Raw genomic sequence first — 56,363 nt, 5'->3', positions numbered from 1 at the left:
GTGGCGCACAGCTTGTGCGGCAGGTCGAGATGCCACTTGACGGAGCCGTCGGTGAGGCTGTAGCCGTCGATCCCCTTGTACATGGCCTTGACGACGACGTCGCCGACGATCCACGGGCCGTAGACGTCGGAGCCGTTCTTGGGCAGGTCGACGCTGTTCTTGAGCAGCCAGTTGATCTTGGCCTCGCCGGGCTGGCGGCCCGCGTTGAGGTCGTCCTGTCCGTTGCGGCCGTCCCCGTCGCCGCTGCCGTCGCCCTGGTCGACGGAGGCGGAACCGGACGGCTGGGCGGTGGCGGTGCCGGACGGCTTGGCGACCGGCTTCTCCTCGTCGCCGCCGCTGAGGGCGAGCCAGGTGCCGCCGCCGATGACGAGCAGGCCCGCGACGGCCGCGGCGATGATGACGCCGGGCTTGCCCTTGAAGGGGTTGTTGCCGCCGGGCGGGGTCGGCGCGGAGGGGTACCCCGGCTGGCCCGGGTAGCCGCCGTAGGGGCCGGGCTGCTGCTGACCGTACGGGCCGGGCTGGCCCGGCTGGCCGTAGGGGCCGGGCTGCTGCTGAGCGTACGGGCCCGGCTGGCCGGGCTGCTGCGGATAGCCGTAGCCGGGCGGGGGCGCCTGCTGCGGGTAGCCGTAACCGGGCTGCTGCGGCTGGTCGTACGGGCCGGCAGGCGGCGGCGTCTGCGGGGGCTGACCGCCGTACGGGCCTGGCGCGGACGGCGGCGTCTGCGGGGCCTGCGGCGGGGTGGGCGGCATCGGCGGGACGCCTTGGTTCCCCTGGTTCGGATCCGGTGCTCCGAAGCCCGGCGGCTGATTGCTGGGCGGCTGGGTCATCAGCGTTCCCCCTTGATGTGAGCGGGTTTTCTTTCTACCACTCGGGGGATGGCGCAAAAGTGACCGGTCCGCCCCTTGTACCCAAGGGAGGACCGGCCCGTGATGCCCTCGTTACGCGTCTTCGGCGAGTTCGAGCCAGCGCATCTCCAACTCCTCGCGCTCTGTGGCCAGTTCTCGCAGCTCCGCGTCCAGCTTCGCCACCTTCTCGAAGTCTGTGGCGTTTTCGGCGATTTGAGCGTGCAGCTTCGTCTCCTTGTCGGTGAGCTTGTCCAGCTGACGCTCGACCTTCTGCAGCTCCTTCTTCGCGGCTCGGGCGTCGGCCGCCGAGACGGTCCTGCCGGAGGCGGCCGGCTTCGCGGCGGGGGCGGCCGGGGTCGGCACCGACGCCTCGATCGCCCGGCGGCGGCGCTCCAGGTACTCCTCGATCCCGCGCGGCAGCATCCGCAGGGTCTGGTCGCCGAGCAGCGCGAACGTCTTGTCCGTGGTGCGCTCGATGAAGAACCGGTCGTGCGAGATGACGACCATGGAGCCCGGCCAGCCGTCGAGAAGGTCCTCCAGCTGGGTCAGGGTCTCGATGTCGAGGTCGTTGGTGGGCTCGTCGAGGAAGAGGACGTTCGGCTCGTCCATGAGGAGCCGCAGGAGCTGCAGGCGGCGGCGCTCACCGCCGGAGAGGTCGCCGACCGGCGTCCACTGCTTCTCCTTGGCGAAGCCGAACTGCTCGCACAGCTGGCCCGCGGTCATCTCCCGGCCCTTGCCGAGGTCGACCCGGTCGCGGATCTGCTGGACGGCCTCCAGGACCCGCAGGGAGGCGGGCAGCTCGGTGACGTCCTGGGAGAGGTAGGCGAGCCGTACGGTCCTGCCGACGGTGATCTTCCCCTCGGCGGGCTGCTTCTCACCCTGGGTGACGGCCGCGTCGGTGAGCGCGCGCAGCAGCGAGGTCTTTCCGGCGCCGTTGACGCCGACCAGGCCGATCCGGTCGCCGGGGCCGAGCTGCCAGGTGAGGTGCTTGAGCAGCGTCTTCGGCCCGGCGGTGACGGTGACGTCCTCCAGGTCGAAGACGGTCTTGCCCAGCCGGGCGTTGGCGAACTTCATCAGCTCGGAGGTGTCGCGCGGCGGCGGCACGTCGGCGATCAGCTCGTTGGCGGCCTCGATGCGGTAGCGGGGCTTGGAGGTACGGGCGGGGGCGCCGCGCCGCAGCCAGGCGAGCTCCTTGCGCATCAGGTTCTGCCGCTTGGCCTCCTCGGTGGCGGCGATGCGCTCCCGCTCGGCGCGGGCGAAGACGTAGTCGGAGTAGCCGCCCTCGTACTCGTGGACGTCTCCGCGCTGCACGTCCCACATCCGGGTGCAGACCTGGTCGAGGAACCACCGGTCGTGGGTGACGCAGACGAGCGCGGAGCGGCGCTCCTGGAGGTGCTTGGCCAGCCAGGCGATGCCCTCGACGTCGAGGTGGTTGGTGGGCTCGTCGAGGACGATCAGGTCCTGCTCGTCGATGAGGAGCTTGGCGAGCGCGATCCGGCGGCGCTCGCCGCCGGAGAGCGGGCCGATGACGGTGTCGAGACCGTGCTCGAAGCCGGGCAGGTCGAGCCCGCCGAACAGCCCGGTGAGCACATCGCGGATCTTGGCGCTGCCGGCCCACTCGTGGTCGGCCATGACACCGATGACCTCGTGCCGGACGGTGGCCTTCGGATCGAGGGAGTCGTGCTGGGTGAGCACCCCCAGGCGCAGCCCGCCGCTGTGGGTGACCCGGCCGGTGTCGGCCTCCTCCAGCTTGGCGAGCATCCGGATGAGGGTGGTCTTGCCGTCGCCGTTGCGGCCGACCACTCCGATCCGGTCCCCTTCGGAGACGCCGAGAGAGACACCGTCGAGCAGGGCACGGGTGCCGTACACCTTGCTGACAGCCTCGACATTGACCAGATTGACGGCCACTTTGACTCCTGTACGGGGGGATCGATCGACGTCCAAGGGTAGACGGCCGAACGGGTGGGATAGCGTGCGTGATCGTTCGGGGGCCCCTTAGCCCCCGGCCGTGCCCGCCCGAGCTGCCCCACCCGTCCGCTTCGGCCGGCCCGTCCGTTCGACGAGCAGCCAGCCGAGCAGGGCCATGGCGACGGCGGCGGGAGCGGTGATCCGGACGGCGATCAGGGTGGCGGCGTGGCCCTCCAGGAGGCCGGCGAAGCCGGTCATGGAGAGGCCGAGGACGCCGAGGAGCGCGAGGGTGATGCCGAGGGCCGCGAGCGGAGTCGAGCCGCCTTCCCTGCGGGGTGGCACCGGCTGTTCGAAGCGGCGGAAGACCGCCACGAGCAGCGCCGTGAGCAGGGCCGCGGCGGCGATGCGCGGGAGGAGCTGGAACCACCAGGCGGCCGTCGCAGGCTCCGGCGGCTCCACGCCGAGGGCGAGGAGCACGCCGTACACGCCGAGCATCGCGGTGAGGTGCCAGAGGAACGCGGTCATCGCGACCCCGTTGGCGGCGACCACCTTGTGCCAGACGCCCGTGCGGGCCGCGAACCGGCTCCCGGGCCCCTTGAGGAGCTCGACCGCGCCCACCAGCCACAGGCCGTGGAAGAGGAGGGCGAGGGTCGGCGGGGCCATGTTGGAGACCTTCTCGCCGGGCATCCCCACCATCGACAGGGGGTACGGCCCGAGGGCGACCAGGAGGCCCGCGCCGGCGAGGCCCGTCGCGGCGAGGGCGCCGGGCAGGCGGATCATGCCGTCCGCGCGCAGGAAGCCGAGCTGGTGGACGGCGAGCCAGACGAAGGCGAAGTTCAGGAACTCCACGAACGGCACCCCGGCCGCGAACCGCAGCGCGTCGACGGCGACGGCCCCGCCGAGGAGGCCGGCGAAGGCGCCCCAGCCGTACCGCTCGTGGAGCTTCAGCAGCGGCGGAGTGAACGCGACCATCGCGAGGTAGATGCCGATGAACCACAGCGGCTGGGTCACCAGCCGCAGCGCGACCCCGGTCAGTCCCCCGTCCCCGCCCGCCAGTTGGATGACGAGCGCGGCGGCGCCCCACACGCCGATGAACACCATCGTGGGCCGCAGCAACCGCTGGAGGCGGGCGCGCAGGAAGGTCGCGTACCGGGGCCGGGAGCGGTAGGCCAGGGCGTGCGAGAAGCCGCCGACGAAGAAGAACACGGGCATGACCTGGAGTCCCCAGGTCACGACCTGCAGTTCGGGGACGACGGCCAGCAGGTTGTCCACCCGGCCGTCCGCGCCGACGACGGCCATCAGCCAGTGGCCGAGGACGACGACCCCGAGCAAGGCGACCCGCAGCAGGTCTATGTACCGGTCCCGGGTCGCGGGCGTGGCGGCGGCGAGCTTCCGAGCGCTGATTCCCATGGGGGTACGGTGCCGGGCCCGCGCCGCCGCCCGTCAGGGCGCGGATACTCAGTCGGCGGATGAGTACGGGCAGCGGGGGCGGGGCTTGGGCCCCGCCGCCGGACACACCCCGGCTAGAGAACCCTCGCGCCCGGCGCCGGGGACGTCGCCCCGCGTGCCGTGCGGCAGGTGCCCGAGGCGGTCAGTGCGGCCTCGACCGCTTCCGCCGCCTCCGCGTCCTTCACCAGGAACGCCGTCGTCGGACCCGAGCCCGAGACCAGGGCGGCGAGGGCGCCGGCCGCCTTGCCGGCCTCCAGGGTGGCGGACAGCGAGGGGCGCAGGGAGACGGCGGCCGGCTGGAGGTCGTTGGTCAGGGCCGCGGCCAGCGCGGTCGCGTCGCCGGTGCGCAGCGCCTCCAGGAGGGCCGGGGACGCGACCGGCTCCGGCACGTCCACGCCCGCGGTGAGGCGGTCGAACTCGCCGTAGACCGCCGGGGTCGACAGACCGCCGTCCGCCACCGCGAAGACCCAGTGGAACGCGCCGCCCACCGGCAGCTCCGTCAGCCGCTCACCCCGGCCGACCCCGAGCGCCGCCCCGCCGACCAGGCTGAACGGCACGTCGCTGCCGAGTTCGGCGCAGATGTCGAGCAGCTCGGCGCGCGAGGAGTTCAGGCCCCACAGCGCGTCGCAGGCGAGCAGCGCGCCCGCACCGTCCGCGCTGCCGCCCGCCATGCCGCCGGCGACGGGGATGTCCTTCGCGATGTGGAGGTGCACGTCCGGGGAGAGGCCGTGGCGGGCGGCGAGCAGCTCGGCGGCCCGCGCGGCCAGGTTCGTCCGGTCCAGCGGGACCTTGTCGGCGTCCGGGCCCTCGCACGTGATCGTCAGCTCCGCCGCGGGCGTCGCCGTGACCTCGTCGTACAGGGACACGGCGAGGAAGACGTTGGCCAGGTCGTGGAAGCCGTCGGGGCGCGCCCCGCCGACCGCCAGCTGGACGTTGACCTTCGCGGGCACGCGCACCGTGACGGCGCCTGAAGGCGTCGTACCACCGCCGCTCACGCCTTGGCCTCCGCGATCCGCGCGAACTCCTCCACCGTCAGCGCCTCGCCCCGCGCCTGCGGCGAGATCCCGGCCTTCACCAGCGCCTCCTCGGCGGCGGCGGGCGAGCCCGCCCACCCGGCGAGCGCGGCCCGCAGGGTTTTGCGGCGCTGCGCGAAGGCCGCGTCGACGACCGCGAAGACCTCCGCCTTGGAGGCGGTGGTGTCCACCGGCTCCGTACGGCGGACCAGCGACACCAGGCCCGAGTCGACGTTCGGCGCCGGCCAGAAGACGTTGCGGCCGATCGATCCGGCGCGCTTCACCTCGGCGTACCAGTTCGCCTTGACCGACGGCACGCCGTACACCTTGTTCCCGGGCCGGGCCGCGAGCCGGTCGGCGACCTCGGCCTGGACCATGACGAGGGTGCGCTCGATCGTCGGGAAGCGGTCCAGCATGTGCAGCAGGACGGGCACGGCGACGTTGTACGGCAGGTTGGCGACCAGCGCCGTCGGCGGCGGGCCCGGCAGCTCCTGGACGTGCATGGCGTCGGAGTGGACCAGCGCGAAACGGTCCTTCTTCGCCGGCAGGCGGGCCTCGATCGTCGCCGGCAGGGCGCCGGCCAGCACGTCGTCGATCTCGACGGCCGTCACCCGGTCCGCGGCCTCCAGCAGGGCCAGGGTGAGCGAACCGAGTCCCGGGCCCACCTCCACGACCACGTCGTCGGGGCGCACCTCGGCCGTGCGGACGATTCGCCGCACGGTGTTGGCGTCGATGACGAAGTTCTGGCCCTTCTGCTTCGTGGGGCGCACGCCGAGGGCGGCGGCCAGTTCACGGATGTCGGCGGGGCCGAGGAGGGCGTCGGGGCTTTCGGGGCCGGTGGTGGTGCTCACCGGTACAGCCTACGGCCGCAGTGGGGCCACGGACTCGCCCCCCGCTGCACGTAGAGCTTCTTCGCCCGGTACGTCTGCTCCGAGGCGGGCGCGTTCTGGGCGACGCCGCTGCCGCCGAGGGAGCGCCAGGTGCCGGGGTCGAACTGGTAGAGCCCGCCGTACGTGCCCGACGGGTCGACGGCGTCCGGGCGGCCGCCGGACTCGCAGGCGGCGAGGGCGCCCCAGTCGAGCCCGTCCGCGCCCGCCACCGACGTGGGCAGCGGGCGGGTGCCGACCCGCACCCGCTGGGTGACGGGTTCGCGGACGATCTCCTCGCCGGTCCTCCTCGGCTTCTGCCGGACGCCGTTGACGGTCCGCAGCGCGTACGTGACCCGGCGTACGCCCGGCGCGCCCTGCCGTTCGACCACCTCGGTGCCGACGAACAGGCCGGGGTCGCGGGTGCGCTCGACGGCGTAGGGGATGGGCTCCTCCCGTACCTCCTTGCCACCGGTGATCCGCATGATGGTGATCGTCTGGCCGTCGCGCGGGAACGAGCCGGGCGGTACGGAGGTGGTGTCCTGGCCGGAAAGGGTGATCCCGGCCTGCTCGACGGCCTCGCGGACGGTGGCGGCGTTGGTGCGCAGGGTCCGCTCGCGCCCGTCGGCGAGGAAGGTGACGGTCCGTTCGGTGCGGATGTCCAGGGCGAGGCCCTCGCGGGAGATGGGCGCCGAGCGGGAGACGGAGAGGTACGCGCCCTCGGCCCGGACACCGAGCTGGCGCAGGGCCTCCTCGACGGTCCGCGCGGTGGTCCACACCTGGCGGCGCCGGCCGTCGAGGGTGAGGGCGACGGGCCTGCCGTAGCGGACGACGACCTCGTCACCGCTGTCCAGGGCCTCGCCGGGGGCGGGCGCGACGATGTCGTGCGCGCCGACGGCCAGGCCTTCGTCGGCGAGGAGCTCGTCGACGTCGTCGGCGAAGGTGTGCAGGGTGCGCGGGACGCCGTCGACGGAGAGCCGGACGGCCTTGTCGTCGGCGACGAAGGCGCTGGTGCCGCCGGCCAGGAAGGCGACGACGAGGGCCTGCGGGACGAGGCGCCGCAGACCGTCCCCGGCGGGCGGGGCCGCCTTGCGGCGCCGGCCGGCCCGCCGGGCCTCGGCCCGGGTCGCGGGGACGGGGGCGGGGGTGGGGGCGGAGACAGGGGCAGGGGCGGGGGCCTGGCCGGGGACGGCGAGCGGCGCGGCCAAGGTCGGCTGCTCGTGGACGGGCAGCGACGCGCCCCGGTGTCCGCCGCGCGCGGCTCGGTGACTGCCCTGGGAAGTGCTCACGAGGCCGGGACCCTAGCGGAGGCCCGCTCACTCTCCAAAGCGACTCGACTACACCCCGTAAGCGTTATTCAGCGGTTATCGGTCAGTAATCGAAGGCGGCGGCGGTGTTGGCGGCGATCGCCGCGCTCATCTCGTCCTCCCCGATGCCCCGGACCGTGGCCATGGCGCGGACGGTGACGGGGACGAGGTACGGGGCGTTGGGCCGGCCCCGGTAGGGCGCCGGGGTCAGGAACGGGGCGTCCGTCTCGACCAGGACCAGCTCGACCGGGGCGACGGCGAGGGCGTCGCGCAGCGGCTGGGCGTTCTTGAAGGTGACGTTGCCGGCGAAGGACATGTAGTAGCCCTTCGCGGCGCAGATCCGGGCCATGTCGGCGTCGCCGGAGTAGCAGTGGAACACGGTCCGCTCGGGCGCGCCCTCCTCGTCGAGGATCCGCAGCACGTCGGCGTGGGCCTCGCGGTCGTGGATGACCAGCGCCTTGCCGTGCCGCTTGGCGATCTCGATGTGGGCGCGGAAGGAGCGCTCCTGGGCGGCCATCCCGTCGGGGCCGGTACGGAAGTAATCCAGGCCGGTCTCGCCGACGGCACGGACCTGCGGCAGGGCGGCGAGCCGGTCGATCTCGGCGAGCGCCTCGTCGAGCGCCGCGTCCCCGCCCGCCTCCCGGGCGCCCTGCCGCGACCAGCCGTCCGGATCGCCGAGGACGATCCGGGGCGCCTCGTTCGGGTGCAGGGCGACGGCGGCGTGCACGTTGTCGTGCGCGGCGGCGGTCTCGGCGGCCCAGAGGGAGCCCTTGATGTCGCAGCCGACCTGGACGACCGTGGTGACGCCGACGGCGGCGGCCTTGGTGAGGGCCTCCTCGACGGTGCCGGACTGCATGTCCAGATGGGTGTGCGAGTCCGCCACCGGCACCAGCAGGGGCTCGGGCAGCGGCGGCGGGGCGTCCTTGGAACTCATGACCCCGATCGTACGAGGGGTCACGCGGCCGCTCGCGACGGGCCGGCCGCCGCTCGTGGCGGGCCAGGGCCTCTCGTTCGGATCAAGCTAGGAGGCCGGCGGCTTGCGGTGGAAGAGGTCCGACAGGTGCCGGTGGCGGGGTTCCTGCGGGGTGTCCACGTGGACCGGTCCCGGTGCGTCCCGTTGCGGCCGCTTGGCGCGCTCCGTACTCCTGCGCCCCTCCCGCACCTGGCCCCGCTCCAGCTCCTGGCCGATCGGGCCGGCCGGGCCGATGGGGTTCGCGGGGGCGGCGCGCCGCTCGGGCCGGGGCTCGTGCGGGTGGTGGGCCTGTTCCCACGAGTCGAGCACCGAGAACACCTGGCCCGCCTTCATGATGCGGACGACATGACCGCCGCAGTTCAGACAGGTCGGGCTCGACAACGGGGACGGGACCCGCTTGCCGTCGGCCTTGTAGAAGACGAATTCCTTCCCGGCGGCGTCGATGTGGTGCTCGATGTCGTACGCCTGCTCCCACCCGTAACCGCAGCGCATGCAGGCGAAGGCGTACGCCTCATGCGCGACGGTGATCCCGGTGCCGGTGATCTCGCTCATGCCAGCTCCTCTCCACTGGTCCAGTGGACGCCTTTTCGGGCCGGAGCGCATCAGCGCCGGTCGAACAGGGAGAAGCTCTTTGCCTTTCCCTTGCCCGAAGGCCCTCAGGAGGCCCGCCGCGCGGGTTCAGCTTTGCCTTTCACGATAGACCTTTACCCTTCTCCGGGCCTGGCGCGGCCGTGTTCTTCGCCGCGACGACGGCGTCGAACACCTCGCGCTTGGGCAGGCCCGCCTCGGCGGCTACCGCCGCGATGGCCTCCTTGCGCCGCTCCCCCGCCTCCTCGCGCACCCGCACCCTGCGCACCAGTTCCTCCGCGTCCAGTTCGGCGGGGTCGGCGGGCGGGGCGCCCTCGACGACGACGGTGATCTCGCCCCGTACACCCTCGGCGGCCCAGGCGGCCAGTTCGCCCAGCGGGCCCCGCTTGACCTCCTCGTACGTCTTGGTCAGCTCCCTGCAGACGGCGGCGCGGCGCTCGGCGCCGAAGACCTCGGCCATCGCGGCGAGGGTGTCGTCGAGCCGGTGGGGGGCCTCGAAGTAGACGAGGGTGCGGCGCTCGTCCGCGACCTCGCGGAGCCGGCCGAGCCGCTCGCCGGCCTTGCGGGGCAGGAAGCCCTCGAAGCAGAAGCGGTCCACGGGCAGCCCGGACAGGGCGAGGGCGGTCAGCACGGCGGAGGGCCCGGGGACCGCGGTGACCTTGATGTCGCGTTCGACGGCGGCGGCGACCAGGCGGTAGCCGGGGTCGGAGACGGACGGCATGCCCGCGTCTGTGACGAGCAGCACCCGGGCGCCGCCCGCCAGCGCCTCCACCAGTTCGGGCGTACGGGCGGATTCGTTGCCCTCGAAGTAGGAGACGACGCGGCCCGAGGTGTGCACGCCGAGGGCGCGGGTGAGGCCGCGCAGCCGCCGGGTGTCCTCCGCCGCCACGATGTCGGCGGTCTGGAGCTCCGCCGCGAGCCTCGGCGGGGCGTCCGCGATCTCCCCGATGGGTGTCCCTGCAAGTACCAGCGTTCCTGTCACATGGGTCATCCTCGCAGCCCGGACAGGCGACTCGCACAGGCGCGTTCCCTACGATGGCGCGGTGACCAGTACCGCACCTGAGGCCCTGCAGGGTCAGCACGCCGTGGAAGAGCCCCCGCCGTGGCAGCAGCGCCTGCGGCGCTTCGGCTACGCGCCCCCGGCCGGGAGCGCCGCCGGGCCCGGGCTGCGGGAGCGTCTCGTACCGCCGTACACCCGGCCCTCGGAGCGGCTGTGGTCGCTGCTCGGGATCTCGCCGGGCGGCGCGGACCGGCTGGGGCGGCTGGCCGCCTGGGGCGGTCCGCTGCTGGTGGCGGCGTTCGCGGGGCTGCTGCGGTTCTGGAACCTGGGCAAGCCGCACGCGGTGATATTCGACGAGACGTACTACGCCAAGGACGCCTGGGCGCTGATCAACCAGGGGTACGAGGGGGCGTGGCCGAAGGACGTCGACAAGACGATCCTGACCGACCCCGGCTCGGTCGTGATCCCGACGGAGCCCGGCTATGTGGTCCATCCGCCGATGGGCAAGTGGGTCATCGGCGTCGGCGAGAAGCTCTTCGACTTCACGCCGTTCGGCTGGCGTTTCATGGTGGCGCTGCTCGGCACGCTGTCCGTCCTGATGCTCTGCCGGATCGGCCGGCGGCTGTTCCGCTCGACGTTCCTGGGCTGCCTGGCGGGCACGCTGCTCGCGGTGGACGGGCTGCACTTCGTGATGAGCCGTACGGCGCTGCTCGACCAGGTGCTGATGTTCTTCGTCCTCGCGTCGTTCGGGTGTCTGCTGATCGACCGTGACTGGGCGCGGCGACGGCTGGCGGCGGCGCTCCCCGAGGGCGAGGGAGGGCTGTTGCGGCCGGACACGGAGGTCGCGGAGACGCTGCGGCTCGGGTGGCGGCCGTGGCGGCTGGCGGCCGGGGTGATGCTGGGTCTGGCGTTCGCCACGAAGTGGAACGGCCTCTACATCATGGCCGCGTTCGGTGTGATGGCGGTGCTGTGGGACGCGGGCGGCCGGCGGACGGCGGGCGCGGTCCGCCCGTATCTCGCGGTGTTCAAGCGGGACTTGGTGCCGGCGTTCGTCTCGGTGGTCCCGGTCGCGGTCCTCACCTATATCGCCACCTGGACGGGCTGGATCGCCTCGGACAAGGGCTATTTCCGCAACTGGGCGGCCGAGCAGGACAAGCTGACGGGCGGCGGGTTCTGGGCGTGGCTGCCGGACTGGCTGCGCAGCCTGTGGCACTACGAGACCGAGGTCTACAACTTCCACGTCAGTCTGACCTCGCACCACACGTACCAGTCGAACCCGTGGAGCTGGATCGTCCTGGGCCGGCCCGTGTCGTACTTCTACGAGAGCCCGTCACCGGGCGAGGCGGGCTGCCCGGCGGACGCGACGGAGAAGTGCGCCCAGGAGGTCCTGGCCCTCGGCACGCCGCTGCTGTGGTGGGCCGCGTGCTTCGCGATCCTGTACGTCCTGTGGCGCTGGTTCTTCCGCCGCGACTGGCGGGCGGGCGCGATCGCCTGCGGCATCGCGGCGGGCTGGGTGCCGTGGTTCCTCTACCAGGAACGCACCATCTTCCTCTTCTACGCGGTGGTGTTCGTGCCGTTCCTGTGTCTCGCCGTGACGATGATGATCGGGGCGATGGTGGGACCGCGGGGCTCCTCGGAGAGACGGCGGACGTTCGGGGCGGTGGGTGCCGGAGTGCTGGTCCTGCTCATCGTCTGGAACTTCATCTACTTCTGGCCGCTCTACACCGGGCAGGCGATTCCGATGGACCAGTGGCGGAACCGGATGTGGCTGGACACCTGGGTGTAGGGGATCACGGACAGCCTCGGGTGGTCAGGGCTGGTCGGGGGCGACCGGTGTGATGTGGCTCAGCACGCACAGCCAGCGGTCGTCCCGTCTGACGAACACGTCCGTCGTCCATTCGATACGGGCGGCGTCGTTGGCGGCGATCGAGGCGGCCCAGTCCTCCGCGAGGGAGATGAACCGGGCGTCTGCCGCGACACTCGCGGTGGAGGCTGCGGGGGCGGCTGCGGTGTTCGCGGCCGCGTCCGACGTGGCGCCGTCCGCTTCCGCGTCCGGTGGCCGGGGGCCCGCGGGCTGAACGTCGTCCACGCGTCAAACGTAGCCTCGCCTCGCCGGCTCGGCGACTGATCCCGGATCGGTAACAAGCGTCTCTCCGTTCACACCTGTCATCTACGTTGGAACGATCACCTGGGGAGGGGAGGCGCTGTCATGCGCAGTGGGGCCAAGGTCGCCATAGTCGGGGGAGTCTTCGTCGTCGTCGCGAGCGGGGTGGGGTACGGGGGCTACAACCTCTGGAACGGGATCAGCGGTGGATCGGGGGTGGGCTTACGGTCGGGGGCCGAGGAGAAACGGACCGGGCCCCTCACCGAGGACGAGATCAAGCGGACCGCCGAGGAGTTCCTGACCGCGTGGGCGGCCGGGGAGTCCGACCGGGCCGCGCAGTTGACCGACGACCCGGTCGAGGCGGGGCCCGCCGTGCTCAACCACCGCGAGGGGGCGATGGTCTCCAAGGCCGTCATCACCCCCGGCGCGGCCGTCGGCACGAAGGTGCCGTTCACGGTCAGCGCCACCGTGACGTACCAGGGGCGGTCGGCGCCCTGGACGTACGCCTCCGAGCTGACCGTGGTGCGCGGACTGACCACCGGGCGGCCGCTCGTCGACTGGTCGCCGGCCGTCGTCCACCCGAAGCTCACCAAGGGCACGACCCTGCGGACCGGCACGGCGAAGAGCGCCGCCGTCAAGGCCGTCGACCGCCAGGGCGTCGAGCTGACCAAGGAGAAGTACCCGTCGCTCGGGCCGGTCCTCGACCAGCTCCGCGAGAAGTACGGGGAGCTGACCGGCGGGACGCCCGGCGTCGAGACCTGGATCGAGAGCCCCACCGAGGGCGTCGCGAACACCACCCTGCTGACCCTCGCCAAGGGCAAGGCGGGCGAGCTGAGGACGACGCTCGACGCGGACGTCCAGGCGGCCGCCGAGCGGGCGGTGGCGCGGTACGGGCAGGCGTCGGTGGTCGCGGTCAGGCCGTCGACGGGCGAGATCCGCGCCGTCGCCAACAGCCCGGCGGGCGGTTACAACACCGCCTTCCTCGGCAAGCAGGCGCCCGGCTCGACCCTGAAGATCGTCACCGCCGCGCTGCTCCTGGAGAAGGGGCTGGTGAAGGCGGACCGGGCCACCGAGTGCCCGAAGTACGTCATGTACCAGGGGCGCCGCTTCCACAACCTGAAGGGGTTCGAGCTCGGGAACGTCCCCTTCGCGAAGAGCTTCGCCGAGTCCTGCAACACCGCCTTCATCAAGAAGATCGACGATGTCAAGGACGACGCGGCGCTCGGCGAGGAGGCCCGGGACGTCTTCGGGATCGGCCTCGACTGGCAGACCGGAATCCCGTCCTTCGACGGGAGCGTCCCGGCGGAGACGGGCGGTGAGGCGGCCGCCCAGTACATCGGTCAGGGCACCGTCCAGATGAACGTGCTGAACATCGCCTCGATCACCGCCACGACGAAGACCGGAACGTTCAAGCAGCCGTTCCTCGTGGCCAGGAGCCTGGACGACCGGCCGTTCGCCACCGCGTCCCGCGGGCTGCCCGGGCCGGTGGCCCGGCAGCTGCGCGACATGATGCGGCTCACCGCGACGGGCGGCACCGGTGCGAAGGCGATGGCCGGCGTGGGCGGCGACAAGGGGGCCAAGACGGGATCGGCCGAGGTGGGCGGACAGTCCACCTCCAACAGCTGGTTCACCGGCTTCTCCGACGACCTCGCCGCCGCGGCCGTGGTCCAGGAGGGCGGTCACGGCGGGGACGCGGCGGGGCCGGTGGTGGCGAGCGTGCTGAAGGCCGGGTAGCGGGGGAGGGCCGCTATGGGCGGGGCGGCCTCCCGGAAAACGCGCTCGCATGGCTCGTACACGTACCACTAGCGTGCGGGCCATGACCGAATCGATCGCCCATCCCCAATTCGCCGCCGCCCTCCGCGAACTCGGCCTCGACGTCGAGATCCGCCGCTTCCCCGACGAGACCCGCACCGCCGCCCAGGCCGCAGAGGCCATCGGCTGCGAGGTCTCCGAGATCGTCAAGTCGCTGATCTTCGCGGCGGACGGGGTCCCGGTCCTGGTGCTGATGGACGGCGCCTCGCGGGTCGACGTCGAGCGGGTACGGCGGGAGTTGGGCGCCGAGGCCGTGACGCGGGCCGACGCGCGGGCCGTACGGGAGACCACGGGGTACGCGATCGGCGGCGTCCCGCCGTTCGGGCACCGCACCCGGACGCGGGTCCTGGCCGACCGGGGCCTGCTCGACCACGCCGTGGTGTGGGCGGCGGCGGGGAATCCGCACACGGTGTTCGCCCTCGACCCGAAGTCGCTGATCGCGCACGCGGGGGGCGCGCTGGTGGACGTACGGGAGCGGACGAGGTGACGCCGCCGCCCTGAACGCCCGTGAGGGCGGCGGGTGTCGACGTCACAGGCGTCAGGAGGGGGGAGCCGAGATCACCATGACCGCCTCGAACTCCTCGACCGACCGCAGGGTCGCCCGCGTCTTGGTGGTGACCTCGCCCCGCATGGCGGCGGCGGGGGCCCGGGATGCCGCGAAGGTGTCCCGGTCGGCGTAGATCGCGCCCACGATGCCGCGCCCGCCGGCGCGGTCGATGAGCAGGGATCCGCCCAGGAACCCCGGCATGGCCTGGAGTCTGGGCAGGACACCGTCCCTGAAGGCGTCGACCATGAGGTCCGTGTGGGAGGGGTCGAACTCCACGCGGGTGAGCCGGAAGCAGGCGCCCTCGCCGACCGACTCGGCTCGCTGCGCGACCGCGGCCTCCCAGTTGTCGACCGTGACGGTCGCGGCGAACGGCGACAGCATCTCGGACCGCAGCTGCCCCATGCGCTCGGCACTGCTCCGCAAGGCTTCCTCGTCCTGCCACCACGTACCGATCATGAGCTTCCCGAGCTCCCGATCCACGAACACGCCCGCCCCACGGAAGCCAGGCGTCTGCTCCAACGGCTCCCTGCCTTCCGTGGTCAGCCTCCGCACGGCGTCGTCGAGCTTGGCCGGATCACCCGTCGCATAAGTCGTCCGAACGAACATGACACCCTTTCCCCACTGGACCGATTCTCTTGTCCATACGACGGCCGCCACGGGCCTTCGGCAAGGCGACCGAAGCGTTCGGGTGGCCGCCCGCGCCCGTTCCGGCGGCGCGTCCCGGGGCCGGTGCCATGGCAGACATACCGAGGGCCCTGCCCCCACCGTGCTGGTGGGGGCAGGGCCCTGGCGGGATGACGGCGCCGGGTGGCGGTCCTACATGTAGTAGCCGAACAGGTCGGCGATCACATGCGTGGATCCGGTGTTCACCCGGAAGTCGATCTTGCCGTTGACCACCGGGACGGTCACCAGGTTCGCCACCGTCTGGCCGGTCGTCCAGTTGAGGTTGGACGCGTTCGGCAGCGGGGTTCCGTCCGGCCACACCGTCATGAAGCCGGGGGCCGTCGGGGCCGTGACGGTGACGTTGAGGACCACGGCCTTGGCGTTCGCCAGGGTGTGGCCGTCGTTGAGGTCCAGCACCATGGTGCTGCCCGCGGCGAGCGGTGCGGCCTTGGCCGTGCCGAGCGCGGAGCGGGTGTCGAGCAGCCGGCTCGGGCCCGCCTTGTGGAAGGACGAGCCCTCCGCCTGGGTGTAGTAGCCGAAGACGTCGGCGATGAAGTGCACGGTGCCGTTGCCGAAGTTGTGCAGGTTCACCTTGCCGTCGGCGCCGATCGGCAGGACGACCATGTTCGGACGGGTCTGGCCCGTGAGCCAGTTGATGTTCGAGGCGGTCGGGCGGGCGGCGCCGCTCGGGTACGCGATCAGGTGGCCGTTGGAGGCCGGCGCGGTCGCGGTGACGTTCAGGACCACCGCGGTGGCGCCCGTGGCGGGCACCCCGCCGGCGCCGGCGACCTGCAGCGAGACGGTGCCCTTGCCGGCGACCGGGGTCTTGCCGGCGACGCCGATGGCGTTGCGGGTGTCGAGGATCCGGGCCGGGCCCTTGGGCATGTAGGTGCTGCCGCCGTCGGCCGTGGAGTAGTAGCCGGCGACGTCCGCGATGAGGTGCGTCGTACCGCTGCCGTGCGTGTAGAGGTCGATCGAGCCGTCCTTGCCGACCGGGACGGTCACCAGGTTCGGGATGGTCTCGCCCTTGAGCCAGTTCATGTTCGACGAAACCGGGCGGGTGGTGCCGCTCGGGTACGCGATGAGGTGGCCGATGGCGGTCGGCGCGGTCGCGGTGACGTTGACGACGACCGCGGTGACGCCGGTGGCCGGGACGCCGCCGACGCCCGCCACCTTCAGCTTGACCGTGCCGGACGGGGCGACCGGGGTGGTCCCGGGACGGCCGACGCCGTAACGGGTGTCGAGGACACGGGCCGGGGTGAGCGCGTTGAACGTGGCGGCCGGGGAGCGCGGGACGGCCTGGCACAGGCCCTTGACGATCTCGCGGCCGTTGGGGGCGCCGAGGCCGGTGGCCAGGTCGTAGCCGGCGGTGGCCTGGTAGAGGCCGCTGAAGTTGCCGGAGTCCGTCAGGTTGTTGTGGCCGGTGGTGACGTCACGGAACGCGGTGTCCGGGAGCTTGTACAGCGCCGGGTGGACGTAGCCGACCGAGCCGTTGGCCTGGCAGGCGAGGTCCTGGTTGGCCTGGGCCATGAGCGCGGCCCAGACCGGGGCGGCGCCGCTGGTGCCGCCGATGATCCACCACCACTGGCCGCCGTCCTGCCCGAAGGCGACCGGATAGCCGGTGGCGCTGTCGCCGACGGCGGAGACGTCCGGCACCTGGCGGCAGACCGTGCCCTCGCCGGCGGCGCAGGCGTCGCTGTAGCCGAGGCCGCTGCGGTTCTGGAAGCCGTCGGAGGGCACCGTGTGGTGCCGCGAGACGCCGCCGCCGGAGCCGGTCCAGGTGGTCTGGTTCGCGACGGAGGTGCGCATGGTGGTGCCGCCGACGCCGAGGACGTACGGCGAGTTGGCCGGGCTGTCGGCCACCAGTTGGTCGCCGTTCGGCTGGTCCGGGACGCCGTCCTGGTCGTGGTCGAAGTAGCAGCCGGTCGAGCCGCTGTCGCCGGAGGCGGCGACGACGGTCTGGCCCTGCGCCGCGGCCTGCTGGAAGGCGAGGTTCTCGGCGTCCATGACCTCGGCCGGGGTGTTCATCTCGCAGCTGCCCCAGCTGACGGAGACGACCTTGGCGCGGTTGTCCGTGACGATCTTGCGGAAGACGTCGACGCCGTCCTTCCAGGAGTTCGGGCCCTGGTAGACGAGGATCTTGGACTGCGGTGCGAGACCGATGACGGTCTCGACGTCGAGCGCGGTCTCCATGCCGGCGCCGGTCTCCAGGCCCGCGGGCTCCTGGGGGCCGCCGTTGACCCGGATGTCGGTCACCGGCACCTTGGTGCGGTGGCACGCCTGGTAGCTCGCGATGTCCCGCCGGTCGTAGTTCTCCAGCGAGTAGATGGCGACCGTGGTGCCGTTCTGCACGTTCGGCTGGTCCGCCATGTTGTACTGCGCCGCCAGGGACCGGGCGCTCCAGTAGTCCTGGGTGTCGTACATCGGCGGGTACGCGGGGTCGGACGCGTCCGCGAACATGTTCTTGATCTCGGCGCACATCGTCCCGGTGGTCCCGGTCAGACGCGGCTGGCGCGCGACCTCGCCCGAGTCGCCCGTGCGCTGCACGCGGGCCGCCCGCTTCGAGCCGGTGTTGCGCGGCTCGTACGCGCCCAGGGTGCTCAGGCCGACGACACCGCGGACGGCCTTCGCCGTCTCGCCGTCGAACCGCGGGGCGGCCGTGTTGGTGAGGCCCTGCTCGCCGTTCTCCAGCCGGTAGCCGTCGAACTCGGTCGCGAAGGCCTTCGCCGCCTCCCCCACCGTCGCGCTCACCGGAAGCGTGAGGCCGTCGGCCTCCAGTTCGCCGACGGTGAGGCCCTTGGCCTCCAGCTCGGCGCGGACCTTCGCCACCGCGGCCGGGTCGGCGCCGAAGGTGGCCGCGAACTCGCCCGTACCGAGGTACTGGCGGTACAGCGGCGACTTCGGGTCGGAGACCCCGGCGACGAAACGGTTCAGCGCGGCCTGGTCGCGCGGCTGCAGCACGATGCTCAGGTCGAGCGTCCGGCCGGCCGCCGGGTCCGCCGTGCGGACGGCGCCGTGCGGAACCTTCGGGGCCGAGCCGACCCGCTTCGGGGCGGGCTCGTCCTCGGTGGCCGCGTACGACGCCGGCATCCCGGCTGCGGTGACGGCCAGGGCGGCGACGGCCGCCGCGCCCCATCTGAATGCCTTTTCACGGGCGGTTCGGCCCATGCACACTCCCTCTCACGTTCCCCGTCGCCGGCCGCGAGAGCAGGGTGAGACCGCGGAAGGGTGCGTGCCGGCCCGCGTGCGGGCACGGCGAAAGCAGGAAGTGGCGGTTCGTGGGTCCGGGCACGGCCCGGGACCGAACTGCGTGAAGCCCCCCCGGCGGTGTCACCGCTCCTGAGCGGCGGACGACGGCCAGGAGTGAATCTCTATCAGGAGCGAAACCGGTTCAGCGCACCGGGTTTCGATGGTTACCGGACCGTGATCATGACATATCGGTACGCAGGTGACGCCGCCGGATCTTCGGGGTGGCTCACCGCGGCGAAAGCGCCGCCCGCACCGCCCGCACCAGCGCCTGGGCGCGCGGGTCGGCCGTCACCGTCCTGCGCATCCCGTTCGTGACGTAGCCGAAGGCGATCCCCGACTCCGGGTCCGCGAAGCCCAGTGAACCGCCCCGGCCCGGGTGGCCGAAGGAGGTGGGGCCGAGGAGCGGGGAGGCGGGGCCGTGGAGCATGTGGCCGAGGCCGAAGCGGGTGGAGACGATCAGGACGCGGTCGGGGCCGGTGGACTCCTCGGTCCGGGCGAGGGTCAGGGTGGCCGGGGCGAAGAGGCGGACGCCGCCGTCGACGGGCCCGAGGGTCGAGGCGTAGAAGCGGGCCAGCGCGCGGGCCGTGGAGACACCGGCGGAGCCGGGGAGTTCGGCCGCCCGGTAGACCGGGTCGTTCTCGTCGGGCTGGGGGTCGATCGCCCCGAAGGCGCGCCGGGTCAGCGAGCCGGGGTCGCGGTACGCCTCGGTGACGGAGCGCTTGGGGCGCAGCTTCAGGGCGCCGCCGCCGGGCGGCTCGGTCTCCTCGACCGGGCCCAGGCGGCCGACCCGGTGGGCCTCGTCGTGCGGCAGCCCGATCCACAGGTCGAGGCCGAGCGGGCGGGCGATCTCCTCGGCGACCCACCGGCCGATGGTGCGGCCGGTCACCCGGTGGACGAGGCCGCCGAGCAGCCAGCTGAAGGTGTGGGGGTGGTAGCCGTGGGCGGTGCCGGGTTCCCAGGCGGGTGCCTGGGCGGCGACGGCGGCCTGGGCGGTCTCCGGGTCGACGGCCTCGGCGAGGGTCAACGGCCGGTCGAGGACCGGCACTCCCGCCTGGTGCGCGAGCAACTGCCGTACGCTCACGCGGTCCTTGCCCGCCGCCTTGAACTCCGGCCAGTACGTGCCCACCGGGGCGTCCAGGTCGAGCTGGCCGCGCTGGTGCAGCAGCAGGGGTACGGCGGCGGCGACGCCCTTGGTGGCCGAGCGGACCACCTGTGCGGTGTCCACGGCCCAGGGGGCCTGTCCGGGGTCGCCGTCGACGTCCCGGGCGCCCGCCCAGAGGTCCACGACCTTGACGCCGTCGCGGTAGACGGCGACGGCCGCGCCCCGCTCCCCGCGGTGTTCGAAGTTGTGCAGGAACGCGTCCCTGACCGGCTCGAATCCCGCCGCCACCGTGCCCCGGACGTCCACGTCCCACACTCCTTCTCGTTCACTGCTCCCGCCCCATGGTGCAACGCGGGCGGTGAGGGCCCGATTCCGGGGCGGGTCAGGAGACGGACTGCGGGACGAAGCCGTACGGCAGTTCCAGGCGGTGGCGGCTCATCAGCTCGGCGTCGGTCAGGATCCGACCCGTCGGGCCGTCCGCGGCGATCACCCCGTCGCCGAGGATGACCGACCGGGGGCAGAGTTCCAGGGCGTACGGAAGGTCGTGGGTGACCATGAGGACGGTGACGTCCAGGGAGCGCAGGATGTCGGCGAGCTCGCGGCGCGAGGCCGGGTCGAGGTTGGAGGACGGTTCGTCCAGGACGAGGATCTCCGGCTCCATCGCGAGGACGGTCGCCACCGCCACCCGCCGCCGCTGCCCGAAGGACAGGTGGTGCGGCGGCCGGTCGGCGTACCCGGCCATGCCGACGCGCTCCAGCGCCCGGTGGACGACGGACTCCAGGCGCGGCCCGCGCAGTCCGGCCGCGGCCGGTCCGAAGGCCACGTCCTCGCGCACGGTCGGCATGAACAGCTGGTCGTCGGGGTCCTGGAAGACGATCCCGACCCGGCGCCGGATCTCGGCGAGGTTCCGCTTCTCGACGGGCAGCCCGGCGACCGCGACGGTGCCGGCGCCCGCGGTGAGGATGCCGTTGAGGTGCAGCACGAGGGTGGTCTTGCCGGCGCCGTTGGGGCCGAGGAGCGCCACCCGCTCGCCGCGTTCGACGGTCAGGTCGACGCCGAAGAGGGCCTGGTGGCCGTCGGGGTAGGCGTACGCGAGGCCGCGCACGTCGAGCGAGGGGGGAGGGGTCATGGCGTCCGTCCGAGGAGGCAGATCAGGAGGGCCGCGGCGGGCAGGGCGGCGGCGTGGAGCCACTGGGCGCGGGTGGCGGTCACCTCGTCGATGACCGGCATGGAGCCGGCGTACCCCCGGCTGACCATCGCGAGATGCACGCGTTCGCCGCGCTCGTAGGAGCGGATGAAGAGCGCGCCCGCCGAGGTGGCGAGGACTCGCCAGTGGCGGACGCCCTTCGCCTCGAAGCCGCGCGAGCGGCGGGCGGTGGACATGCGGCGCATCTCGTCGGTGATCACATCGCCGTACCGGATCATGAAGGAGGCGATCTGGACGAGCAGCGGCGGCAGTTTGAGCCGCTGGAGCCCGAGGAGCAGGGCGCGCAGTTCGGTGGTGGAGGCGAGGAGCACGGAGGCGGCGACGCCGAGGGTGCCCTTGGCGAGGACGTTCCAGGCGCCCCACAGGCCGGGGACGGAGAGGGAGACGCCGAGGACGGTCGTCTGCTCGCCGGGGACCACGAAGGGCATGAGGAAGGCGAATGCCACGAACGGGGCCTCGATCACCAGGCGCCGCAGCAGGGAGCCGGCCGGGATCCGGGCGATCGCCGCCACGCCACCGAGGAGGACGGCGTAGAGGGCGAAGGCCCAGACGGCCTCGCGGGGCGTGGAGACCACGACGAGCACGAAGCCGAGGACGGCGACGATCTTGGTGTGCGGGGGCAGCGTGTGGACCGGCGAGTCTCCCCGCCGGTAGAGCCTGTGCGCGTGCCCCGCACCCATGTCAGACGCTCTCGGTCGTACGGGGCTCCGGCGCGGCGGCCCTGCGGCGGCGTACGGCCCAGAAGGCGCCGGTGCCGACGGCGAGGGTCGCGCCGACGCCGATCACGCCGGCCAGGCCGCCCGAGAGCCGGGCGTCCTCGACGTCCTCGACGCCGTAGTCCGCGAGCGGCGAGCCGGCGGCGGCGTGTTCCTCGACGTTCCTGTCGATGCCCTGGTCGGCGGCGACCTTCTCCAGGCCGTCCGGGTCGGCGGAGGCGTAGAAGGAGACGAAGCCGGCCAGGAGGAGGGCGGTGACCAGGCCGCCGATCCAGACCTTCTTCGGGGAGCCGGCCGGAGCGGGCGCCGAGGCCGGGGCGGCGTCGACCAGTTCGCCGTCGACGCGCAGCTTGAGCGGGGCGGTCAGGCCCCGGGCGCCGTACACGAGGTCGGGCCGTACGGCGACGACCGCGCCGACGGTCAGCATGGTGATCACGGCCTCGCCGACGCCGATCAGGGTGTGGACGCCGACCATCGCGGTGAGCACCTTGCCGATCGGTACGTCGGTGGTGCCGCCGATGGCGTAGACGAGGGTGAAGGCGGCGGCCGCGGCCGGTACGGAGACGAGCGCGGCCACGAAGGAGGCGACGGTCACCGAGCGGCGGGTGCGCGGCAGCACGAGGACGAGGCCGCGGAAGAGGGCGTAGGCGACGACGACCGTGACCACGCCCATGACGGTGATGTTGACGCCGAGGGCGGTGAGGCCGCCGTCGGCGAAGAGGATGCCCTGCATCAGCAGGACGACGGCGATGCAGAGCACGCCGGTGTACGGCCCGCCCAGGATGGCGGCGAGGGCGCCGCCGAGCAGATGTCCGCTGGTCCCGGCGGCGACCGGGAAGTTCAGCATCTGCACGGCGAAGATGAAGGCCGCGACCAGGCCGGCGAGCGGCGCCGCCCGTTCGTCCAGTTCGCGGCGGGCTCCGCGCAGGCTGACGGCGACGGCGCCCGCGGCGACGACTCCTGCGGCGGCCGACACGGGGGCGTTGATGAATCCGTCGGGTACATGCACGGCTTCGATGATGGAGCTACCTGCGAACGGCTTGCAAGAGCGCACAGGTCACAGAAGCGCACAGGTCACAGCAGCGCTCGACCCGCGCGCCCCGAAGTATGGGACATTGGGGATAAATGAGACGAGTGTGAGGAGTCGGCCGATGCACCCCGCTGCGGATGACCATCCCGTCGAAGATCACGCCAAAGGCAGGATCATCACCGACGCCCCGCTCTCCCGCCCCGTCCCCGTCGCCCTGCGCTTCGACCCGCACTCCGACCCCGCCACCGTGCGCTTCGTCTTCCCCGGCAACATCGAGTGGTCCTTCCCGCGCGCGCTCCTGGAGACCGGGATGCGCGCCCCCGCCCGCCGCGGGGACATCGGGGTGTGGCCGTGCGGCCGGGTCCAGACGATCGTCGAGTTCCACACGGCGGACGGCGTCGCGGTCGTCCAGTTCGACTCCACCGCGCTGCTCCGCTTCCTCCGGCACACCTACGCCGTCACCACGTCGCGTTCGACACGGTGACGGCGCGGGGGTGCCTCGCCGGTCCTCAGGACCGATCAGCGGATCACGTCTTCACGAGCTCGCGCCCCGGGCCCGCGGCGGCGGGGTCCTGGGACGTCGTGAGCCCCTCGCCCTCCACGTCCACATTGGGCAGCGCCCGGTCCAGCCACTTCGGCAGCCACCACGCCTTGTGGCCGAGCAGAGCGAGCACCGCCGGGACGATCGCCATCCGGACCACGAAGGCGTCGAAGAGGACGGCGACCGCGAGGCCGAAGCCGATCATCTTGATCATCTGGTCGGTCATGCCGATGAAGCCGGAGAAGACCGCGATCATGATCACGGCGGCGGCGGTGACCACCCGGGCGCTGTGCCGGAAGCCGGTCACGATCGCCTCGCCGGGCCGCTCCCCGTGGACGTACGCCTCGCGCATCCGGGTGACGAGGAAGACCTCGTAGTCCATCGCGAGACCGAAGACGACACCCACCATGAAGATCGGCATCATCGACATGATCGGGCCGGTCTGCTCCACCCCGAACAGCGAGCCGAGCCAGCCCCACTGGAAGACCGCGACGACCGCGCCGAGGGCCGCGACCACCGAGAGCAGGAAGCCGAGGGCCGCCTTCAGCGGGACCAGGACGGACCGGAACACGACCATGAGCAGCAGGAAGGCGAGTCCGACCACGAGCGCCAGGTACGGCACGAGGGCGTCGTTCATCTTCTGCGAGAAATCGATGTTCATCGCCGTCTGACCGCTGACCAGGACGTTGTCACCGGTCGCGCCGCGGATGTCATGGACCAGCTCCTCGGTGGCGACCGAGGAGGGGCGATCCTTCGGGATCACCGTGATCATCGCCGTGTCGCCGGCCTTGTTGGGCGTCGGCGGCATGACGGCCACGACGCCGTCCAGGCCCTTGATCGTCTCCGCGGCGGAGTCGGCAGCGGACTTGTCCCCGTCGACGACGACCATCAGGGGGCCGTTGAATCCCGGGCCGAAGCCGTCCGAGAGCAGGTCGTACGCCCGGCGCTCGGTGGCGGAGACGGGCTTGGCGCCGTCGTCCGGCAGGCCCATCTCCAGCGAGGCGGCGGGCAGCGCGATCGCGCCGAGGCCGAGGACACCGACGACCAGGACCATGATCGGACGCCGGAGGACGAACCGCGCCCAGCGGGTGCCAGCGTTGGGCTTGCCGCCCTCGCTCTCGGTCTTCCTCCCCTGGCCCCTGCGCTCCTTGCGGCCCAGGACCTTGGCGCCCGCGAAGCCGAGCAGCGCCGGTATCAGGGTCAGCGCGATGAGGACGGCGATCACGACCGTGCCGGCCGCGGCGAAGCCCATCTTCGTCAGCATCGGGATGTTGACGACGGCGAGGCCGACCAGGGCGATGACGACGGTCAGACCGGCGAAGACGACGGCCGAGCCGGCCGTGCCCACCGCGCGGCCCGCGGCCTCCTCGCGCTCTCGGCCCTCGGTCAGCTCGGCGCGGTAGCGGGAGACGATGAAGAGGGCGTAGTCGATGCCGACCGCGAGACCGATCATCATCGCGAGGGTGGAGGTGGTGGAGCCGAGGTCGAGGACGTTGGCGAGCGCAGTGATCGTCGAGACGCCGATGCCGACGCCGATGATCGCGGTCAGCAGCGGGAGTCCGGCGGCGACGAGCGAGCCGAAGGTGATGACGAGCACGATGCCGGCGATGATCACGCCGACGATCTCGCCCGCGCCGGTCGCCGGCATGGTCTGGAGCGCGTCACCGCCGATCTCGACGGTCAGCCCCTTGCCCTGCGCGTCGTGCCCGGTCCGCTCCAGGGCCTCGCGGGTCGCGTCCGTCAGCTCCATGCCGGAGACCTTGTAGCTGACGGAGACGTACGCGGTCGAGCCGTCCCGGGAGACCGCCTGGGCGGTGTACGGGTCGGTGACGCGGGCGACCTGGTCCGAGCCGGCCTTCAGCTCGCCGACGACCTTCTGGACCTTGGCCTTGTTGGCCGGGTCGGTCATCTTCTGGCCGTCGGGGGCCTGGAAGACGACCCGGGCGGTGGCCCCGTCGGCGTTGCCGCCGGGGAAGCGCTGTTCAAGCAGGTCGAAGGCGCGCTGGGCCTCCGTGCCGGGTATCGAGAAGGAGCTGGAGGTCGCGGCGGGCGCGGTGGCGGCGCCGGCTCCGGCGAGCGCGAGGAGCGCCACCCAGAGCAGGGCGACGAGCCGTCGGCGCCGGAAGGCGGACCGGCCGAGCTTGTAGAGGAACGTGGCCACGGGGGCGTACTCCCGGTGTTGAGTGGGACAGGGCATGGGGAGCCGGCCCGACGGCGTGAGCGGTGCGACGTCAGGTGGAGCGGGTGGTGCGGTGGGATCAGACGCCGAGTGAGGGGAGCACGACGGCGTCGATGTAGCTGCTGAGGAAGGCGTGGTCGACCGGCTGATCCTCGATCAGCGGGCGGGCGATGAACGCTCCGATCAGCATGTGCGGCACGAGCTTCAGTGCCGGGTTGCCGGCGCTGACCTCGCCTCGCTCGACCGCTCGTCGCAGCATCGCCTCGAAGCCGATCATCTCGGGATCGATGAGCACTTCGCGGAGCGCCCGGAGCAGGTCGGGATGGGTGTGGACGGCATGGGCGAGGCTCCGGATCAGCGCGGAGTCCTTGTCCATCTGGCAGTCGTCGGTCCGCTCCAGCATCGCGTGGAGATCGCCCCGCAGGGAGCCGGTGTCGATCTCGTCGAGACCGGGCGGCTTGTTGTGGAGCATCGCCGTGGCGACCAGCTCGGGCTTTCCCCCCCACTGGCGGTAGAGGGTGGCCTTGCTGGAGTGGGTGCGGGCGGCGACGGCGTCCATGGTGAGGGCGTCGTAGCCGACCTCGCGCAGGAGGTCGAGCACGGCTTCGTACAGCTCGGCCTCACGTTCCGGTGTGAGCCTGCCGCGTGCCATGCGGTGACCTCCGTCGCTACGAATGCTGAACGAAACGGTTTCGTACACCTCGAAGATACTCACCGCTTGAGCGAAACGAAACCGTTTCGTACGTGGTCTCCGCCACACGCGTACGCACGTACGAGTTGCCGCGCCCCCGCCACGCGGAAAGCATGAGGAGGTGAGTGAAAGCGCCGCGTACCTCCGCTTCCCGCATCTCCACGACGATCTGCTGTGCTTCGCGGCAGAGGACGATCTCTGGGTCGCCCCGCTCGTGCCCGAGGGCCGTCCCCCGGGCCGGGCCTGGCGGCTCACCGTCGACCGGACGCGGGTGGGCCACCCGCGCTTCTCGCCCGACGGGCGCCACATCGCGTACACGAGCTGGCGCAGCCTCGACCCCGAGATCCATCTCGCGCCGGTCGACGGCGGTCCGTCCCGACGCCTCAGCCACTGGGGATCCACCGACACCCGGGTCTGCGGCTGGTCTCCCCCGGACAAGGACGGGAAGTCCGACATCCTCGCCGTCTCCTCCCACGGCCAGCCCTTCTCGTACTTCTCCTGGGCCTACACCGTCCCCACCGACGGCTCCCCCGGCCGCCGGATGCCCTGGGGCCCGGTCTCCGACATCGAGGTCGCCGACATCGACGGGGAGCGGCGCACCCTCCTGCTGACCGGCAAGCCGCCGCACGAGCCGGCCGCCTGGAAGCGGTACCGGGGCGGGGCCATGGGGCGGCTGTGGCTGCACGGCGAGCAGCTGCTGCCGGACATCGGCGGACACCTGGACTCGCCGATGTTCGTCGCGGGGCGGATCGCGTTCCTCTCCGACCACGAGGGCGTCGGCAACCTCTACTCCTGCCTGCCCGACGGCACCGATCTGCGGCGCCACACCGACCACGACACCTTCTACGCCCGGCACGCCGCCAGTGACGGGCGCCGGGTCGTCTACCAGTGCGCGGGCGACCTGTGGATCGTCGACGCCCTGACCGCGGACTCCCTCCCGCGCAGGCTGGAGGTGCGGCTCGGGGGCCCGCGCGCCGGGCGGCGCCGCTACCAAGTCCCGGCCGCCCACCACGTCGACGCGATCTCGGTCGACGAGACGGGCCGGGCCAGCGCGGTCTCGGTCCGCGGCAGCCTGTACTGGCTCACCCACCGCGACGGGCCGGCCCGCACCATCACCGACACCCCGGGCGTACGCGCCCGGCTGCCCGTGATGCTGGGCAGCGGCGGCCAGGTCGCCTACGTCACCGACGCCGAGGGCGAGGACGCCGTCGAGGTCGCCTATCTGCCGCGCGCCAGCGGCGACCGGGAGCCGCGCCGCCTTGCCTCCGGCGAACTGGGCCGGGTCGAGGAGCTGGTCTCCGACCCGGAGGGCGAACGGCTCGCCCTGGCCTCCCACGACGGCCGGCTGCTCCTCATCGACACGAGCGAGGAGTCTGGGGGCACCTCCCAGGCCGAAGGCTCTGGGGGAGGCGAGGTCACCGAGCTGATCCGGTCCCTCAACGGACCGGTCCGCGATCTCGCCTTCTCCCCCGACGGGGCCTGGCTGACCTGGTCGCACCCGGGCATCGGGCGTTCGCTGCGCCAGATCAAGATGGCCCGGATCTCCGGTCCCGGCACCCGCACGGTCGTCGACGTCACCAACGGCCGCTTCGAGGACGAGAACCCGGTCTTCACCCGCGACGGCCGCTACCTCGCCTTCCTCTCCTGGCGGGGCTTCGACCCGGTGTACGACGTGCACACCGGGGACCTGTCCTTCCCGCTGGGCTGCCGCCCCTATCTCGTACCGCTCTCCTCGACGACCCCGTCCCCGTTCGCGCTGCTGCCCGACGGGCGCCCGGCGGCCGGGGGCCTGGACCCGGGCGACAGCGAGGCGGAGAGCGGCGGGGAGGGCACCGTGATCGTGGAGGTGGAAGGGCTGCCCGACCGGGTCACGCCGTTCCCCGTGGCGGCCTCGAAGTACTCCGCGCTCCATCCGGTCAGCGGCGGCGGGCTCGTCTGGCTGCGCTGGCCCATCTCCGGCGCGCTGGGCGAGACGTTCGCCAACCCGGCCGACACCACGGGCCGGCCCACCCTGGAGCACTTCAACATCACCAAGGCCCGCAAGAGCGAACTCGTCCAGCACCTCGACTGGTTCGCGGTCAGCGGCGACGGGACCCGGCTCGTCGTGGTCGACGAGGGCGATCTGCGGGCGGTGCCGTCCACCGAGTCCGGTGACAGCGATTCGACGGTCTACCTGGACCTGCGGCGGATCCTGCACGAGGTCGACCCGGAGGCGGAGTGGCGGCAGGCGTACGACGAGGCGGGCCGGATCATCCACGCCTACTTCTGGGAGCCGGACATGTGCGGGGTCGACTGGACGGCGGTCCTCGACCAGTACCGCCCGCTGGTCGAACGGGTCGCCTCCCCGGACGAGTTCGCCGACCTGCTCCGCGAGGTCCTCGGCGAGCTGGGCACCTCCCACGCCTACGTCACCCCCGCGCGCCGCAACGAGGGCCCGCCGCACTACCAGCGGCCGATGGGCCTGCTCGGCGCCAACCTCGTCTGCCGGGAGGGCCGCTGGATGGTCAAGCGCATCCTGCCCGGCGAGTCCTCCGACTCCAAGGCGCGCTCGCCGCTGGCGGGCACGGGCATCCGCGAGGGCGCGATCCTCACCCATGTGGACGGCCGGCCGGTGGACCCGGTGTGCGGCCCGTACCCGCTGCTGGCGGCCTCCGGCGGTACGACGGTGGAGCTGACGTTCCAGCCGGCGGAGGGCGAGGGCCGGGCGCGGCGGGTCGCGATCGTGCCGCTCATCGACGAACGGCCGCTGCGCTACCAGGACTGGGTGGCGAAGCGGCGGGCGGTGGTGCGCGAGGTCAGCGGCGGCAAGTGCGGCTACCTCCACATCCCCGACATGGGCGGTTCGGGCTGGGCCCAGTTCAACCGCGACCTGCGGATGGAGGTATCACGCCCGGCCCTGATCGTGGACGTGCGCGGCAACGCGGGCGGGCACATCAGCGAGCTGGTCGTCGAGAAGCTGACCCGCAAGATCCTCGGCTGGGACCTGACGAGGAACGCGCAGCCCGTGTCGTACGCCTCGAACGCGCCGCGCGGCCCGGTCGTCGCCCTCGCCGACGAGGCGACCTCGTCGGACGGCGACATGATCACGGCGGCGTTCAAACTCCTCGGGCTCGGCCCGGTGGTGGGTCAGCGGACCTGGGGCGGGGTGGTCGGCATGACCGGCCGCCACCGTCTCGGCGACGGCACGCAGATCACGGTGCCGATGAACGCGGCCTGGTTCCCGGAGTACGGCTGGTCCGTGGAGAACCACGGCGTGGAGCCCGACCTGGCGATCCTGCGCACCCCGCTCGACTGGGCGGAGGGCCGGCACGCCCAGCTCGACGACGCCGTCGAGGTGGCGCTCTCCCTCCTCGAACAGACCCCGGCGGCCACCCCGCCCGGCTACTCCGACGTCCCCGACCGCTCCCGTCCGAAGCTCCCGCCGAGGTCCAACTCGTAGGCGGTCCCCGCACGTCCGTCGAGCGTCACGCTCCCGACGGCCCCGAACCCGACGCGCCCGAGCACGGCCCTCGACGCCGGATTGTCGAGGGTCGTGGCGGCCGTGAGGCGTCGCAGCCCGTACGCCTCCACGGCCAGCCGGCACACCGCGCGCACGCCCTCCGTGGCGACCCCCCGCCCGGTGGCCTTCTCCGCGACCCGGTAGCCGAGCTCCGCGCTCCCGTCGGCCACGTCGACCAGATTGAACCGCCCGAGGACCTCCCCGTCGTCCCCGACGAGGACATGGAAGTGGCACACCCCCGCCTCCTGCTCGTCGAGCAGGGCGCGGTGGCGCGCGTCGAACTCCTCGAACCAGGCGTCACCCCGGTCGGGCACGGAGGCGGCGAAGAACCCCCGGTTCTCCCGCTCGAACGCGAGGAGGGCGGGGGCGTGTTCGGGTCGGAGTCGCTGCAGGTCGGCCATGGTCGCCAACGTACGCGGTGAGGCGTCCGGCGGTCACCGGTTTTCCGGGACGCGAAGAGGCACCCGGCGGTCAGCCGTTTTCCGGGACGCGAAGAGGCGCACCCGGCGTCCCGGGTGCGCCTGTTCAGCGGACGGACGTCAGGCGTCGTAGTCCTCGTCGAAGCGGCGCTGCGCCTCCTGCGGGGAGCGGCTCGGCTCCTCCTCGGAGCGGCCGCTCTTCGCCCGGGAGGCACGCTCGGACGCTTCGTCCTTGGCGTTGCTCATCCTCTGCTTCGCCTGCTGGGTCGCCTGCTGCGCCTTGTCCTTGAACTGTTCTGCCTTGCCCATGAAGGTTCACTCCTCGATGGGTGAGAGGGGTCGGGGCGGGTCGCCCCTTGGGCCTCGACCAGCGTGGCACGGCAGAACAATCCGCGCATTTCGATCGGTTACTCCCCGCTACCGCCGGGAGCCGCCCCCCGTGCGCTCCTGCTCGTCGGCCGCCCCTCCCGCACCCACAAGGCCCTTGGGGACACCGGCGAGGCGCGGCTCGAAGCGGCGCATCTCGCGCTGTCCGACGGTGGCGATGATCCCGGGCAGGTAGCCACGGAACGACTGCATCCCGCGCAGCCACCATTGGGCGTACACATGCGGCGAGCGCCGCTCGATGCCGGCCACGATCCGGTCGACGGCCGGGCCCAGGGGATAGGTGCGGTTCGACGGCCAGGGCAGCCGCCTGCGCAGCTCCTTCATCACGTCGTCCTGGTCCGCGCCCCGGACCATGTCCGTGTCGGTCCAGGAGAGGTAGCCCACGCCCACCTTCACCCCCTTGTAGCCGACCTCGGCGCGGAGGCTGTGCGCGAACGCCTCCACGCCCGACTTCGACGCGCAGTACGCCGTCATCATGGGCGCCGGTGTGATGGCGGCGAGCGAGGCGATCTGCAGGAAGTAGCCCCGGGACTCCATCAGTACGGGCAGGAAGGCCCGGCCGGTCACCGCGCCGCCGATGAGGTTGACCTCGATGACCCGCCGCCAGGCGACCGGGTCGGAGTCGACGAACGGCCCGCCCGCCGCCACACCCGCGTTGGCCACGACGATGTCGACCTTGCCGAAGCGCTCCTTGACCTCGCCCGCGACCCGGGCCATCGCCTCGTGGTCGGTGACGTCCGCGTGCCACCAGTCGGCCTCGGTGTGCAGCCGGTCCGCGACCTGCTTCAGCTCCTCCGGCTCCAGACCCACCAGCGCGACCTTCGCGCCGCGCGCGGAGAGCTTGCGGGCGAGGAGTTCACCGACACCGCGGGCCGCTCCGGTGACGACCGCGACCTGCCCCTCCAGACTCACCCTGCTCATGCTTGCTCCTTCACACCCAGGTACGTGACGGACAGTTCGCGGATCCGCGCGGTGACGGCCTCCGGCGCCTCCACCGGGGTCATGTGTCCCATCCCCGGCAGCTCGACGAGGCCCACGCACCGCGGCAGCGCCGCCGCCAAGGCGCGCGAGTGGACGGGCGGGGTCATCCGGTCCTCGGTGCCGACGAGCACGGCCACGGGCAGCTCAAGACCCCGTACGCCGGCGTCGAGATCGAGCTCGGCGAGGACGTGTGACCAGGCCACCCGCGCCCGGCGCGGGCAGGCGTGCACGATCCGGGCGCAGGTGGCGACCCGGTCGGGCGCCGAACCCGGCCCCATGGTGGCGTACTTGAGGAGCCGCTTCGACAGGGGTGACACCGGCCCGAGCGGCGCCCTCGCGCCGAGGATCCCCCGGGTGAGCCGGGTCCTCAGCCCGCCCGCCCGCAGCGGTACGACGAGGGATTCGGCGGTGAGCCGGGCGGGGCCCGTGGAGCAGAGCAGGACGGCGGCCGCGTGCTCCCGGAAGCCGGGCCGGCCGGCGGCGGCCATCAGCGTCATGCCGCCCATGGAGTGCCCGGCCAGGACGGCCTTCTCGCCGGGTTCCAGGGTGGCGGCGAGGACGGCTTCGAGGTCGTCGGCGAGCGCCCGCGTCGAGTACCCGGAGCGGCCGACCAGGGGCGTACGGCCGTGGCCGCGCTGGTCGTAGGCGATGACCCGGTGGTCGGCGGAGAGGTCCCGTATCTGCTCGGCCCAGAAGGCGGTCGAACAGGTCCAACCGTGGGCGAGGACCACGGCGGGGGCGCCCTCGGGCCCGTGCGTCTCGACGTGGATCCGCGAGCCGTCGGCGGAGACGGCGGTCAGCTCCCTGGGCCGCACGAACCGGCTCACTTGACCGTCTCCTTCTCCAGGGGCGCACGGGCGGGTTCCTGCGCGGGGGCGGGGCGCAGCACCTCGTACTCCGCGAGGTCGACCCGGCGGGTCTCGCGCCGGAACTCGCCGGTCGTGCCCGGCCAGAGGGTGGTGTTGCGGCCGTTGGCGTCGAGGTACCAGCTGTTGCAGCCGCCGGCCTTCCACACCGTGCGCTCCATCCGGTCCTGGACCTTGCGGTTCCAGGCGCCGACGGCGGACGGCCGGGCGGCGAGGGCGGCGCGCCCTCCGAGGACGTCCAGCTGGCGCATGTAGTCGGCCAGGTAGTTCAGCTGGGACTCGATCATGAGGATCATGGAGGAGTTCCCCAGGCCCGTGTTGGGGCCGATGATCGTCATCCAGTTGGGGAAGCCTGCGGCGGTGGCGCCACGCAGCGACTCCATGCCGTCCTTCCAGGTCTCGGCGAGCGTGCGCCCGTCGGCGCCGACGACCCGTTCGGCGATCGGCATGTCGGTGACGTGGAATCCCGTACCGAAGACGATCGCGTCGACCTCGGTCTCGGTGCCGTCCGCGGCCACGACGGTCGAGCCGCGCACCTCGCGCAGGCCGGAGGCGACGACGTCCACATTGGGGCGGGCGAGGGCCGGGTAGTACTCGCTGGAGAGCAGGATCCGCTTGCAGCCGATGCGGTACGACGGCGTCAGCTTGGCGCGCAGCGCCGGGTCCTTGATCGCGCGGTTCATGTTGGCCTTGGCGAGGGACTCGACCAGGCCGAGCTCGTTCGGGCGCTTGGTGAAGGCGCTGACCTGGAGTTCCCGGATGCCCCACAGGAGGCCCCGGCGGGCGGTCCCGGTGGCGGGGAGCGTGCGGTGCAGCCAGCGCTCGGCGCCGGTGATGGCGCGGTCCAGGCGCGGCATCACCCAGGGGGGCGTGCGCTGGAAGAGGGTGAGCGCGGCGACCTTCGGCTGGATCGCGGGCACGATCTGGATGGCGGAGGCGCCGGTGCCGATCATGGCGACGCGCTTGCCGGTCAGGTCGTAGTCGTGGTCCCAGCGGGCGGAGTGGAAGACCTTGCCGGGGAAACCCGCGAGGCCGGGGATCTCGGGGATCTTGGGGTCGGAGAGCGGCCCGGTCGCGGAGACGACCACGTCGGCGGTGAGGGAGCCCTGGCTGGTCTCGATCTCCCAGCGCAGCTCGTCGCCGTCCCAGCGCATCGTCATCACCTCGTGGTTCAGGCGGATGTGCGGGCGGAGCCGGAAGGTGTCGGTGACGTGCTCCAGATAGGCCCGGATGTGGCGCTGCCCGGAGAAGGTCCGCGGCCAGTCGGGGTTGGGCGCGAAGGAGAAGGAGTAGAGGTGCGAGGGGACGTCGCAGGCGCAGCCGGGGTAGCTGTTGTCCCGCCAGGTGCCGCCGACGGAGTCGGCCCGCTCCAGGACGACGAAGTCGGTGATCCCCTCGCGGCGCAGCCGGACGGCGGCTCCCAGGCCACCGAACCCCGATCCGATCACCGCCACTCGTACATGCTCGTGCTTCGCCATGCCGCCTCCCGTGCGCCCGGCCAAGATTCCGCCAGCAATCACTGGCACGATTGGGAGAGTAGAGCAGCTCCTTACCGAGCGGTAGGGGTTGGACAAGGGAAAGTTACCGACGGTACGTCATAGGCTGGCGGGCGTGGCAGAACGATCGGAGCAGGCGAGGAACCGGGCGGCCGACCGGGCGGCGGGGGTACGCGAGTACCGCATGGAGGAGCTGGCGGCCGCCGCCGGCATCACCGTGCGCACCCTGCGCTTCTACCGCGAACGCGGCCTGATCCCGCCACCCCGCCGGGAAGGCCGGATCGCCTGGTACGACGACCACCACCTGGCCAAGCTCCGCACGATCGCCGCCCTGCTCGAACGCGGCCACACCCTCAACGGCATCGCCGACCTCAACACCGCCTTCGAGAGCGGCAAGGACGTCAGCGAGGTCCTCGGCCTCGGCGAACCCACCGAGGAGGAGCCCGTCCGGCTCACCCCGCAGGAACTGGCCGACTACTTCGCCGGCGAGGTCACCCCCGAGAACCTGGTGGCCGCCCTCGACCTCGGGTACATCGCCACCGACGGCGACACCATCGTCCACATCAGCCGCCGGCTGCTCGACGTCTCGGCCACCCTCGTCAAGGAGGGTATCCCGCTCGCCGCCGTCCTCCAGGCGGGGCGCGCGGTCCGCGAGCACGCGGACGCGATGGCCGGGATCTTCACGGAGCTGATGCGGACGCACGCCGAGGAGAAGGACATCGAGCGGCTGCGGCCGCTGGCCAAGAGCGTGGTGGACGCGGAGCTGTCGATGGCCCTGGACCGGCGGCTGCGCGAACCGTCCTGACGCACGCGCGACAGGGCCCGCGCGCGCCGTGGCCCGTCCTGACGCACGCACGCCGACCCGACGCACCCGCCACGGGCCCGCGCGCGCCGATCACATGACCGGCTGACAGGTTCTTCAAAGGTTCTTCATCATCTCCGCCGTACGGTCGGCCTGCCCGCCGCACCCGCGGCCGGGCCCGACAGGACATGCGGGAGAACCGATGAGGACGAACCGGGTACTGCTGGCCGCCGCGGCGTCGGTGATGGCGTTCGCGCTGACCGGCTGCGGCGGCGACGACGGCGGCGCGAAGGTTCCCACGGCGGGCGGCGGGAGCGCCTCGGCGGGCACCGGCTCGGGCTCCGGCTCCGGGGACACCGCGGGCGGCGGGAGCGAACAGAGCGAGATCGCCGAGTACGTCGCCATCAAGCGCAAGTGGGTCGCGTGCATGCGGGAGAACGGGATCGACCTCCCCGACCCCAACTCCCTGGGCCAGGTCGACACCGGCGACAACCGCGGCCTCAAGCAGAACCCGAAGTTCGCGACGGCCCAGGACAAGTGCGAGGAGTTCAACGCGACCGTCCCCGCCAGCGTCGAGAAGGCCATGCGCCCCAAGCTCACCCCCGAGCAGATCAAGGTCCAGCGCGAGTACGCCGACTGCATGCAGAAGAACGGCGCCCCCGACTTCCCCGACCCCGACGCCGACGGCTACGCGCCGGTCGACAACGACGGCTCCCCGGACTGGGACCAGTCCTCGGCGGGCGCCAAGCGGGCCGCCCGCACCTGCGCGCCGATCGTCGGCGACCCGGTCGACCAGGGCCCGGGCAAGGGCTGAGCATGACCGGGACGTTCAGCATGGAGGAGACGGAGCCGGGCACGGAGGCGGCGGAGTACGACGCCCCCGCCGGCCCGGGGCGGCGCAGGCGGCGCACGCTGCTGCTCGCCTTCGCCGTCGTGACCGTCGCGGCGGTCGCCGTCGTCGGCGCGCTGGGCCTCGGCGGCGGCGGGGACGAGACCCCCGGCGCCCCGCCCCGGGCGGGCTCCACCGTGCAGGTGACCCGGGGAACACTGACCGAACGGACCACCGTGGACGGCCAGTTGGGGTACGGCACGGAAATACCGCTCCCGGTCAAGGCGACCGGCACGGTCACCTGGCTGCCCGAACCGGGCACGACGGTCTCGCGCGGCGAGGAACTGCTGCGGGTGGACGACCGGCCCGTGGTGCTGCTGTACGGAACACTCCCGATGTACCGGGAGCTCGGCCTGACCGCACCACAGCCCCCGCCGGACACCAGCGGCGGCGGCAGCGCTGGCGGCGGTGACGGGAAGAGCCTGCCGTCCAAGAGCGGGTCCTCCGGGACCCCCGATCCCTCCGGGTCACCGGCGCCGGGGGGCGCCGGGACCGGAGGTTCGGGCGGCGGAACGGGCGGGTCGAGCGGAGGGACAGCCGGGACGGGCGCCCGGACACAGGCGCCGAGGGAACCGCGCGGCATGGACGTCATGCAGTTCGAGACCAACCTCGCCACCCTCGGCCACACCGGCTTCACCGTGGACGAGCGGTTCACCACCGGAACCGCCCGGGCGGTCAAGCGCTGGCAGAAGTCGCTCGGACTCCCCCAGACCGGCACGGTCGGCATCGGGGACGTCATCTACTCCTCCGGCACCGTACGGATCGGCCAGGCCGGCGTCCGACTCGGCTCCGCCGTCGGCGAGAACGCCCTCACGTACACCGGTACGGCGCGCAAGGTCGTCGTCAACGCCTCGGCTCGGGAGGCCTCCTGGGCCGTACGCGGCACGGCCGTCACCGTCAAGCTCCCCGACGGACGGCCCGTGAAGGGCAAGGTCGCCTCGGTGGGCAAGGCCGCGACCGCGCCCGAGGGCGGAGGCGGGGACGGCGGCGCCGACGCCGGCGCCCCGACGATTCCGGTCACCGTCACCATCGAGGACCAGAAGTCCGTCGGACAGCTGGAGAGCGGCCCCGTCAGCGTCGAGTACGTCGGACGGGAACGCAAGGACGTGCTCACCGTCCCGGTCGCCGCGCTCGTCGCGCTCGCCGAAGGCGGCCACGGCCTGGAGACCACGGACGGCACCTTCGTCGCCGCGAAGACGGGGCTCTTCGCCGACGGCAAGGTGGAGGTGAGCGGTCCCGCCGTCCGCGAGGGCATGAAGGTGAGGATCCCGCAGTGAACGACCGGTCCGAGGCCGTCCCTGTTGTGGAGTTCGACGCGGTCTCCAAGACGTATCCGGGCGGGGTTGCGGCGGTACAGGACGTGAGCCTGCGCATCGAACGAGGCGAACTCGTCGCGATCGTCGGCCCGTCGGGTTCGGGCAAGTCCAGCATGCTGAACCTGATGGGCAGCCTCGACCGTCCGACCGCGGGCCGCGTGCTGGTCGACGGACACGACGTGGCGAGCCTGACCGACCGGGAGGTCTCCGCGCTGCGGGCCACCCGGATCGGCTTCGTCTTCCAGCAGTTCCACCTCGCGGTGGGCGTACCCGTCCTGGACTCGGTCGCCGACGGCCTGCTGTACGCCGGTGTCCCGATGCGCCGGCGCAGGGCCAAGGCGGCGGCCGCGCTCGCCCGGGTCGGGCTCGACCACCGCGTCCACCACCTCCCCCACCAGCTGTCGGGCGGCGAACGCCAACGCGTCGCGGTGGCCCGGGCGGTGGTCGGCGAACCGGCGGTCCTGCTGGCGGACGAACCCACCGGCAACCTCGACTCGGCCTCCGGCGCCGCCGTACTGGCACTGCTGCGCGAGCTCCACACCGCCGGGACCACGGTCGTGATCATCACCCACGACCGCGAGATCGCGGCCGCGCTCCCCCGCCGTATCGACATGCGCGACGGCCGCGTGGTCGCCGACACGACAGCGAGCACGACGATCGGGGCACCCCGTTGACGGACCGTACGAGAGACCTCCCCGGGCCCGACGACCAGAACGGCCTGGACTTCTGGGACGGCCAGGGCGATGGGATCGGCCAGGGCGACCGGGATGGCCAGGGCGACCGGAGCCGCCCGGACTACCGCAACGGCCTGGACGACCGGAACGGCCCGGACGACCGGAACGGCCAGGGTGGCTGGGACGGCCAGGACGACCGCAACGGCCAGGGTGGCTGGGAAGGCCAGGACCGGCGACGGTCCGGCGCCGCCCTGCGGCCCGCCCGGCTGGGCCCCGCCGACATCGTGCGACTCGGCGGAACGGGACTGCGGACACGGCCGCTGCGGGTCTTCCTGTCCGCGCTCGGCATCGCGATCGGCGTTGCCGCCATGATCGCGGTGGTCGGCATCTCCGGCTCCGGACAGGCGGAGGTGGACCGCCGGCTCGACGCCCTCGGCACCAATCTGCTGCGGGTGGCGCCCGGCAACTCCCTCAACGGCGAGAAGGCCGAACTCCCCCTGGAGACCGTCCGCATGATCGACCGCGTACCGCCCGTGCGGCAGGTCGCCGCCACCGGCGCCGTCGACGCGCACGTCTACCGCAACGAACACATCGTGGTCGGCCGTACGGGATCCCTGGAGGTCCTCGCGGCCGGCTCCGAGCTGCTCCCGGCCGTCGGCGGCCGGATCGGCAAGGGCCGGTGGCTGGACTCCGCGACCGAGAAGTACCCGGCGGTCGTGCTCGGCTCCACGGCCGCCAACCGGCTCGACGTCCACACGCCGGGGACGCGGCTCTGGATCGGCGGGCGCTGGTTCTCCCTGGTCGGCGTCCTCGATCCCGTACCGCTCGCACCCGAGCTCGACGCCGCCGCGCTGGTCGGCTGGCCCGCGGCCCGCACGTACCTCCGCTTCGACGGCCATCCGTCGACGGTCTACGTCCGCGCCGAGGACAGCCAGATCGCGGCGGTACGCGCGGTGCTCCCGGCCACGGCGCACCCGGAGAAGCCCGGTGAGGTCCAGATCTCCCGGCCATCCGACGCGCTCGCGGCCCGCGAGGCCACCGAGTCCGCGCTCACCGGCCTGCTGCTCGGGCTCGGTGGCGTCGCCCTGCTGGTCGGGGGCGTCGGCGTCGGCAACACGATGGTCATCTCCGTCCTGGAACGCCGCCCGGAGATCGGTCTGCGGCGCGCGCTCGGCGCGACCAGGGGCCAGATCCGCACCCAGTTCGTGACGGAGTCCCTGCTCCTGTCGGTGATCGGCGGACTCGGCGGCACCGTCCTCGGGACGGTGATCACCGCCCTGTACGCCCTGTCCCGCGACTGGCCGACGGTCGTGCCGGTCTGGGCCACGGCGGCGGGCGTGGGGGCCACGCTGCTGATCGGCATGATCGCGGGACTGTATCCGGCGGTCCGCGCGAGCCGCCTGGCACCCACGGAGGCACTGGCCGGCACCTGAACGAGACCGTCCGGGGATGAAAAGCGGCCAAGCTTTTCCACCGGCCCACCGGCGCGTCCTTCTGTTTCCCCGCGGGTCGGAATTTCCGCCTCCGACGGAGCGGAGCGATCCGTTGTGAACCGGAGCCCTGTCCACCTGCTGGACGGGGCGCCGGAGGCTGCCCCGAGCCGTCATCGAACGGAATTCAAGCGCTTCCCATAAGCGATCAAGAAAGGTGTGCGGAATGCTTCCGACCGGCCGCCACCGAAAAACGGCGGTGCTTTTTCGACGCCGTTGAAATCCAGGCGGCGGCCCGGCAATTCTTCTTCTGCACTCGAACGAACCCGTCCCGCTCGCCGAGTGGGCACAGACCAGAGTTCAGGAGAGATTGATGCGTCTTCGGACGAAGCTCGCCGCGGTGGCCGTCGGTGCCGTCGCGGCCACCGGTGGCCTTGTCATGCCCACAACGGCCGCCATCGCGGCCCCGAGCGGTGCCGCCGCCTGCACCAACCCCGGCTGGTCCAACAAGGACGGTCGCGCCGGCAAGACCAACACGAACTACGTGAACATCCGCTCCGGCCCCACGACCGACTGCCGGTCCAACGGGCAGGCCCAGATGAGCCACAGCCTCACGCTGCACTGCTGGGTGAACGGCCAGGACGGCACCTGGTCGCACGTCCGCGACAACAGCACCGGCGTCTCCGGCTGGATCAAGGACAGCCTGCTGGTCAACTACGGGTCCAACGTCAAGTGCTGACCCGGCGCTGATCCGTGTCGGGTCCAGCGTCAGGAGCGTGTCGGCCCGGCGCTGACATGCGCTGACCTCGCGCTCACGGCCGTGACGGGCCGGCCGCGCGACTGAACCCCCCTCCCGGCCCCCAGGGCACGGGAGGGGGTTCAGTACCGGCCGGCCGGCGGTTCGTGCGGGCCGGATCCGCCCGTGGGCGCCGGCAGCACGACCGTGAAGACCGTCCCCACGCCGACCTCGCTCGCCACCTCGATGGCCCCGTGGTGGTCCGCCACGATCTGACGCGCGATCGAAAGACCGAGACCGCTGCCCCCGGTGGCCCGCCCGCGCGCCGCGTCCGCCCGCCAGAAGCGGTCGAAGAGATGCGGCAGATCGTCCGCCGGGATGCCGCTGCCGGTGTCGCTGACCGCGATCCGCACCATCTCGTCCCGCTCGGCCAGTTCCAGCCGCACGACGCCCCCCGGAGCCGTATGCCGCACCGCGTTGCCGACGAGGTTGCTCAGCGCCTGACGCAGCCGCCCGGGATCGCCGTACAGCGGTACGGGTCCGGCGGCGACGGCGTCGAGCCGGACCCCGGCCGCCGCCGCCAGCGCGCTGTGCGCCGTACGGCAGGTCTCGATGAGCTCGCGCGCGTCGAGTCCGGTGCGGTGGTACGTCAGGACGCCCGCCTCGGCCAGCGCCAGGTCCTGCAGGTCGTCGACGATCCGCTGCTGGAGCAGCACCTCCTCGTGCAGGGAGTCGAGCAGCTCCGCGTCGGCCTCCAGCACCCCGTCGCGCAGCGCCTCCAGATAGCCGCGCAGATTGGCCAGGGGCGTGCGCAGTTCGTGCGCGATGTCACCGACCAGGCGGCGCTGGCGCTCCTCGCTGGCCTGGAGGGAGTCCGCCATACGGTTGAAGGCGCGGCCCAGCTCCCCGATCTCGTCCTTCCCGGAGACCGGCACGCGCCGTCCGAGGTCGCCCTCGCCGAGCCCACGGGAGGCCCGGGTGAGGGCCCTCACCGGCCGCAGCACGGCGCGGCTGAGCAGCAGGGCGCAGGCGACGGCGGCGGCCGCGACCCCGGCCGACACGGCCGCGGTCGGGCCGACGGCGAGGCTCTGCCCCGCGTCGTCAAGGGCGCCGAGGTGGACGGTGAGCGGCTGGGGGGCGACGGCGGCGGTCCGCTCGTGGAAGACCCTGCGCAGGCAGGCGGTCCGCTCGTCGCCCAGCTCGGAGGCGCAGGTGCCGACCGCTTCCACATCGGCCTCGAAGGCGGCTTTCGAGGCAGCCTCCCCCTTGACGCAGGCGGCGGCCCCGCCCGTGGCGCCCGCCGCCTTCCCCCGGTCAGTGAAGACGGGCACGCCCATCTGGTCGGTGCCCACGTCCACCTCGTGGCCCGCCCGGGTCAGGCACGCGGCGTAGGTCACTCCGGCCACGTAGTCACCGATGGCGCCGGCGGTCACCTTGGCCAGCGAGGGGAAGAAGTCCCAGGAGGGAAAGGTCGGCTCGGGCCGGGGGTCCACCAGAAGCGGCGGCGCCGTACCGCCCGGACGCGGGTCCCGGCCGAGCAGCGCGTCGGAGTCGGCGATCTGCCCCTCGGCGTCGCCGCTGATCCGGATGCGCTGCCCGGTGTCGCGGGCGAGGGTGCGTACGGTCCCGGCGACACCGTCCCAGGTGCCGTGCGTCCGCCCGTACCGCAGCAGCTCGTCGGTGATCCGCGCGAGATCCTGCCGGTCGGCGGCGGCCGACTCCTGCACCTGCCGGGTGGCCTGACGCAGAGTCAGCCAGGCGGTCGCGGCGGTGGCGGCCACCGCGACGAGGAGGATCAGCGCCAGCACCCGTATACGGAAGCTCACGCCCCCTCCCCGAACGAGCGCCGGCCCGAGGGCCCGCCCGGGGGGCCGCCCCGGGAGCTCGGCGGTCCGCCGCGCGGCGAGGCGTCGCCCGGGGGTCCCGACGGCCCGCGAGGCGATGCGTCGTCACCCGGGGGCCCGGAGCCGTCCGCCAGGCGGTACCCCCGCCCGTACACCGTCTCCAGGTGCCGCGGCCGCCCCGGATCGGCCTCCAGTTTCCGCCGCAGGTTCATCACATGCGCGTCGACGGTCCGCTCAAGGACGTCCCGGTCGAAGCCGAAGACGCGCTCGATGATCTGCGCCCGGGTGAAGACCCGGCCCGGCTCGCGGGCCAGGGTCTCCAGGATGGAGAACTCCTTCGAGGTCAGCGCCACCGGCCGCCCCGCGACCCGGACCTCGAAGCGCGCGGTGTCCAGCTCCACCTCGCCGACGCGCACGAGCGTGGGCTCCCCCGCACCGGCCTTCCTGGCCCGGCGCAGCAGTGCCCGTACGCGGGCGGTCAGTTCACGGGGGCTGTACGGCTTGGTGAGGTAGTCGTCGGCGCCGAGGTCGAGGCCGAGGAGCATGTCCTCCTCGGTCGTCCGGGCGGTCAGCAACAGAATAGGAACATCCGATTCCGTACGCAGAATGCGGCACACGTCGAGTCCGTCGACGAGCGGAAGCATCACGTCCAGAACAATGAGATCCGGCCGGGTCGAGCGGGCCCGCTCCAGCGCGGCCCGGCCGTCGGCCACGACCTGCACCGCGTTTCCTTCTCGTTCCAGGTAAATCCGGATCAGCCGGGACTGTTTCTCATCGTCCTCGGCGACCAGAATTCGCGCGCTCAACGTCACTCCCCACCCAGGGCCTGCGGCATTCCAGCACGGTAATACAGAAAGCCCCCGGGAAACCGCGAGCGACCGAAAACCGCCCCCGCCCTCTACGGCCCGTAGACCGCGGTGACGGGCGCGTGGTCGCTCCAGCGCTCGGCGTGCGTGGCGGCGCGCTCGACGTACGCCTTCACGGCCCGGTCCGCGAGGCCGGGCGTGGCCATCTGGTAGTCGATGCGCCAGCCGCTGTCGTTGTCGAAGGCGCGGCCGCGGTACGACCACCAGGAGTAGGGGCCCTCCTGGTCCGGGTGGAGGGCGCGGACCACGTCGACGTACCCCGCCTCGTCGAGGACGCGGGTCAGCCAGGCGCGCTCCTCGGGAAGGAAGCCGGCGTTCTTGCGGTTGGCCTTCCAGTTCTTCAGGTCGGCCTCGTGGTGGGCGATGTTCCAGTCGCCGCAGACGACGACCTCGCGCCCGTCGGCGGCGGCGCGCTGCCGCAGCTCCTTCAGATAGGGCAGGAACTCGCCCATGAAGCGCAGCTTCTCGTCCTGCCGCTCGGTGCCGACCTCGCCGGAGGGCAGGTAGAGACTGGCGACGGTGACGCCGGGCAGGTCGGCTTCGATGTAACGGCCGGCGGCGTCGAACTCGCTCGACCCGAAGCCCACGCGCACCTGGTCCGGCTCGCGCCGGGTGTAGAGGGAGACGCCGGCGCGCCCTTTGGCGGCGGCCGGGGCGTGCGCGGTGAACCAGCCCTCGGGCGCCCGCACCTCCGCGGGGAGCTGGGACTCCTCCGCGCGGACCTCCTGGAGGCAGACCACGTCGGCGGAGCTGCCGGCCAGCCACTCCACGAAGCCCTTCTTGGCGGCGGCGCGGAGGCCATTGACATTGACGGACGTCACAGTGAGCATCCGGGGAGAATACCGACACCCAGAGCCCGCATAGATGTACGATACTGCGCATGTATATTCGTCCAACTCCGTACGACCATCCTGACGCGGTCAAACTCAACGACGCCGTCCAGCTGGAGTACGCCGCCCGCTACGACGACGAGGGCGATGTCACACCGCTGGACGCGAGCATGTTCGTACCGCCCGTCGGCCTCTACCTCCTCGCGTACGACCCGCTGGACCGCCCCGTCGCCACCGGCGGCTGGCGCAGCCAGGACGAGAACGACGAGGGCTACTCCGACGGCGACGCCGAGCTGAAGCGGATGTACGTCGTCCCGGAGGCGCGCGGTCTCGGCCTGGCGCGCCGGATCCTCGCCGCCCTGGAGGAGGACGCGCGGGCGGCGGGCCGGACGCGGATGGTCCTGGAGACCGGCACGATGCAGCCGGAGGCGATCGGCCTGTACCGGTCGAGCGGTTACGAGCCCTGCGCCAAGTTCGGCCACTACCGCGAGTACGAGAACAGCCGCTGTTTCGCCAAGCTCCTCTGACGCGCTCCTGACAAACGTCTCACTATCTGGCACGCTGCCTCACGCATGTCTGTCCGCACCGTTCTCATCCCCACCTGCCCCGGCAGAAGGAGACCTGCGTGAGACGCCATCGCACAGCCCTGACCGTCCTGTCGGCCGTCGGAGCCCTGCTCACCGGAGCGCTGACCGCCACGACGGCGCAGGCGGCCGACGCCGCCCCGGCCACCACCGCCGCCCCCGCCGCCCGCTCCGTCACCGCGACGGAACAACAGCGCGCGAGCACCTTCTGGACGCCGGCCCGCATGCGCGCGGCCGCCCCGCTGGACCTCGACGCCACCCCGGGCGCCCTCGCGCGGGTCGCCCGCTCGGCCACCCCGACCACCATCGCCCCCACGGCCTCGCCGACCACGATCACCCCCACGGCCTTCCCCCAGCAGGGCGGCCCCTGGACGGGTGGCGGGGCGGTGGTGAAGACCTCGGGCCGGGTCTTCTTCACCTTCAACGGCCGTACGGCCTCCTGCTCCGGCAACGCGGTCACCAGCCAGAACGCGAGCACCGTGATCACGGCCGGGCACTGCGTGAAGTACCAGGGCGCCTGGCACACGAACTGGGTCTTCGTGCCGGCGTACGACAACGGCAGCGCGCCGTACGGCCAGTGGACGGCGACCAAGACGCTCACGACCCCGCAGTGGGAGGCGAGCGAGGACATCAACTACGACGTGGGCGCGGCGGTCGTCGCCCCGCTGAACGGCCAGAAACTGACGTCGGTCACCGGCGCGCAGGGCATCCAGTTCAACGGCGGCTACAACAAGCCGATGTACGCCTTCGGCTTCCCGGCCGCCTCCCCGTACGACGGCTCGAAGCTGATCCACTGCTCGGGGAACTCCTCGAAGGACTTCCTCTTCTCCCAGGACCACAGCCTCGCCTGCAACATGACGGGCGGCTCGAGCGGCGGCCCCTGGTTCACCGGCTTCAACGAGACCACGGGCACCGGCCTCCAGGTCTCGGTGAACAGCTTCGGTTACACGTTCCTCCCGAACCGCATGTTCGGCCCGTACTTCGGCAACGACGCGAAGGCCCTGTACGACCGGGCCCAGGCGTCCTGATCCACCCACCGGGACGGCGCTCCCTGGAACCCCTCGCTCCTCACCGGAGCGAGGGGTTCCTCATCGCCCTGGGTGAGCGAGGCGAGGTGCTCACCGATGGGTGCTCAGTCGACGCCCGTGAGGTAGACCCGGCTGGCGCGGTCGTCGACCCGCGCCACCGCGACCTTCAGCCAATTGAGGTTGTCCTCGCACGGCGCGCACACCTGGCCTTCGCGGACACCCGCCAGCAGATCGGGCTCCGGCAACCCCAGGTGCGAGAACGGCGTCGACGGGTTCATGTTGCGGGCGAGTGGCCGTTTCCGCAGGCTGAGCGGTTCCTCCGGCTTCAGCTGGGTGACGAACTCGTCCACCTCGCTCGTGGGAAGAACGAACGCCATGATCAGGCCGTCGTCCTGCAACCCCTCCAAGTGCGCCGCCTGCCCCGATGAGCGATCCACCGCCGGGCTGCCGGTCCCCGTGCTCCCCCTCATATCGAATTCCCTGGCCTGTCCCGTCGTGTGCATGCGGGCCATATCGGCGTCGGTCACCGTGGTCGGACCGATGGGCGTGACTTTCCCCGGGCCCCTTGCCACCCGACTGCGCGAAGGCGTTCCAGACGGAGAGGAGACCGAGTCGGGCCGAGGGGGCAGGCCGAGTACGGCCCCTGCGCCGGTGTCTACGGACGCCGGAGGGCTTCGCCGGTTCCTGATGTACTTCGCTCGGGAAGGAGGGCCCACGATGCCCATCACACTGCCGGTGCCGAACGAATTCCGCCTGCCCGAGGGCTGGCTCCCGGCCGCACCCCCGGACGGCGTCGACGTCCCGGACGTGGCCTTCGCCGCGGTGCATCCGCACACGGCCGCCGGCTTCACCGCCGACATCACCGTGACCGAACTCGCCGAGAAATCGGCGCAGCGCCTGCGCGAGGCCGCCGGGCCGGTCGTCATGGTCCACCGTCGCGAGGTCGGCTCCGTGAACGTCCCTGCCCTGACCAGGCTCCAGGTTCCCAACGGCTACCGATGTTGACGAGGTCGCGCCCGGCGCGGTGACGCGCCGAGCACGGCCGCAGCTACGGCCTCCTCATACTCTGCGTTCCGAACCCACGCTCACTTGGTGATCACGGGCGGCACGCCTTCACTCGGTGCGTCTATCGGTCCTTCCACCGGCTGACCACTGCCCTGGACCCGTTTCGCTGTGACGGCGGCGTCGGCTGCCCGCAGATGAGGCAGCGCTCGCAGTTGCGGCCTGGGACGAACCACCCCGAACCCAGGCCGATCCACTGCCAGACGGCCACCCGAGGCCCCGTCCGCAACCGGACATCGCCTCGAACGACCCCTGAAACGACGAAGATCCCGCCCGATCTTGCGATCGGACGGGATCTCGTCACCATTCCTGAGCTGACTCAAGAACAGTCGCTTGTGGGGTGTTCACGAGTACCGCTGACCAGGCGGGACAGAGGCAGTTGAAGATCGCTTCCCAGATCGGCGGAGATCGTTTCCCACTAATCAACGGTCAGCCGCCGCGGAGACCCCAGTGATCAAGGCCACGGTAGATGTGCGCCGTTCGGCACTGAGGCGCCACGAGACAGTCAGCTTCACCTCGGTAGACGGCGATGAGGGAGTCTTCGCTGCGCCACCAGTTGTCCGCGATGCCTTGGATCTCGCGGACCGGTTCGTATTCCTCCAGGTCCAAGTCGTCGACGGCGTCGCCCGTGATCTTCGTGATGCTCTGTGCCCAGAGTGCGGCGTGGTGGGCCAGGGCCAGTGATTCCACCCACCCGTCGATGCTTGCATGCAAGGGTGTCCAGCGCTCGGCGTGGATACCGAACTCTCCGCCTGGCCCGATCATGAATCCGTAGGCCATAGACACCCGCTCGTCCCCGACCGAGAACCACCAGCCTTGTGCGGCAGCGCCTTCGGGTGTGTCAGCGTCCAGGATCCGCGGGCCGCCTTCGTACACGGGTGCCGGAGGCAGTGCGATGCCGCCCCAGCGCGCTTGGAAGGCCGCAACGCGGTCGACCTCGGCAACGGGTATCCCGTGCATGAGCCACTGGTCCCGGCGGAGCTGGACTTCCAGGCACGGGACGAGCAGCCCATGCGCGTGGACGAACTGTCGGGCTCGGCGGCTCAAGCCTTCCGGGGGTCGAGGGGGTGGCGGTGAATGCGTGGTCACGCAGCGACGTTAAGCGTCAGGGACGCGCCATAGGAAGGGAGAACCTCACCACCCGTGCACTGCACGGTGTCGGGCACTCTTCTGGACGAAGGAGCAGTACTGGGCCATGGTCTCCCGGCATTCGGCGGGCTCCAGCTCATGCCCTGAGGGCCGCTCGCGTGCCCACCGCTGCCAGGGGCCGTCCTGCGTGAGGAAGCGGGCTGCATGGTCGGTGCCTTGGGCGGTGTCGAGGTGGAGCAGGGCGCCAGGGGCGGATGCCTGGTCGTAGCCCAGGTCGGGGCGGGCCAGGTAGCGGTCGAGGTAGGCGGTCAAGAGGTCGGCGTCGGATGGGGACCCGAAGGTGGCCAGGGCGATGCAGTACACGTGCCCTGCGTACGGGGCCGCGCTGGCCAGGAGGAGTTCTCCCAGTCGTGGGCGGAAGGCGGTGTGGCCGGCTATCGCGATCAGCCAGGCAGCGGTTTTACGTTCGCGCCATCCGCAGTCAAGGAGGAGTCCGAGTTCGCGGGGTGTGATGGCCTCTGAAGCCTGGGCAAGTTCACGCGCGAAACTATCGCGCTCGCGCTCTGCCAGGCGGAAGATCCCGTAATTCAGACGCAAGTAGCGCCGACCAGTGGCGACGTAGTGGCGTCGCAGTTGGTCCAGTTCCAGATCGTCGTGGTCGGGGCGCATTCCTGCATCGTGCCCTACTGCGCAACGGCATGGGTGGACGCTGCAAACAGCAGCGTCGGCCCCTCACAACACGCCGGAATGATCAGACCATGTCCCGGGCTGGATCAGTCCCACCAGAAGTCCCAGCGGTGGGCGCCGGTGATCCGCTCGGCGTAGGCGGCCAGTGTGTACGGCCTGGTGCCCTGCCAGATGTTGTCCGGGCAGAAGGCGAAGTGCTCGGCCGCGAGCAGAAGAGCCTCGTGCTCGTCCGCCGGTGGCGCAGCGATGCTGAGGTGCAGGGTGGAGAACCCGACCGCGACGACACGGGCGCCGAACCGCTGCTCCCAGTCACGGACGATGGCAGAGAACTTCGCGGTGTCGTTGTCGTAGTTGCAGGGTCCGTCCCAACCCGCGACCGCGAGCGCCTCCGCTCCGGACGCTGCGGCGACCAGCCCAAGCCGGGTCTGTGGGCGCTCGGCGAGCAACACCTGCGCATATTCGGCGGCCAGTTGATCGGGATTCGTCGCTGGCTCGCTCCCAGCCGCGAGGCCGGGCCAGGTCTGCCCGAAGGGCGCCGTGACGGCGAGTCGCCTGTCGGTCTCGAGCATGTCGTCGTCTTCGTCGACAGCTGTGTAGGTCGCCCACCACTGTGCGAGGAGGTCGGCAGGGTCGTGGTTGGCCGGGGAGGACATCTGCTCGGGGAAGATCCCCCCGGATCCCCATGGGCGGAATTCGGCATCGCTCGGATCCAGCGCGTCGAGCAGCAGCGGCCACAGGCCGGAGCGTGTGTGTTCGGCGTGCATCCACGTCCATAGACCGGCTTCGGCTGGCCCGTCACTGATCCATAGGGCCTGTACGTCTCCGTCGTCTTCATTGGAAGTGACCATCCGGCCGGGCGGGAGGAGACCTTCAAGACTCAAGCGGGCTTCAAGGGGCATGGTTCGGCGACTGGTTCTGCGACCGGTGGGTGTCACTGCGGGGCACCGGCCACTTGATCGCGGAACTGTTGGAAGGCGTGCCAACCCGACGTGCGTCCCGGAGCAATCAGGTCCCCTCCGGCGCAGTCGAGTGCCTTGCACTGCAGAGCTTCGGCAAACCGGAGGACGGGCGTCAGTACGTCATCGCCGGAGCCGCGAATATGGAGCATGATCGAGTCCACTGGGTCCTCTGAGCCGATGTTGAGTTCGATGGACCAAGCGGGGCCGAGAAGTTCGCCCCAGGCAGGGTCGGAGAGATCAACTTCGGGAACAGCCTGGGTGACAGCCGCGAGCACGTCGTTGCGCCGACCGAGCGGGGGCGAGGTGTAGTCGGCGGGGATCTCCTCCATCGAGGTGACATCGTCGGGCAGGTGGAGGAGAAGTACGTCCCAGCTCATGATGGCCTTCCAGGTTCGAATAGCGGTTGCGGTTGGTCAGAGCAGGCTGAGCTGGTCTCCGAGCGGCTTGGGCAGGAGCACGTTCTGCAGGCGGCGAATGTTGGCACGCCAGGGCCCGCCGTCCGATTCCGCCCATAGGTCCATCAGCTCGGACGGCTCGGTCATGACCCGGTCGAGCGCGTGCAGGGCGAGGTCGCGTAGACCGGTGAGATCAGGAAGGGACTCTTCCGGCCCATAGACTGGATCGGCCGGCTCACCCCCAGGGCATTGCGCGGCAACGAGGGCAGCCCCAGCCACGGCTTGCTCAGAATCGGGTGCTTCCAGATAGCCCGCGGTGTCGATCACACGGGTGAGAATGCTGCGAATCAGGCCCGTGCGCTCGCCTGCGGCTGCCTCATCAAGTTCGCCGCAGAAGTCCGCTGCGGTGTCGTTGTCGAAGGGGCCGACGTCCCAAGTACCCATGCTCTCTCCCAATCACGATATTGACCGGGGCATCCTGACAGAGCCCACTGACAGCACCCGCGCAGTCCAAGGGATGCCGATGAGCTGGCTGGCATCGCCGTCACCCTGGCGCTGCTCCAGGGCACGACGTTCACCTGCGCCACCGTACGGATCCGGTGACCTCTTCCGTCCGCACTCCCACGTCCGATCATGTGGATGTGGCAGGGATGATGGCGCCGTGACGAACATCAGTGACGACCATGTGAAGGTCCACTTCCGGATGGACATCGACGAAGACGGCTGGCCGCCGGCGAGCGTCGAGAGCCTCTGGGCCGTGGAACTCGGCGACGGTACCGTGCGGCTGGACAACACCCCGTGGTTCGTCCGTGGCGTCGCCAGCGACGACATCATCCGGGTTGAGATCGACGATGAGGGCATCCGCTGGGCTGGAGAGACGGTCCGAGCTTCGGAGAACTGCACGATCCGGCTGATCGTGCTCAAGGACGGCGGATCAGCCGCAGCCCGGCAGAGCGTTCTGGAGATCTTCCACAAGCTCGGCACGACAGGCGAAGGTATCGAGAGATTCCGGATGGTCGCACTGGATGTCCCACCGGGGGCGGACCTGCCGCGGATCCGAAAGCTCCTGGAACACGGCGCGGCGGAGGGCTGGTGGCACTGGGAAGAAGGGTGCGTTACCGCTGCTTGGAGGTCCACGGCCACGGACTGAGCGGCCGCGTGTGCAGCAGGAAGGCCGCCGAGGTCTCTGTCAGCGGCACCGTGGATGATCTGGCGCATGACACACGGTTCCCGAGAAGCCCTTCGATCCCTCGCCATGCAGCACCTGTCGCCCGAGGATGCTGAGAAGTGGCTCGGTCTGCTTCGCCCTGGCATACGTCTTGAGGTAGCAACTGACACTGACGACGCTGTGGGTCGCCTCGGTGGTCTTCCCGCCTTGCCTGCCAGCGCGGAGTGGCCGGTGTGGGAGGGGCATGGTCCGCTCTCCTTCGTCGCCTCGATCGACTGCGCGCGTCTGCCGACGGCCGCGCTGGACATCGATCTGCCCGAGGCGGGAGCGCTGCTGTTCTTCTACTTCGACGGGCAGTTGGACGACGGCGAGGCCGTCCCGGGCCACCAGGCGTGCGGCCCAGGACCGTACTGGCCGGCCTGATGCTCGCCGTGTACTACACGGGCCGAGCCACGGTCTCCGACGCCTGGCGGATCCTGCACTTCCGTCTCCAGCCCACAGCCCGCGCCTGGCTCGGCATCCCCGAGGTGCCGCCGTCCACGGCACGCGCGTGCATAGCTGCCAGTCGTCGCCTCTACCGGGGGCTGGACCGGATCACCACCGCGCTCGACCCGGCACGCTGCGACCGGCGCCGGCGCCTGGCCCAAGCGGAGGCGGACATCCACTCCGATGTCTGGGACGAGGCTGTCGGCCGCGCGGCCGCGGACCGGCTCCAGCGGCTGGCGAACGATCTCGTCCTGGCCCCTGTCCGGCTGGCGCAGCAACGCGGATACCTGCGGCACTGGGCCGGTGACGTGGGAGTGGACGCCACCTCGATCCCGGTTCTGGCCGCCCCGGACAGCGACCGCTCGGGCACGGCCTCCGTCGAGATCACCGCCGGCTGGCACTTCAGCGGCGGCTCCGACAAGGGCATCTTCGGCTACAGCGCGAGCCTGCTCGTCGCCGCCCACGCCCGCACAGGCGAAGGGGCTGCGGGGGGCCGCCGCGCGCCCTCCTATCCGCAGCTCTGCCTCGGCCTCAGCCTGGACGCTCCGACCGTTCGTACGGGCGAGAACGCGGTCACCGTGCTGAGGCACCTCGCCGAGCTTCGACTGCCGACAGGCACCTGTGCCGCAGATCGCGCCTACACCGGCTGCTCGCCGGAGAACTTTCAGGTCCCGGTACGCAGACTCGGCTACCGCCTGGCCCTGGACTACAAGGCGGCCGACCGCGGCATCCAGGGCAGCTGGCAAGGAGCTGTACTGATCGACGGCTCCCTCGCCTGCCCACACATCCCCAACGCCTTGGCCCAGGCCACTCACGGCATGGACGACAAAACCTTCCGCCGACGGCTCGATGAACTGAAACCGGTGGCCGCCGAGCGGCTGCCCTACTTCCTCAAGCTCAAGCAGAACGCCGACGCCCGCGGAACCGTGCGCCTGCAATGCCCGGCGGCCGGCCCGTCGCCTTCGGTGAACTGTCCACGCCGGGAACGCCTCCGTCCGGCACGACCGAACGCCTCGGGCCCGCCTCAGACCGTGATTAATTTGGCGGACCGCCGCTCCCGGGCCAGCCACGCCTCGGCTCGCCCGACCAGCTCCCTGACAGAGAGTGGACGGACCCTCCCGGCAGGGAGGCGCTGCCCGCCGTCTGCGGGGCCTCCGCGATCAGCATCCCCGCCGACGCGGCCGGCGACCTGAAGATCGCCAAGTTCCGGCAGGACAGCCACTACCTCAGCCTCGCCTGGGATCGGATCTACAAGCCGATCCGTTCCCACAACGAGGGCCTCAACGGCCGCCTCAAAGGCGCCTACATGGACATCGGCAACCCGATGCACCGCCGAGCACCCGGCCAGGTGGCCCAGACGATCCTGATCGCGATCATGTTGGCCATCGGAAACCTGGACATCCTGGAAACCTGGCTCTACGAGCGCACCGGCAGCCGACTCTCCGACGCCGACTTCGAGTCCATTCCGGCTGCCCCAGGTCGCGACCCGTCTTCCGCCCCCACACCACCCGACATGGGGCGGCATCCGCCGGCCAGCCTCTGATCGGGCAGCGTCACAGCCGCACAGCACCATCACCAGCCCCGGGCGACCGGGGCCGGTTCGCATGCCCCGGCAGCGGTGAGGCACCTGCCGAGCAACCCGCCAGACCCGATACGCCGCCATCCACCACCCCGAACAGGCATCGAACGGCCCCCGAAACGACGAAGATCCCGCCCGATCTTGCGATCGGACGGGATCTCGTCACCATTCCTGAGCTGACTCAAGAACAGTCGCTTGTGGACCTGTGGGGATTTGAACCCCAGACCCCCTCGATGCGAACGAGGTGCGCTACCAGACTGCGCCACAGGCCCTTGCGACGTGTGAAACATTAGCATCCCGATCGGCGTACTCGGAAATCGCCTCACTCGTTGGCCGCGCGGGGCCTGTCCTCGTCCGCGTACTGGTCGAACAGGGGGGTTCGGCCGTGATCGCGGGTGCGTGGCTTGGGGGTCGTGCGTTGGCGTGGGGCCTGCTGCGGGGCGGGAGCCGGGGGTGGGGTGGGGTCCGCGGATGTGGAGGAGCGGGCCGAGCTCCAGGTCTCCGGGTCCGTGATGTCGACGCCCCCCGTGGCGCGCGGGGCGACCGGGGCCGTGACGTACGTGGGGAGCGGGACCGGGACCGGGTCCCAGCTGTCGCCGCGGGCCGGGCCGCGCTCGCGCTGCTGGTCCACCCACTCCGCGTGGTCCGTCTGCTCGACGAGCGCGCGACGGCCCGCCTCCTGCGGGGAGACCGCGGGGGCCGGTTCGGGCTCGGGGCGGCTCGTCTCACCGTCCGGCTCCGGCGCCGACGGCCGCCGTTGCGGCCGGCTCTCGCGCAGCCGAGCGGCCGCCGCCTCGGCGCGCCGCCGGTCCATCACGTACACGAAGCGCCGCCGCTCCTGGGTGCGCAGATGCACGATGTACGCGCTCAGGAGCACCGCCGGCACCCCGGGCGCCCACAGGAACGCCAGGCCGCCGACCGCCGCGACGATCGCGCCGAGGGTGAAGGCGAGGAAGAGGACCACCGTGGTGCGCCGACGCCTGGCGAGGACCTTGCCCCGCCGGGCGCGCTCGGCCGCCGCCTTCGACGGCCGCCGGACGGGGGCCGGTTCGGGGAGTTCGAGCCGCGCCTCCGTCCTGGCCGCGGGCGCGGAAAAGGCCCGGACGTCGACCGAGCTGAGATGCTCGGTCGCCGCTTCCGGGTCCACGTCGGGCTCCACGTCGTCCGCCGTACGGTCCCGTTCCTTCAGCTCCTTGGCGTACCGGCGCTCCATTCCCGCCCGTCCGGACAGCAGCCGGATGGCGGTGCTGAAGCGTTCCGTCGGACGAGCTTCGTTCAGCTCGTCCTGCCTGCGGAGCCACATCGGCACCAAGTAGGCGGCCCAGGCCCCGACGATGACTGCGTAGATGAGGCCGCTGCTGCTCACGTCTCACACCGTAGAGGGGTTCGCGCAAGGGCATCGGCCAATTGGCCCGGTGTGTCGCACGATCTGGCTGATATCACTGAACTTTTTTGTGATTGTTCAGATCGATTGATGGCCGCCCGGCGGTCCACTGCCGATCGAATTCGAACGTTTATTTCATTTCCCCGGGCTTCGCCGACTCCTGCCGCTGCGTCCGGTGCCAGCGGCGCAGCAGGCCCTCGGGCACTTCCTCGGCGGTCAGCGCGTAGACGAGATGGTCCCGCCACGCCCCGTCGATGTGGAGGTAGCGGGGACGCAGCCCTTCCTCGCGGAATCCCAATTTCTCCACGACCCGTCGCGACGGGCCGTTCTCGGGCCGAATGCAGACCTCCATCCGGTGCAGCCCGACCACCCGGAAACAGTGGTCGACGGCGAGCGCCACCGCCGTCGGCATGACACCCCGCCCGGCCACGGCGCTGTCCACCCAGTAGCCGACATGGCCCGAGCACATCGAGCCCCAGGTGATCCCGGCGACGGTGAGCTGGCCGACCAGCTGCCCCCGGTACTCGATCACGAACGGCAGCATCCGGCCCGCGTTCGCCTCGTTGCGCAGATGGCGCACCATCTGGCGGTACGTGGGGCGCTGAGCGACCGGGCCGCCCGGCCCGGCCGGAGGGATGGTCGCCTCCCACGGGCGCAGCCAGTCGCGGTTGCGCCGGTTCACCTCGCGCCACACCCGCTGGTCACGCAGCTTTATCGGACGGAGGACCACATCGCCGTCCGACAGGACCACGGGCCAGGTCGTGATCATGACGGCCGGCCCGGATCCGACCCCGGTCTCGGATGGTCGCCGCCACGGAGCTGGTCGACGGCGTGGACGAGCAGCGGCTCCAGCACGGCGAGGCCGTCCCGGACCCCTCCGGGCGAGCCCGGGAGGTTGACGATCACCGTGCCGCCCGCGACGCCCGCAAGGCCCCGGGACAGGGCCGCGGTCGGCACCTTCTCCCGGCCGTACGCGCGGATCGCCTCGGGGATGCCGGGGATCTCGTGGTCGAGGACCCGGCGCGTGACCTCGGGGGTCGCGTCGGTCGGCGAGATGCCGGTACCGCCGGTGGTGAGGATGACGTCGTAGCCCGCCTCGACCCCGGCGCGCAGCGCCGCCCCCACGGGCTCGCCGTCCGGGACCACCTGCGGGCCGTCGACGGCGAAGCCCATCCGCCGCAGGCCCTCGGCGAGCAGCGGGCCGCCCTTGTCCTCGTACACCCCGGCGGCGGCCCGGTTGGAGGCCGTCACGACCAGTGCGGCGTAGGGAGCGGAGAGCGCGCCGCCGAGCTCGGACCGCCCGGCGCCGGGTGCCGGGGTGGCCGGGGCCTGGGCCGCGTGCTCCGCGCTCGCGCCCTCACCGGAGGGCCCGTGGTGCGCCTCCGACACACGCCCCGCGCGCACCTGCGGCACCGTGGCCGGGGCCTCGCCCGCCGCCGTCTCGCCCGCCGGGTGCCGGATGCCCGTCGTCATGCCGTCGGCTCCGTCCGCGTCCACGTGCCCGACTTGCCGCCCGTCTTCTCCTCGACCCGTACGTCGGAGATCACCGCGCCCTTGTCGACCGCCTTGATCATGTCGACGACCGTCAGGGCGGCCACCGAGACGGCCGTCAGGGCCTCCATCTCGACGCCCGTGCGGTCCGTGGTCTTCACCGTCGCCAGGATCTCGACCGCGTCGTCCGCGACCGTCAGGTCGAGTGTCACGCCCGAGACGGCCAGCGGGTGGCAGAGCGGGATGAGGTCGGGGGTCTTCTTGGCCCCCATGATCCCGGCGATACGGGCCGTGGCGAGCGCGTCGCCCTTCGGGACGCCCTCGCCCCGCAGCAGTTCGATCACGCGCGGCGAGACGAGGACGCGGCCACTGGCGCGCGCGGTCCGCGCCGTCACGTCCTTCGCGGAGACGTCGACCATGCGGGCCGCACCCGCCTCGTCGATGTGGGTGAGTCCTTGCTGCGTGCTCATGGCTGTGACGCTCCCGGTCGCTGTGTGGGAAGTCACGGTACCGCCACCGGGCCCTCCTCAGCCGAGGAGGACCACGTCCAGCTCACTGCCCGGCTCCACCGATTCCCACTCCTCCGGTACGACGAGCAGGGCGTCGGCGTGCGCGAGCGCGGCGATCAGATGGGAGCCGGCGCCGCCCACGGGGGTGACGGTGCCGGACTCGGCGTCGTACGTCCCGCGCAGGAACTGACGGCGGCCGGCCGGCGAGGTCAGCGGCCGGTCCGCCTCCAGGACGGCGCGGACCCGGGGGCGGTGCAGGTCCCGGAGGCCCATCAGGGCCCGGATCGCGGGCCGGACGAAGATCTCGAAGGAGACGTACGAGGAGACGGGGTTGCCCGGCAGGGCGAGCAGCGGGGTGTGCTCGGGGCCGATCGTGCCGAAGCCCTGGGGCTTGCCCGGCTGCATCGCGAGCCTGCGGAAGTCGACCCGCCCGTCGGCGGTCAGCGCCTCCTTGACGACGTCGTACGCGCCGACGCTCACGCCGCCCGTGGTGACGATGAGGTCGGCGCGGATCAGCTGGTCCTCGATGGTGGCCCGCAGGGTCTCGGCGTCGTCGGTGACGGCGCCGACGCGGTACGCGATGGCTCCGGCGTCGCGCGCGGCGGCGGCGAGCGCGAAGCTGTTGGAGTCGTAGATCTGGCCCTCGCCCAACTCCTCGCCGGGCTGGACCAGTTCGCTGCCGGTGGAGATCACGACCACGCGCGGGCGGGGACGCACCCGCACCGTGCCGCGACCGATCGCGGCCAGCAGCCCGACCTGCGGCGGCCCGAGGACCGTGCCGGCCTCAAGCGCCAGGTCGCCGGCCTGGACGTCGCTGCCGCGCGCGCGGACGTGCGCGCGTGCCTCCGCGGCGCGGTGCACCCGGACCTCGCCGCCCGCGCCCTCGGGGGCGGCGCTGGCGGCGCGCATCCCGCTCGCCGCTCCCCCGCCCGTGCCGCCGTCGGTCCACTCGACCGGGACGACGGCCTCGGCGCCCGGCGGCAGCGGGGCTCCGGTCATGATCCGGGCGGCCTCGCCGGGGCCGACGACGGGCAGGCCGCCGGCACCGGCCGCCACGTCACCGATCACGGTCAGTACGGCAGGGAACTCCTCGGTGGCACCGGCGACGTCGGCGACC

Annotated in this window: 54 protein-coding genes, 1 tRNA gene and 1 pseudogene (2 of these 56 running past the window's edge); 18 read left to right on the top strand and 38 right to left on the bottom strand. The window is 72.0% G+C overall.

What is annotated here, in order from left to right:
* The 9 genes from ACIRB4_RS21175 to rsmI all read right to left on the bottom strand — a co-directional run.
* A protein-coding gene (locus ACIRB4_RS21175; protein WP_403293320.1) for a PQQ-binding-like beta-propeller repeat protein crosses the window boundary here: on the bottom strand, window positions 1-827 show its beginning. The gene continues 1,018 nt to the left of window position 1, outside the view; only the first 827 of its 1,845 coding nucleotides appear in the window; its start codon is at window positions 825-827; its stop codon lies off the left edge, out of view.
* A gap of 111 nt (window positions 828-938) precedes the next feature.
* Window positions 939-2,753, bottom strand: coding sequence for an ABC-F family ATP-binding cassette domain-containing protein (locus ACIRB4_RS21170; protein ID WP_403293318.1), 1,815 nt, complete (start codon window positions 2,751-2,753; stop codon window positions 939-941).
* Window positions 2,754-2,840: 87 nt separating this feature from the next.
* Window positions 2,841-4,163 carry an acyltransferase gene (locus ACIRB4_RS21165; protein ID WP_403293317.1) on the bottom strand — a complete coding sequence of 441 codons (1,323 nt, stop codon included), beginning with the start codon at window positions 4,161-4,163 and terminating at the stop codon, window positions 2,841-2,843.
* 113 nt (window positions 4,164-4,276) lie between these two features.
* Window positions 4,277-5,197, bottom strand: coding sequence for a 4-(cytidine 5'-diphospho)-2-C-methyl-D-erythritol kinase (locus ACIRB4_RS21160; RefSeq protein ID WP_403293316.1), 921 nt, complete (start codon window positions 5,195-5,197; stop codon window positions 4,277-4,279).
* Entirely contained in the window at window positions 5,194-6,066 is an 873-nt protein-coding gene (gene rsmA / locus ACIRB4_RS21155; protein ID WP_403293314.1) for a 16S rRNA (adenine(1518)-N(6)/adenine(1519)-N(6))-dimethyltransferase RsmA, read from the bottom strand. The genes ACIRB4_RS21160 and rsmA overlap by 4 nt, the downstream gene beginning before the upstream one ends.
* Complete coding sequence (locus tag ACIRB4_RS21150; protein ID WP_403293313.1) at window positions 6,063-7,370, bottom strand: ubiquitin-like domain-containing protein; 1,308 nt, start codon at window positions 7,368-7,370, stop codon at window positions 6,063-6,065. The genes rsmA and ACIRB4_RS21150 overlap by 4 nt, the downstream gene beginning before the upstream one ends.
* Before the next feature lie 82 nt (window positions 7,371-7,452).
* Window positions 7,453-8,322, bottom strand: coding sequence for a TatD family hydrolase (locus tag ACIRB4_RS21145; protein WP_403293311.1), 870 nt, complete (start codon window positions 8,320-8,322; stop codon window positions 7,453-7,455).
* A gap of 87 nt (window positions 8,323-8,409) precedes the next feature.
* Entirely contained in the window at window positions 8,410-8,913 is a 504-nt protein-coding gene (locus tag ACIRB4_RS21140; RefSeq protein WP_403293309.1) for a hypothetical protein, read from the bottom strand.
* A gap of 139 nt (window positions 8,914-9,052) precedes the next feature.
* A complete protein-coding gene (rsmI, locus tag ACIRB4_RS21135) occupies window positions 9,053-9,940 on the bottom strand; it encodes a 16S rRNA (cytidine(1402)-2'-O)-methyltransferase (RefSeq protein WP_403293307.1) in 888 nt (295 codons plus the stop codon).
* A 52-nt stretch (window positions 9,941-9,992) separates the two neighbouring features.
* On the opposite strand from rsmI, the gene ACIRB4_RS21130 reads away from it, so the two are divergent.
* Window positions 9,993-11,735 (top strand): dolichyl-phosphate-mannose--protein mannosyltransferase, encoded by a 1,743-nt coding sequence (locus ACIRB4_RS21130; RefSeq protein WP_403293305.1) that lies wholly within the window; start codon window positions 9,993-9,995, stop codon window positions 11,733-11,735.
* A gap of 24 nt (window positions 11,736-11,759) precedes the next feature.
* Here the strand turns inward: ACIRB4_RS21130 and ACIRB4_RS21125 are convergent.
* Window positions 11,760-11,849, bottom strand: a pseudogene (locus ACIRB4_RS21125) (DUF4440 domain-containing protein); the annotation flags it as partial.
* Between the two features lie 309 nt (window positions 11,850-12,158).
* Between ACIRB4_RS21125 and ACIRB4_RS21120 the strand changes: the two are divergent.
* Window positions 12,159-13,787, top strand: coding sequence for a penicillin-binding transpeptidase domain-containing protein (locus tag ACIRB4_RS21120; protein ID WP_403293303.1), 1,629 nt, complete (start codon window positions 12,159-12,161; stop codon window positions 13,785-13,787).
* 49 nt (window positions 13,788-13,836) lie between these two features.
* The gene (locus tag ACIRB4_RS21115; protein WP_403293302.1) at window positions 13,837-14,352 is read left to right on the top strand and encodes a YbaK/EbsC family protein; all 516 of its coding nucleotides are present in this window, start codon (window positions 13,837-13,839) and stop codon (window positions 14,350-14,352) included.
* A gap of 51 nt (window positions 14,353-14,403) precedes the next feature.
* On the opposite strand, the gene ACIRB4_RS21110 is transcribed toward ACIRB4_RS21115, so the two are convergent.
* The 6 genes from ACIRB4_RS21110 to ACIRB4_RS21085 all read right to left on the bottom strand — a co-directional run bounded on the left by ACIRB4_RS21110 (window position 14,404) and on the right by ACIRB4_RS21085 (window position 22,358).
* On the bottom strand, window positions 14,404-15,018 hold the full coding sequence (locus tag ACIRB4_RS21110) for a hypothetical protein (protein WP_403293301.1): 615 nt from the start codon (window positions 15,016-15,018) through the stop codon (window positions 14,404-14,406).
* Between the two features lie 210 nt (window positions 15,019-15,228).
* Window positions 15,229-18,243 (bottom strand): protease pro-enzyme activation domain-containing protein, encoded by a 3,015-nt coding sequence (locus ACIRB4_RS21105; protein ID WP_403293299.1) that lies wholly within the window; start codon window positions 18,241-18,243, stop codon window positions 15,229-15,231.
* Window positions 18,244-18,550: 307 nt separating this feature from the next.
* Entirely contained in the window at window positions 18,551-19,732 is a 1,182-nt protein-coding gene (locus tag ACIRB4_RS21100; RefSeq protein WP_403293298.1) for a serine hydrolase domain-containing protein, read from the bottom strand.
* Window positions 19,733-19,808: 76 nt separating this feature from the next.
* Window positions 19,809-20,555, bottom strand: coding sequence for an energy-coupling factor ABC transporter ATP-binding protein (locus ACIRB4_RS21095; RefSeq protein WP_403293296.1), 747 nt, complete (start codon window positions 20,553-20,555; stop codon window positions 19,809-19,811).
* Complete coding sequence (gene cbiQ / locus ACIRB4_RS21090; protein ID WP_403293295.1) at window positions 20,552-21,313, bottom strand: cobalt ECF transporter T component CbiQ; 762 nt, start codon at window positions 21,311-21,313, stop codon at window positions 20,552-20,554. The genes ACIRB4_RS21095 and cbiQ overlap by 4 nt, the downstream gene beginning before the upstream one ends.
* Window position 21,314: 1 nt before the next feature.
* Complete coding sequence (locus tag ACIRB4_RS21085) at window positions 21,315-22,358, bottom strand: energy-coupling factor ABC transporter permease (RefSeq protein WP_403293293.1); 1,044 nt, start codon at window positions 22,356-22,358, stop codon at window positions 21,315-21,317.
* Window positions 22,359-22,500: 142 nt separating this feature from the next.
* Between ACIRB4_RS21085 and ACIRB4_RS21080 the strand changes: the two genes are divergently transcribed.
* Window positions 22,501-22,863 (top strand): SsgA family sporulation/cell division regulator, encoded by a 363-nt coding sequence (locus ACIRB4_RS21080; RefSeq protein ID WP_403293292.1) that lies wholly within the window; start codon window positions 22,501-22,503, stop codon window positions 22,861-22,863.
* Between the two features lie 43 nt (window positions 22,864-22,906).
* Here ACIRB4_RS21080 and ACIRB4_RS21075 read toward each other — a convergent pair whose 3' ends face one another.
* Both ACIRB4_RS21075 and ACIRB4_RS21070 read right to left on the bottom strand, forming a co-directional pair.
* Window positions 22,907-25,081 carry an MMPL family transporter gene (locus ACIRB4_RS21075; RefSeq protein WP_403293290.1) on the bottom strand — a complete coding sequence of 725 codons (2,175 nt, stop codon included), beginning with the start codon at window positions 25,079-25,081 and terminating at the stop codon, window positions 22,907-22,909.
* 97 nt (window positions 25,082-25,178) lie between these two features.
* Window positions 25,179-25,751, bottom strand: coding sequence for a TetR/AcrR family transcriptional regulator (locus ACIRB4_RS21070; RefSeq protein ID WP_403293288.1), 573 nt, complete (start codon window positions 25,749-25,751; stop codon window positions 25,179-25,181).
* A 160-nt stretch (window positions 25,752-25,911) separates the two neighbouring features.
* Here ACIRB4_RS21070 and ACIRB4_RS21065 point away from each other — a divergent pair, with 160 nt between their 5' ends.
* Window positions 25,912-29,229 carry a S41 family peptidase gene (locus tag ACIRB4_RS21065; RefSeq protein WP_403293287.1) on the top strand — a complete coding sequence of 1,106 codons (3,318 nt, stop codon included), beginning with the start codon at window positions 25,912-25,914 and terminating at the stop codon, window positions 29,227-29,229.
* Here the strand turns inward: ACIRB4_RS21065 and ACIRB4_RS21060 are convergent.
* From ACIRB4_RS21060 to ACIRB4_RS21040, 5 genes are all read right to left on the bottom strand, one after another.
* Entirely contained in the window at window positions 29,172-29,690 is a 519-nt protein-coding gene (locus tag ACIRB4_RS21060; RefSeq protein WP_403293285.1) for a GNAT family N-acetyltransferase, read from the bottom strand. The genes ACIRB4_RS21065 and ACIRB4_RS21060 overlap by 58 nt on opposite strands.
* A gap of 138 nt (window positions 29,691-29,828) precedes the next feature.
* On the bottom strand, window positions 29,829-30,017 hold the full coding sequence (locus tag ACIRB4_RS21055) for a hypothetical protein (protein ID WP_356889063.1): 189 nt from the start codon (window positions 30,015-30,017) through the stop codon (window positions 29,829-29,831).
* Window positions 30,018-30,125: 108 nt separating this feature from the next.
* Window positions 30,126-31,016, bottom strand: a complete 891-nt coding sequence (locus ACIRB4_RS21050; RefSeq protein WP_403293283.1) for an SDR family oxidoreductase — start codon at window positions 31,014-31,016, stop codon at window positions 30,126-30,128.
* Window positions 31,013-31,903 (bottom strand): alpha/beta fold hydrolase, encoded by an 891-nt coding sequence (locus ACIRB4_RS21045; RefSeq protein ID WP_403293282.1) that lies wholly within the window; start codon window positions 31,901-31,903, stop codon window positions 31,013-31,015. Before ACIRB4_RS21045 ends, ACIRB4_RS21050 begins: the two co-directional genes overlap by 4 nt.
* Window positions 31,900-33,420, bottom strand: coding sequence for a flavin-containing monooxygenase (locus tag ACIRB4_RS21040; RefSeq protein WP_403293280.1), 1,521 nt, complete (start codon window positions 33,418-33,420; stop codon window positions 31,900-31,902). The genes ACIRB4_RS21045 and ACIRB4_RS21040 overlap by 4 nt, the downstream gene beginning before the upstream one ends.
* A 202-nt stretch (window positions 33,421-33,622) precedes the next feature.
* Between ACIRB4_RS21040 and ACIRB4_RS21035 the strand changes: the two genes are divergently transcribed.
* From ACIRB4_RS21035 to ACIRB4_RS21010, 6 genes are all read left to right on the top strand, one after another.
* Window positions 33,623-34,243 carry a MerR family transcriptional regulator gene (locus tag ACIRB4_RS21035; RefSeq protein ID WP_403293507.1) on the top strand — a complete coding sequence of 207 codons (621 nt, stop codon included), beginning with the start codon at window positions 33,623-33,625 and terminating at the stop codon, window positions 34,241-34,243.
* A 199-nt stretch (window positions 34,244-34,442) separates the two neighbouring features.
* Window positions 34,443-35,054, top strand: coding sequence for a hypothetical protein (locus ACIRB4_RS21030; protein WP_403293278.1), 612 nt, complete (start codon window positions 34,443-34,445; stop codon window positions 35,052-35,054).
* A gap of 2 nt (window positions 35,055-35,056) precedes the next feature.
* Window positions 35,057-36,406 carry a peptidoglycan-binding protein gene (locus ACIRB4_RS21025; protein WP_403293276.1) on the top strand — a complete coding sequence of 450 codons (1,350 nt, stop codon included), beginning with the start codon at window positions 35,057-35,059 and terminating at the stop codon, window positions 36,404-36,406.
* Window positions 36,403-37,119 carry an ABC transporter ATP-binding protein gene (locus ACIRB4_RS21020; protein WP_403293274.1) on the top strand — a complete coding sequence of 239 codons (717 nt, stop codon included), beginning with the start codon at window positions 36,403-36,405 and terminating at the stop codon, window positions 37,117-37,119. Before ACIRB4_RS21025 ends, ACIRB4_RS21020 begins: the two co-directional genes overlap by 4 nt.
* Window positions 37,120-37,370: 251 nt before the next feature.
* Window positions 37,371-38,552 carry an ABC transporter permease gene (locus tag ACIRB4_RS21015; RefSeq protein ID WP_403293505.1) on the top strand — a complete coding sequence of 394 codons (1,182 nt, stop codon included), beginning with the start codon at window positions 37,371-37,373 and terminating at the stop codon, window positions 38,550-38,552.
* A 370-nt stretch (window positions 38,553-38,922) separates the two neighbouring features.
* Window positions 38,923-39,288 (top strand): SH3 domain-containing protein, encoded by a 366-nt coding sequence (locus ACIRB4_RS21010; RefSeq protein ID WP_403293273.1) that lies wholly within the window; start codon window positions 38,923-38,925, stop codon window positions 39,286-39,288.
* Window positions 39,289-39,428: 140 nt separating this feature from the next.
* Here ACIRB4_RS21010 and ACIRB4_RS21005 read toward each other — a convergent pair whose 3' ends face one another.
* The 3 genes from ACIRB4_RS21005 to ACIRB4_RS20995 form a co-directional block, all read right to left on the bottom strand.
* The gene (locus tag ACIRB4_RS21005; RefSeq protein WP_403293272.1) at window positions 39,429-41,111 is read right to left on the bottom strand and encodes a sensor histidine kinase; all 1,683 of its coding nucleotides are present in this window, start codon (window positions 41,109-41,111) and stop codon (window positions 39,429-39,431) included.
* Window positions 41,108-41,935, bottom strand: coding sequence for a response regulator transcription factor (locus tag ACIRB4_RS21000; RefSeq protein ID WP_403293270.1), 828 nt, complete (start codon window positions 41,933-41,935; stop codon window positions 41,108-41,110). The genes ACIRB4_RS21005 and ACIRB4_RS21000 overlap by 4 nt, the downstream gene beginning before the upstream one ends.
* Before the next feature lie 92 nt (window positions 41,936-42,027).
* A complete protein-coding gene (locus tag ACIRB4_RS20995; RefSeq protein ID WP_403293268.1) occupies window positions 42,028-42,825 on the bottom strand; it encodes an exodeoxyribonuclease III in 798 nt (265 codons plus the stop codon).
* 50 nt (window positions 42,826-42,875) lie between these two features.
* Between ACIRB4_RS20995 and ACIRB4_RS20990 the strand changes: the two genes are divergently transcribed.
* Together ACIRB4_RS20990 and ACIRB4_RS20985 are read left to right on the top strand one after the other, a co-directional pair.
* Window positions 42,876-43,352 (top strand): GNAT family N-acetyltransferase, encoded by a 477-nt coding sequence (locus tag ACIRB4_RS20990; RefSeq protein WP_403293266.1) that lies wholly within the window; start codon window positions 42,876-42,878, stop codon window positions 43,350-43,352.
* Window positions 43,353-43,450: 98 nt separating this feature from the next.
* Entirely contained in the window at window positions 43,451-44,437 is a 987-nt protein-coding gene (locus tag ACIRB4_RS20985) for a trypsin-like serine peptidase (RefSeq protein WP_403293265.1), read from the top strand.
* Between the two features lie 104 nt (window positions 44,438-44,541).
* Here the strand turns inward: ACIRB4_RS20985 and ACIRB4_RS20980 are convergent, their stop codons facing one another.
* Entirely contained in the window at window positions 44,542-44,964 is a 423-nt protein-coding gene (locus ACIRB4_RS20980) for a hypothetical protein (RefSeq protein WP_403293263.1), read from the bottom strand.
* A 190-nt stretch (window positions 44,965-45,154) separates the two neighbouring features.
* Between ACIRB4_RS20980 and ACIRB4_RS20975 the strand changes: the two genes are divergently transcribed.
* The gene (locus tag ACIRB4_RS20975) at window positions 45,155-45,442 is read left to right on the top strand and encodes a hypothetical protein (protein ID WP_403293261.1); all 288 of its coding nucleotides are present in this window, start codon (window positions 45,155-45,157) and stop codon (window positions 45,440-45,442) included.
* A gap of 486 nt (window positions 45,443-45,928) precedes the next feature.
* Here ACIRB4_RS20975 and ACIRB4_RS20970 read toward each other — a convergent pair whose 3' ends face one another.
* The 5 genes from ACIRB4_RS20970 to ACIRB4_RS20950 all read right to left on the bottom strand — a co-directional run bounded on the left by ACIRB4_RS20970 (window position 45,929) and on the right by ACIRB4_RS20950 (window position 49,073).
* Window positions 45,929-46,588 (bottom strand): hypothetical protein, encoded by a 660-nt coding sequence (locus ACIRB4_RS20970; protein ID WP_403293260.1) that lies wholly within the window; start codon window positions 46,586-46,588, stop codon window positions 45,929-45,931.
* 45 nt (window positions 46,589-46,633) lie between these two features.
* Entirely contained in the window at window positions 46,634-47,257 is a 624-nt protein-coding gene (locus tag ACIRB4_RS20965; protein WP_403293258.1) for a DUF6000 family protein, read from the bottom strand.
* A 104-nt stretch (window positions 47,258-47,361) separates the two neighbouring features.
* A complete protein-coding gene (locus ACIRB4_RS20960) occupies window positions 47,362-48,039 on the bottom strand; it encodes a DUF4253 domain-containing protein (protein ID WP_403293256.1) in 678 nt (225 codons plus the stop codon).
* Window positions 48,040-48,206: 167 nt separating this feature from the next.
* Complete coding sequence (locus ACIRB4_RS20955) at window positions 48,207-48,611, bottom strand: hypothetical protein (RefSeq protein ID WP_403293255.1); 405 nt, start codon at window positions 48,609-48,611, stop codon at window positions 48,207-48,209.
* A gap of 36 nt (window positions 48,612-48,647) precedes the next feature.
* Window positions 48,648-49,073, bottom strand: a complete 426-nt coding sequence (locus ACIRB4_RS20950; protein WP_403293254.1) for a DUF4259 domain-containing protein — start codon at window positions 49,071-49,073, stop codon at window positions 48,648-48,650.
* A gap of 217 nt (window positions 49,074-49,290) precedes the next feature.
* Here ACIRB4_RS20950 and ACIRB4_RS20945 point away from each other — a divergent pair, with 217 nt between their 5' ends.
* From ACIRB4_RS20945 to ACIRB4_RS20930, 4 genes are all read left to right on the top strand, one after another.
* Complete coding sequence (locus tag ACIRB4_RS20945) at window positions 49,291-49,779, top strand: DUF4265 domain-containing protein (RefSeq protein WP_403293252.1); 489 nt, start codon at window positions 49,291-49,293, stop codon at window positions 49,777-49,779.
* Between the two features lie 225 nt (window positions 49,780-50,004).
* Entirely contained in the window at window positions 50,005-50,220 is a 216-nt protein-coding gene (locus ACIRB4_RS20940; protein ID WP_403293250.1) for a DUF1963 domain-containing protein, read from the top strand.
* Complete coding sequence (locus ACIRB4_RS20935) at window positions 50,190-51,476, top strand: hypothetical protein (RefSeq protein WP_403293247.1); 1,287 nt, start codon at window positions 50,190-50,192, stop codon at window positions 51,474-51,476. The genes ACIRB4_RS20940 and ACIRB4_RS20935 overlap by 31 nt, the downstream gene beginning before the upstream one ends.
* 113 nt (window positions 51,477-51,589) lie before the next feature.
* Window positions 51,590-51,826 (top strand): hypothetical protein, encoded by a 237-nt coding sequence (locus ACIRB4_RS20930; RefSeq protein ID WP_403293245.1) that lies wholly within the window; start codon window positions 51,590-51,592, stop codon window positions 51,824-51,826.
* A 234-nt stretch (window positions 51,827-52,060) separates the two neighbouring features.
* On the opposite strand, the gene ACIRB4_RS20925 is transcribed toward ACIRB4_RS20930, so the two are convergent.
* From ACIRB4_RS20925 to glp, 6 genes are all read right to left on the bottom strand, one after another.
* Window positions 52,061-52,134, bottom strand: a tRNA-Ala gene (locus tag ACIRB4_RS20925).
* A gap of 50 nt (window positions 52,135-52,184) precedes the next feature.
* Window positions 52,185-53,228, bottom strand: a complete 1,044-nt coding sequence (glpR, locus tag ACIRB4_RS20920) for a gephyrin-like molybdotransferase receptor GlpR (protein WP_403293243.1) — start codon at window positions 53,226-53,228, stop codon at window positions 52,185-52,187.
* A gap of 148 nt (window positions 53,229-53,376) precedes the next feature.
* Window positions 53,377-54,015, bottom strand: a complete 639-nt coding sequence (locus tag ACIRB4_RS20915; RefSeq protein ID WP_403293242.1) for a GNAT family N-acetyltransferase — start codon at window positions 54,013-54,015, stop codon at window positions 53,377-53,379.
* Window positions 54,012-54,503 (bottom strand): molybdenum cofactor biosynthesis protein B, encoded by a 492-nt coding sequence (locus ACIRB4_RS20910; RefSeq protein WP_403293503.1) that lies wholly within the window; start codon window positions 54,501-54,503, stop codon window positions 54,012-54,014. The genes ACIRB4_RS20915 and ACIRB4_RS20910 overlap by 4 nt, the downstream gene beginning before the upstream one ends.
* A 212-nt stretch (window positions 54,504-54,715) precedes the next feature.
* On the bottom strand, window positions 54,716-55,207 hold the full coding sequence (moaC, locus tag ACIRB4_RS20905; protein WP_403293240.1) for a cyclic pyranopterin monophosphate synthase MoaC: 492 nt from the start codon (window positions 55,205-55,207) through the stop codon (window positions 54,716-54,718).
* 57 nt (window positions 55,208-55,264) lie between these two features.
* Window positions 55,265-56,363, bottom strand: partial view of a gephyrin-like molybdotransferase Glp gene (gene glp, locus ACIRB4_RS20900; protein WP_403293238.1) — the 3' portion only. 287 nt of this gene lie beyond the right edge of the window; 1,099 of the gene's 1,386 nt are visible here — the last part of the coding sequence; its start codon lies off the right edge, out of view; it ends in the stop codon at window positions 55,265-55,267.

This window comes from Streptomyces sp. NPDC093600, from assembly GCF_044764755.1.
Classification (GTDB): Bacteria; Actinomycetota; Actinomycetes; order Streptomycetales; family Streptomycetaceae; genus Streptomyces.
This window is presented reverse-complemented; position numbering and strand designations above follow the sequence as displayed.

Coding starts and splice junctions, on each gene's coding strand:
- rsmI (WP_403293307.1), bottom strand. CDS start 9,940: ATGACCCATGTGACAGGAACGCTGGTACTTGCAGGGACACCCATCGGG.
- ACIRB4_RS20990 (WP_403293266.1), top strand. CDS start 42,876: ATGTATATTCGTCCAACTCCGTACGACCATCCTGACGCGGTCAAACTC.
- ACIRB4_RS20950 (WP_403293254.1), bottom strand. CDS start 49,073: ATGGGTACTTGGGACGTCGGCCCCTTCGACAACGACACCGCAGCGGAC.
- ACIRB4_RS21105 (WP_403293299.1), bottom strand. CDS start 18,243: ATGGGCCGAACCGCCCGTGAAAAGGCATTCAGATGGGGCGCGGCGGCC.
- moaC (WP_403293240.1), bottom strand. CDS start 55,207: ATGAGCACGCAGCAAGGACTCACCCACATCGACGAGGCGGGTGCGGCC.
- ACIRB4_RS20995 (WP_403293268.1), bottom strand. CDS start 42,825: ATGCTCACTGTGACGTCCGTCAATGTCAATGGCCTCCGCGCCGCCGCC.
- ACIRB4_RS21110 (WP_403293301.1), bottom strand. CDS start 15,018: ATGTTCGTTCGGACGACTTATGCGACGGGTGATCCGGCCAAGCTCGAC.
- ACIRB4_RS21080 (WP_403293292.1), top strand. CDS start 22,501: ATGCACCCCGCTGCGGATGACCATCCCGTCGAAGATCACGCCAAAGGC.
- ACIRB4_RS21095 (WP_403293296.1), bottom strand. CDS start 20,555: ATGACCCCTCCCCCCTCGCTCGACGTGCGCGGCCTCGCGTACGCCTAC.
- ACIRB4_RS20960 (WP_403293256.1), bottom strand. CDS start 48,039: ATGCACGCCGAACACACACGCTCCGGCCTGTGGCCGCTGCTGCTCGAC.
- ACIRB4_RS20915 (WP_403293242.1), bottom strand. CDS start 54,015: ATGATCACGACCTGGCCCGTGGTCCTGTCGGACGGCGATGTGGTCCTC.
- cbiQ (WP_403293295.1), bottom strand. CDS start 21,313: ATGGGTGCGGGGCACGCGCACAGGCTCTACCGGCGGGGAGACTCGCCG.
- ACIRB4_RS21070 (WP_403293288.1), bottom strand. CDS start 25,751: ATGGCACGCGGCAGGCTCACACCGGAACGTGAGGCCGAGCTGTACGAA.
- ACIRB4_RS21140 (WP_403293309.1), bottom strand. CDS start 8,913: ATGAGCGAGATCACCGGCACCGGGATCACCGTCGCGCATGAGGCGTAC.
- ACIRB4_RS21165 (WP_403293317.1), bottom strand. CDS start 4,163: ATGGGAATCAGCGCTCGGAAGCTCGCCGCCGCCACGCCCGCGACCCGG.
- ACIRB4_RS20930 (WP_403293245.1), top strand. CDS start 51,590: ATGGACATCGGCAACCCGATGCACCGCCGAGCACCCGGCCAGGTGGCC.
- ACIRB4_RS20955 (WP_403293255.1), bottom strand. CDS start 48,611: ATGAGCTGGGACGTACTTCTCCTCCACCTGCCCGACGATGTCACCTCG.
- ACIRB4_RS21025 (WP_403293276.1), top strand. CDS start 35,057: ATGACCGGGACGTTCAGCATGGAGGAGACGGAGCCGGGCACGGAGGCG.
- ACIRB4_RS21050 (WP_403293283.1), bottom strand. CDS start 31,016: ATGAGCAGGGTGAGTCTGGAGGGGCAGGTCGCGGTCGTCACCGGAGCG.
- ACIRB4_RS20965 (WP_403293258.1), bottom strand. CDS start 47,257: ATGCGCCCCGACCACGACGATCTGGAACTGGACCAACTGCGACGCCAC.
- ACIRB4_RS21055 (WP_356889063.1), bottom strand. CDS start 30,017: ATGGGCAAGGCAGAACAGTTCAAGGACAAGGCGCAGCAGGCGACCCAG.
- ACIRB4_RS21115 (WP_403293302.1), top strand. CDS start 13,837: ATGGCTCGTACACGTACCACTAGCGTGCGGGCCATGACCGAATCGATC.
- ACIRB4_RS21035 (WP_403293507.1), top strand. CDS start 33,623: ATGGAGGAGCTGGCGGCCGCCGCCGGCATCACCGTGCGCACCCTGCGC.
- ACIRB4_RS21120 (WP_403293303.1), top strand. CDS start 12,159: ATGCGCAGTGGGGCCAAGGTCGCCATAGTCGGGGGAGTCTTCGTCGTC.
- ACIRB4_RS21040 (WP_403293280.1), bottom strand. CDS start 33,420: ATGGCGAAGCACGAGCATGTACGAGTGGCGGTGATCGGATCGGGGTTC.
- ACIRB4_RS21060 (WP_403293285.1), bottom strand. CDS start 29,690: ATGGCCGACCTGCAGCGACTCCGACCCGAACACGCCCCCGCCCTCCTC.
- ACIRB4_RS21010 (WP_403293273.1), top strand. CDS start 38,923: ATGCGTCTTCGGACGAAGCTCGCCGCGGTGGCCGTCGGTGCCGTCGCG.
- ACIRB4_RS21145 (WP_403293311.1), bottom strand. CDS start 8,322: ATGAGTTCCAAGGACGCCCCGCCGCCGCTGCCCGAGCCCCTGCTGGTG.
- ACIRB4_RS20975 (WP_403293261.1), top strand. CDS start 45,155: ATGCCCATCACACTGCCGGTGCCGAACGAATTCCGCCTGCCCGAGGGC.
- ACIRB4_RS21030 (WP_403293278.1), top strand. CDS start 34,443: ATGAGGACGAACCGGGTACTGCTGGCCGCCGCGGCGTCGGTGATGGCG.